Origin of the sequence: Paraburkholderia sp. NPDC080076 (genome assembly GCF_050281145.1) — a bacterium.
Lineage (GTDB): Bacteria > Pseudomonadota > Gammaproteobacteria > Burkholderiales > Burkholderiaceae > Paraburkholderia.
In genome coordinates, this window is the sequence record NZ_JBNNWQ010000003.1 from 799732 (window position 1) to 852255 (window position 52524).

At 63.7% G+C, this 52524-nt stretch carries 65 protein-coding genes and 2 tRNA genes (2 of these 67 cut by a window edge); 27 read left to right on the forward strand and 40 right to left on the reverse strand.

Features of this window, described 5'->3' with window-relative positions:
* The 8 genes from ACQKRQ_RS15830 to ACQKRQ_RS15865 form a co-directional block, all read right to left on the reverse strand.
* Positions 1-27: the 5' portion of a replicative DNA helicase gene (locus ACQKRQ_RS15830; protein WP_064269887.1), read on the reverse strand. 1359 nt of this gene lie to the left of the window's left edge; only the first 27 of its 1386 coding nucleotides appear in the window; the start codon lies at positions 25-27; its stop codon lies beyond the left edge, outside the window.
* A gap of 189 nt (positions 28-216) precedes the next feature.
* Positions 217-669, reverse strand: a complete 453-nt coding sequence (rplI, locus tag ACQKRQ_RS15835; protein ID WP_132374835.1) for a 50S ribosomal protein L9 — start codon at positions 667-669, stop codon at positions 217-219.
* Between the two features lie 27 nt (positions 670-696).
* On the reverse strand, positions 697-972 hold the full coding sequence (gene rpsR, locus ACQKRQ_RS15840) for a 30S ribosomal protein S18 (RefSeq protein ID WP_007182109.1): 276 nt from the start codon (positions 970-972) through the stop codon (positions 697-699).
* 2 nt (positions 973-974) lie between these two features.
* The gene (priB, locus tag ACQKRQ_RS15845; protein ID WP_007182110.1) at positions 975-1274 is read right to left on the reverse strand and encodes a primosomal replication protein N; all 300 of its coding nucleotides are present in this window, start codon (positions 1272-1274) and stop codon (positions 975-977) included.
* Positions 1275-1324: 50 nt separating this feature from the next.
* On the reverse strand, positions 1325-1699 hold the full coding sequence (gene rpsF, locus ACQKRQ_RS15850) for a 30S ribosomal protein S6 (RefSeq protein WP_006048823.1): 375 nt from the start codon (positions 1697-1699) through the stop codon (positions 1325-1327).
* A 279-nt stretch (positions 1700-1978) separates the two neighbouring features.
* Positions 1979-2923 (reverse strand): anti-sigma factor family protein, encoded by a 945-nt coding sequence (locus tag ACQKRQ_RS15855; RefSeq protein WP_427478039.1) that lies wholly within the window; start codon positions 2921-2923, stop codon positions 1979-1981.
* Positions 2913-3647, reverse strand: coding sequence for an RNA polymerase sigma factor (locus ACQKRQ_RS15860; RefSeq protein WP_427478041.1), 735 nt, complete (start codon positions 3645-3647; stop codon positions 2913-2915). Before ACQKRQ_RS15860 ends, ACQKRQ_RS15855 begins: the two co-directional genes overlap by 11 nt.
* A gap of 144 nt (positions 3648-3791) precedes the next feature.
* On the reverse strand, positions 3792-4706 hold the full coding sequence (locus ACQKRQ_RS15865; RefSeq protein ID WP_408175602.1) for a LysR family transcriptional regulator: 915 nt from the start codon (positions 4704-4706) through the stop codon (positions 3792-3794).
* 157 nt (positions 4707-4863) lie between these two features.
* Between ACQKRQ_RS15865 and gcl the strand changes: the two genes are divergently transcribed.
* The 4 genes from gcl to ACQKRQ_RS15885 all read left to right on the forward strand — a co-directional run bounded on the left by gcl (position 4864) and on the right by ACQKRQ_RS15885 (position 9517).
* A complete protein-coding gene (gcl, locus tag ACQKRQ_RS15870) occupies positions 4864-6639 on the forward strand; it encodes a glyoxylate carboligase (protein ID WP_427478043.1) in 1776 nt (591 codons plus the stop codon).
* Between the two features lie 106 nt (positions 6640-6745).
* Positions 6746-7555, forward strand: coding sequence for a hydroxypyruvate isomerase (gene hyi, locus ACQKRQ_RS15875; protein ID WP_408288168.1), 810 nt, complete (start codon positions 6746-6748; stop codon positions 7553-7555).
* A gap of 96 nt (positions 7556-7651) precedes the next feature.
* Positions 7652-8560, forward strand: coding sequence for a 2-hydroxy-3-oxopropionate reductase (locus ACQKRQ_RS15880; protein WP_427478045.1), 909 nt, complete (start codon positions 7652-7654; stop codon positions 8558-8560).
* Between the two features lie 555 nt (positions 8561-9115).
* Positions 9116-9517, forward strand: coding sequence for a DUF3597 domain-containing protein (locus ACQKRQ_RS15885; protein ID WP_427478047.1), 402 nt, complete (start codon positions 9116-9118; stop codon positions 9515-9517).
* Positions 9518-9676: 159 nt separating this feature from the next.
* Here the strand turns inward: ACQKRQ_RS15885 and ACQKRQ_RS15890 are convergent, their stop codons facing one another.
* The 6 genes from ACQKRQ_RS15890 to ACQKRQ_RS15915 all read right to left on the reverse strand — a co-directional run bounded on the left by ACQKRQ_RS15890 (position 9677) and on the right by ACQKRQ_RS15915 (position 16128).
* Positions 9677-10720 (reverse strand): asparaginase, encoded by a 1044-nt coding sequence (locus ACQKRQ_RS15890; protein WP_427478049.1) that lies wholly within the window; start codon positions 10718-10720, stop codon positions 9677-9679.
* A 221-nt stretch (positions 10721-10941) separates the two neighbouring features.
* Entirely contained in the window at positions 10942-11868 is a 927-nt protein-coding gene (locus tag ACQKRQ_RS15895) for a CysB family HTH-type transcriptional regulator (RefSeq protein ID WP_106283582.1), read from the reverse strand.
* A gap of 83 nt (positions 11869-11951) precedes the next feature.
* Entirely contained in the window at positions 11952-13010 is a 1059-nt protein-coding gene (locus tag ACQKRQ_RS15900; protein WP_427478051.1) for a sulfate/molybdate ABC transporter ATP-binding protein, read from the reverse strand.
* On the reverse strand, positions 13010-14050 hold the full coding sequence (gene cysW / locus ACQKRQ_RS15905; protein WP_427478053.1) for a sulfate ABC transporter permease subunit CysW: 1041 nt from the start codon (positions 14048-14050) through the stop codon (positions 13010-13012). Before cysW ends, ACQKRQ_RS15900 begins: the two co-directional genes overlap by 1 nt.
* Complete coding sequence (gene cysT, locus ACQKRQ_RS15910; protein ID WP_132374845.1) at positions 14047-14949, reverse strand: sulfate ABC transporter permease subunit CysT; 903 nt, start codon at positions 14947-14949, stop codon at positions 14047-14049. Before cysT ends, cysW begins: the two co-directional genes overlap by 4 nt.
* A gap of 138 nt (positions 14950-15087) precedes the next feature.
* Entirely contained in the window at positions 15088-16128 is a 1041-nt protein-coding gene (locus ACQKRQ_RS15915; protein WP_132374846.1) for a sulfate ABC transporter substrate-binding protein, read from the reverse strand.
* A 313-nt stretch (positions 16129-16441) separates the two neighbouring features.
* On the opposite strand from ACQKRQ_RS15915, the gene lexA reads away from it, so the two are divergent.
* The 3 genes from lexA to ACQKRQ_RS15930 all read left to right on the forward strand — a co-directional run bounded on the left by lexA (position 16442) and on the right by ACQKRQ_RS15930 (position 18295).
* The gene (lexA, locus tag ACQKRQ_RS15920) at positions 16442-17092 is read left to right on the forward strand and encodes a transcriptional repressor LexA (protein ID WP_012432789.1); all 651 of its coding nucleotides are present in this window, start codon (positions 16442-16444) and stop codon (positions 17090-17092) included.
* A gap of 72 nt (positions 17093-17164) precedes the next feature.
* Complete coding sequence (locus ACQKRQ_RS15925) at positions 17165-17509, forward strand: hypothetical protein (protein WP_132374847.1); 345 nt, start codon at positions 17165-17167, stop codon at positions 17507-17509.
* A gap of 117 nt (positions 17510-17626) precedes the next feature.
* A complete protein-coding gene (locus ACQKRQ_RS15930; RefSeq protein WP_427478056.1) occupies positions 17627-18295 on the forward strand; it encodes a DUF2939 domain-containing protein in 669 nt (222 codons plus the stop codon).
* 49 nt (positions 18296-18344) lie between these two features.
* Here ACQKRQ_RS15930 and ACQKRQ_RS15935 read toward each other — a convergent pair whose 3' ends face one another.
* The gene (locus tag ACQKRQ_RS15935) at positions 18345-18809 is read right to left on the reverse strand and encodes a universal stress protein (RefSeq protein WP_091794608.1); all 465 of its coding nucleotides are present in this window, start codon (positions 18807-18809) and stop codon (positions 18345-18347) included.
* Between the two features lie 288 nt (positions 18810-19097).
* Here ACQKRQ_RS15935 and nodI point away from each other — a divergent pair, with 288 nt between their 5' ends.
* The gene (nodI, locus tag ACQKRQ_RS15940) at positions 19098-20012 is read left to right on the forward strand and encodes a nodulation factor ABC transporter ATP-binding protein NodI (protein ID WP_012432785.1); all 915 of its coding nucleotides are present in this window, start codon (positions 19098-19100) and stop codon (positions 20010-20012) included.
* 94 nt (positions 20013-20106) lie between these two features.
* Positions 20107-20934: an ABC transporter permease gene (locus tag ACQKRQ_RS15945; RefSeq protein WP_408175616.1), complete on the forward strand. Its 828-nt coding sequence runs from the start codon at positions 20107-20109 to the stop codon at positions 20932-20934.
* An 86-nt stretch (positions 20935-21020) separates the two neighbouring features.
* Here ACQKRQ_RS15945 and ACQKRQ_RS15950 read toward each other — a convergent pair whose 3' ends face one another.
* Both ACQKRQ_RS15950 and ACQKRQ_RS15955 read right to left on the reverse strand, forming a co-directional pair.
* A complete protein-coding gene (locus tag ACQKRQ_RS15950) occupies positions 21021-21443 on the reverse strand; it encodes a hypothetical protein (protein WP_106283591.1) in 423 nt (140 codons plus the stop codon).
* 342 nt (positions 21444-21785) lie between these two features.
* Positions 21786-22748: a LysR family transcriptional regulator gene (locus tag ACQKRQ_RS15955; RefSeq protein WP_427478354.1), complete on the reverse strand. Its 963-nt coding sequence runs from the start codon at positions 22746-22748 to the stop codon at positions 21786-21788.
* A gap of 225 nt (positions 22749-22973) precedes the next feature.
* Here ACQKRQ_RS15955 and ACQKRQ_RS15960 point away from each other — a divergent pair, with 225 nt between their 5' ends.
* Positions 22974-24377: a M20 family metallopeptidase gene (locus ACQKRQ_RS15960; protein WP_427478059.1), complete on the forward strand. Its 1404-nt coding sequence runs from the start codon at positions 22974-22976 to the stop codon at positions 24375-24377.
* Between the two features lie 64 nt (positions 24378-24441).
* Complete coding sequence (locus tag ACQKRQ_RS15965) at positions 24442-25725, forward strand: MFS transporter (protein WP_427478061.1); 1284 nt, start codon at positions 24442-24444, stop codon at positions 25723-25725.
* Between the two features lie 138 nt (positions 25726-25863).
* Here the strand turns inward: ACQKRQ_RS15965 and ACQKRQ_RS15970 are convergent, their stop codons facing one another.
* Positions 25864-26916, reverse strand: a complete 1053-nt coding sequence (locus ACQKRQ_RS15970; protein WP_427478063.1) for an NADP(H)-dependent aldo-keto reductase — start codon at positions 26914-26916, stop codon at positions 25864-25866.
* 156 nt (positions 26917-27072) lie between these two features.
* Here ACQKRQ_RS15970 and ACQKRQ_RS15975 point away from each other — a divergent pair, with 156 nt between their 5' ends.
* Both ACQKRQ_RS15975 and ACQKRQ_RS15980 read left to right on the forward strand, forming a co-directional pair.
* The gene (locus tag ACQKRQ_RS15975) at positions 27073-27285 is read left to right on the forward strand and encodes a DUF3820 family protein (protein ID WP_132376917.1); all 213 of its coding nucleotides are present in this window, start codon (positions 27073-27075) and stop codon (positions 27283-27285) included.
* A 207-nt stretch (positions 27286-27492) separates the two neighbouring features.
* On the forward strand, positions 27493-27738 hold the full coding sequence (locus tag ACQKRQ_RS15980) for a hypothetical protein (protein WP_132374854.1): 246 nt from the start codon (positions 27493-27495) through the stop codon (positions 27736-27738).
* A 66-nt stretch (positions 27739-27804) separates the two neighbouring features.
* On the opposite strand, the gene ACQKRQ_RS15985 is transcribed toward ACQKRQ_RS15980, so the two are convergent.
* From ACQKRQ_RS15985 to ACQKRQ_RS15995, 3 genes are all read right to left on the reverse strand, one after another.
* Entirely contained in the window at positions 27805-28455 is a 651-nt protein-coding gene (locus ACQKRQ_RS15985) for a trimeric intracellular cation channel family protein (RefSeq protein WP_408313257.1), read from the reverse strand.
* Between the two features lie 107 nt (positions 28456-28562).
* Positions 28563-29102 carry an adenylyl-sulfate kinase gene (cysC, locus tag ACQKRQ_RS15990; protein ID WP_427478066.1) on the reverse strand — a complete coding sequence of 180 codons (540 nt, stop codon included), beginning with the start codon at positions 29100-29102 and terminating at the stop codon, positions 28563-28565.
* Positions 29099-30691: a sulfotransferase gene (locus ACQKRQ_RS15995; RefSeq protein WP_427478068.1), complete on the reverse strand. Its 1593-nt coding sequence runs from the start codon at positions 30689-30691 to the stop codon at positions 29099-29101. The genes cysC and ACQKRQ_RS15995 overlap by 4 nt, the downstream gene beginning before the upstream one ends.
* A 349-nt stretch (positions 30692-31040) precedes the next feature.
* Here ACQKRQ_RS15995 and ACQKRQ_RS16000 point away from each other — a divergent pair, with 349 nt between their 5' ends.
* Positions 31041-31409, forward strand: coding sequence for a hypothetical protein (locus tag ACQKRQ_RS16000; protein ID WP_427478070.1), 369 nt, complete (start codon positions 31041-31043; stop codon positions 31407-31409).
* 77 nt (positions 31410-31486) lie between these two features.
* Here the strand turns inward: ACQKRQ_RS16000 and ACQKRQ_RS16005 are convergent.
* The 4 genes from ACQKRQ_RS16005 to ACQKRQ_RS16020 all read right to left on the reverse strand — a co-directional run bounded on the left by ACQKRQ_RS16005 (position 31487) and on the right by ACQKRQ_RS16020 (position 33329).
* Positions 31487-31562, reverse strand: a tRNA-His gene (locus ACQKRQ_RS16005).
* 88 nt (positions 31563-31650) lie between these two features.
* Positions 31651-32652 (reverse strand): tRNA dihydrouridine(20/20a) synthase DusA, encoded by a 1002-nt coding sequence (gene dusA / locus ACQKRQ_RS16010; RefSeq protein ID WP_427478072.1) that lies wholly within the window; start codon positions 32650-32652, stop codon positions 31651-31653.
* A gap of 117 nt (positions 32653-32769) precedes the next feature.
* A complete protein-coding gene (locus ACQKRQ_RS16015) occupies positions 32770-33015 on the reverse strand; it encodes a hypothetical protein (protein ID WP_132374860.1) in 246 nt (81 codons plus the stop codon).
* A gap of 89 nt (positions 33016-33104) precedes the next feature.
* Positions 33105-33329: a hypothetical protein gene (locus ACQKRQ_RS16020; RefSeq protein ID WP_427478074.1), complete on the reverse strand. Its 225-nt coding sequence runs from the start codon at positions 33327-33329 to the stop codon at positions 33105-33107.
* 313 nt (positions 33330-33642) lie between these two features.
* Here ACQKRQ_RS16020 and ACQKRQ_RS16025 point away from each other — a divergent pair, with 313 nt between their 5' ends.
* Positions 33643-33909 carry a hypothetical protein gene (locus ACQKRQ_RS16025; RefSeq protein ID WP_091794641.1) on the forward strand — a complete coding sequence of 89 codons (267 nt, stop codon included), beginning with the start codon at positions 33643-33645 and terminating at the stop codon, positions 33907-33909.
* Between the two features lie 149 nt (positions 33910-34058).
* Here the strand turns inward: ACQKRQ_RS16025 and ACQKRQ_RS16030 are convergent, their stop codons facing one another.
* The 3 genes from ACQKRQ_RS16030 to ACQKRQ_RS16040 form a co-directional block, all read right to left on the reverse strand.
* The gene (locus ACQKRQ_RS16030) at positions 34059-34427 is read right to left on the reverse strand and encodes a glyoxalase superfamily protein (protein WP_427478076.1); all 369 of its coding nucleotides are present in this window, start codon (positions 34425-34427) and stop codon (positions 34059-34061) included.
* Between the two features lie 92 nt (positions 34428-34519).
* Entirely contained in the window at positions 34520-34765 is a 246-nt protein-coding gene (locus tag ACQKRQ_RS16035; protein WP_132374863.1) for a DUF6566 family protein, read from the reverse strand.
* A gap of 112 nt (positions 34766-34877) precedes the next feature.
* Positions 34878-35075, reverse strand: coding sequence for a hypothetical protein (locus ACQKRQ_RS16040; protein WP_132374864.1), 198 nt, complete (start codon positions 35073-35075; stop codon positions 34878-34880).
* Positions 35076-35224: 149 nt separating this feature from the next.
* Here ACQKRQ_RS16040 and ACQKRQ_RS16045 point away from each other — a divergent pair, with 149 nt between their 5' ends.
* Entirely contained in the window at positions 35225-35539 is a 315-nt protein-coding gene (locus tag ACQKRQ_RS16045) for a hypothetical protein (protein ID WP_408288220.1), read from the forward strand.
* Between the two features lie 8 nt (positions 35540-35547).
* On the opposite strand, the gene ACQKRQ_RS16050 is transcribed toward ACQKRQ_RS16045, so the two are convergent.
* Genes ACQKRQ_RS16050 through ssuD form a run of 4 tightly spaced genes read right to left on the reverse strand, consistent with a single transcriptional unit; the run spans position 35548 to position 38873 of the window.
* Positions 35548-35763: a TOBE domain-containing protein gene (locus ACQKRQ_RS16050; RefSeq protein WP_012432764.1), complete on the reverse strand. Its 216-nt coding sequence runs from the start codon at positions 35761-35763 to the stop codon at positions 35548-35550.
* Between the two features lie 52 nt (positions 35764-35815).
* Positions 35816-36817 carry an ATP-binding cassette domain-containing protein gene (locus ACQKRQ_RS16055; RefSeq protein WP_427478079.1) on the reverse strand — a complete coding sequence of 334 codons (1002 nt, stop codon included), beginning with the start codon at positions 36815-36817 and terminating at the stop codon, positions 35816-35818.
* On the reverse strand, positions 36814-37656 hold the full coding sequence (gene ssuC, locus ACQKRQ_RS16060) for an aliphatic sulfonate ABC transporter permease SsuC (RefSeq protein WP_132374867.1): 843 nt from the start codon (positions 37654-37656) through the stop codon (positions 36814-36816). The genes ACQKRQ_RS16055 and ssuC overlap by 4 nt, the downstream gene beginning before the upstream one ends.
* Positions 37657-37712: 56 nt before the next feature.
* Complete coding sequence (gene ssuD / locus ACQKRQ_RS16065; RefSeq protein ID WP_408175637.1) at positions 37713-38873, reverse strand: FMNH2-dependent alkanesulfonate monooxygenase; 1161 nt, start codon at positions 38871-38873, stop codon at positions 37713-37715.
* A gap of 504 nt (positions 38874-39377) precedes the next feature.
* Between ssuD and ACQKRQ_RS16070 the strand changes: the two genes are divergently transcribed.
* Entirely contained in the window at positions 39378-39803 is a 426-nt protein-coding gene (locus tag ACQKRQ_RS16070; protein WP_132374869.1) for a hypothetical protein, read from the forward strand.
* 90 nt (positions 39804-39893) lie between these two features.
* Here ACQKRQ_RS16070 and ACQKRQ_RS16075 read toward each other — a convergent pair whose 3' ends face one another.
* Together ACQKRQ_RS16075 and ACQKRQ_RS16080 are read right to left on the reverse strand one after the other, a co-directional pair.
* Positions 39894-41027 (reverse strand): enoyl-CoA hydratase/isomerase family protein, encoded by a 1134-nt coding sequence (locus ACQKRQ_RS16075; RefSeq protein ID WP_427478082.1) that lies wholly within the window; start codon positions 41025-41027, stop codon positions 39894-39896.
* Between the two features lie 46 nt (positions 41028-41073).
* Positions 41074-41952: a TetR/AcrR family transcriptional regulator gene (locus ACQKRQ_RS16080; protein WP_427478084.1), complete on the reverse strand. Its 879-nt coding sequence runs from the start codon at positions 41950-41952 to the stop codon at positions 41074-41076.
* A 135-nt stretch (positions 41953-42087) separates the two neighbouring features.
* Between ACQKRQ_RS16080 and ACQKRQ_RS16085 the strand changes: the two genes are divergently transcribed.
* Positions 42088-43086, forward strand: coding sequence for an NAD-dependent epimerase/dehydratase family protein (locus ACQKRQ_RS16085; protein WP_427478086.1), 999 nt, complete (start codon positions 42088-42090; stop codon positions 43084-43086).
* Between the two features lie 48 nt (positions 43087-43134).
* On the opposite strand, the gene ACQKRQ_RS16090 is transcribed toward ACQKRQ_RS16085, so the two are convergent.
* Together ACQKRQ_RS16090 and ACQKRQ_RS16095 are read right to left on the reverse strand one after the other, a co-directional pair.
* Positions 43135-43419 carry a DUF1488 domain-containing protein gene (locus ACQKRQ_RS16090; RefSeq protein WP_041758889.1) on the reverse strand — a complete coding sequence of 95 codons (285 nt, stop codon included), beginning with the start codon at positions 43417-43419 and terminating at the stop codon, positions 43135-43137.
* A 176-nt stretch (positions 43420-43595) separates the two neighbouring features.
* Positions 43596-43880, reverse strand: coding sequence for a hypothetical protein (locus ACQKRQ_RS16095; protein WP_427478087.1), 285 nt, complete (start codon positions 43878-43880; stop codon positions 43596-43598).
* 289 nt (positions 43881-44169) lie between these two features.
* Here ACQKRQ_RS16095 and ACQKRQ_RS16100 point away from each other — a divergent pair, with 289 nt between their 5' ends.
* Both ACQKRQ_RS16100 and ACQKRQ_RS16105 read left to right on the forward strand, forming a co-directional pair.
* Complete coding sequence (locus tag ACQKRQ_RS16100) at positions 44170-44361, forward strand: hypothetical protein (protein WP_342960273.1); 192 nt, start codon at positions 44170-44172, stop codon at positions 44359-44361.
* A gap of 75 nt (positions 44362-44436) precedes the next feature.
* Positions 44437-44829: a hypothetical protein gene (locus ACQKRQ_RS16105; protein ID WP_408175644.1), complete on the forward strand. Its 393-nt coding sequence runs from the start codon at positions 44437-44439 to the stop codon at positions 44827-44829.
* Between the two features lie 32 nt (positions 44830-44861).
* Here the strand turns inward: ACQKRQ_RS16105 and ACQKRQ_RS16110 are convergent, their stop codons facing one another.
* Both ACQKRQ_RS16110 and ACQKRQ_RS16115 read right to left on the reverse strand, forming a co-directional pair.
* Positions 44862-45194 carry a DMT family transporter gene (locus tag ACQKRQ_RS16110; RefSeq protein WP_408175798.1) on the reverse strand — a complete coding sequence of 111 codons (333 nt, stop codon included), beginning with the start codon at positions 45192-45194 and terminating at the stop codon, positions 44862-44864.
* Positions 45195-45204: 10 nt separating this feature from the next.
* Positions 45205-45702 carry a heme-degrading domain-containing protein gene (locus tag ACQKRQ_RS16115; protein ID WP_427478089.1) on the reverse strand — a complete coding sequence of 166 codons (498 nt, stop codon included), beginning with the start codon at positions 45700-45702 and terminating at the stop codon, positions 45205-45207.
* Between the two features lie 238 nt (positions 45703-45940).
* Between ACQKRQ_RS16115 and ACQKRQ_RS16120 the strand changes: the two genes are divergently transcribed.
* The 7 genes from ACQKRQ_RS16120 (at position 45941) to ACQKRQ_RS16150 (ending at position 51475) form a co-directional block, all read left to right on the forward strand.
* Positions 45941-46017 (forward strand) — tRNA-Met (locus tag ACQKRQ_RS16120).
* 375 nt (positions 46018-46392) lie between these two features.
* Positions 46393-46938, forward strand: a complete 546-nt coding sequence (locus ACQKRQ_RS16125; RefSeq protein WP_132374874.1) for an NUDIX hydrolase — start codon at positions 46393-46395, stop codon at positions 46936-46938.
* Positions 46939-46947: 9 nt separating this feature from the next.
* Entirely contained in the window at positions 46948-47685 is a 738-nt protein-coding gene (gene aat / locus ACQKRQ_RS16130) for a leucyl/phenylalanyl-tRNA--protein transferase (protein ID WP_132374875.1), read from the forward strand.
* A gap of 116 nt (positions 47686-47801) precedes the next feature.
* Positions 47802-48623, forward strand: a complete 822-nt coding sequence (locus tag ACQKRQ_RS16135; protein ID WP_427478091.1) for an arginyltransferase — start codon at positions 47802-47804, stop codon at positions 48621-48623.
* A gap of 96 nt (positions 48624-48719) precedes the next feature.
* On the forward strand, positions 48720-49781 hold the full coding sequence (locus ACQKRQ_RS16140; protein WP_408175648.1) for a quinone-dependent dihydroorotate dehydrogenase: 1062 nt from the start codon (positions 48720-48722) through the stop codon (positions 49779-49781).
* 132 nt (positions 49782-49913) lie between these two features.
* A complete protein-coding gene (locus ACQKRQ_RS16145) occupies positions 49914-50708 on the forward strand; it encodes a cystine ABC transporter substrate-binding protein (RefSeq protein WP_134456289.1) in 795 nt (264 codons plus the stop codon).
* Between the two features lie 107 nt (positions 50709-50815).
* Positions 50816-51475, forward strand: coding sequence for an amino acid ABC transporter permease (locus ACQKRQ_RS16150; RefSeq protein ID WP_132374879.1), 660 nt, complete (start codon positions 50816-50818; stop codon positions 51473-51475).
* Between the two features lie 18 nt (positions 51476-51493).
* On the opposite strand, the gene lepB is transcribed toward ACQKRQ_RS16150, so the two are convergent.
* The gene (lepB, locus tag ACQKRQ_RS16155; protein WP_427478094.1) at positions 51494-52192 is read right to left on the reverse strand and encodes a signal peptidase I; all 699 of its coding nucleotides are present in this window, start codon (positions 52190-52192) and stop codon (positions 51494-51496) included.
* Positions 52193-52387: 195 nt separating this feature from the next.
* Positions 52388-52524, reverse strand: partial view of a Gfo/Idh/MocA family protein gene (locus tag ACQKRQ_RS16160; protein ID WP_427478095.1) — the 3' end only. It continues 862 nt past the right edge of the window; the window shows 137 of its 999 coding nt (coding positions 863-999); its start codon lies off the right edge, out of view; the stop codon is at positions 52388-52390.

The following is a 52524-nucleotide window of genomic DNA, read 5'->3' on the forward strand; positions in this document are numbered from 1 at the left end:
TTGGGGATCTTTGGACGGTGCGTTCATGGAGAGGGATTATCGGGCAAATCGGGGGCGCGCGGGCGGCTGCGGCGAGCGGGAAAAACAAAAAAACGGGCACAAAAAAAACAGGGGCCGGTTCCCCGGCCCCTGCCTTTTGCCAGCAACCTCCTGGCAGATGCTATTTGATGCTTAGACGCGGTCGGCTTAGACGCGGTCGGCTTAGACGCGGTCGGCTTAGACGTGCTCGCCGATCACAGCCACCGTCACATCGACCAGAACGTCGGTGTGCAGCGAGATTTGAACTGCGTGTTCGCCAACCATCTTCAGCGGGCCTTCCGGCAGACGCACTTGCGCCTTTTCCACTGCGAAGCCTTGCTTGACCAGAGCTTCAGCGATGTCCGCGTTCGTCACCGAACCGAACAGACGGCCGTCGACACCAGCCTTCTGATTGATCTGAACCGTCGAGCCGCCCAGCTTTTCGCCTTGAGCTTGAGCCGCAGCCAGCTTTTCAGCGGCGACTTTTTCGAGTTCTGCACGGCGCACTTCGAATTCAGCCAGGGCTTCCTTCGTTGCACGGCGAGCTTGCTTGTTCGGGATCAGGAAGTTACGTGCGTAACCGTCCTTGACCTTCACGATATCGCCCAGGTTGCCCAGATTGACGACTTTTTCCAGAAGAATAATTTGCATTCGGAGACTCCTTATCGCGTCGTCGGGTTAGGCCTTGTGCTGGTCGGTGTACGGCACCAGCGCGAGGAAACGCGCGCGCTTGATTGCCGTGTCCAGCTGGCGTTGATAGTGCGACTTCGTACCCGTGAGACGCGCCGGCGTGATCTTGCCGTTTTCGCCGATGAAGTCCTTCAGCGTTTCGAGGTCCTTGTAGTCGATGTGATCGACGCCAGCGGCCGTGAAACGGCAGAACTTCTTGCGCTTGAAGAGCGGATTTTGTTGCTGACGACGCTTGTCGAATTTCTTACCAGTCGGGCGGGGCATGTTCAGTCCTTTCCAATGTCCTGCAATGCTGTGATGTGAAATACCAGAGTTCTTGCGTTGCGGTGCTTTTTCGCCAGAAAGCCGGTGAAGAGCGTTTCTACGCCCATCTGACAGCTTTCCAGCTTACCGCTCGCCTCGCCTGCGGCTACTGCCTGCATGGTCAGTTCGACTTGCCGGGCGATGCCGGCTTCGACGACTTCCGTGCGGTGGTGCAACGTGCAGCCTGCAATCGGAACGCCGGCGGGGGTGTACCGCACCGGTTCGCGTTCGACGACGCTGGCCGTGAGTTGCAGCCGGTTCATGTAGCCTTTGGTGAGAACGACGCTGAATCTGGTAGCTTAAATAGTGTGTCTTAAGCCTGCGCTTCGGACGGTTGCGTAGCAGCCGACTTCTTGGCTTCTTCGCGCTGCACTTCCTTCATCATCGGCGACGGGCCGGTTTCGGCCTTCTTCATCTTGACGATCAGGTGACGCAGAACGGCGTCATTGAACTTGAATGCGTGTTCCAGCTCGTCGAGCGTGGTCTGGTCGCATTCGATGTTCATGCAGACGTAGTGAGCCTTCGCGAGTTTCTCGATCATGTAGGCCAGTTGGCGACGGCCCCAGTCTTCGATACGGTGGATCTGGCCACCGTGCGAGGTGATCGTGCTCTTGTAACGCTCGATCATGGCGGGCACTTGCTCGCTCTGATCGGGATGCACGATAAAGACGATTTCATAATGACGCATACACACTCCTTGTGGATTAAAGCCACCCGGGCGTCGGAACCGGTGTGGCAAGTGAGAAGCCAAAGAGTGTAACCCGAATGGGGCCGGGTTGCAAGATATCCCGTTATTGCGGCGCGTGAATCGGGTGTGTTTTCAAGGGTTTAGGCGGTGGCGCCGCGAAGCCGGATGCGGCATCGCGTGCCGGGCAGGCTGAAACGGGCGGTCAGCCTTTTCGCGTTAAGCAAGAGCAGCCGCCCGGGCCAGGCGGCCCGCCCAGGCCGCCAAGCCGCCGTTTGCAGTCTACGAGCCCGCTTCCGTGCGCTCGCTGCCGCTTTGCAGCCGCGCCTTCAACGCCACTTCCAGTCCCTTCAGCGCGTCGGGTGCGGCGTCCGAGATCGCCCACCAGGTCATGCCTTCCGCGTTCCAGTGCGCGATCGAGTAGCCTTCGCGACCGAGCGTCGCGGGCACCGCGCCGCCGGTGTCTCGGCCTGTCCCGCCGGAACCGGTCTGCGGAAAGACGTACACGTCGATCACGTGCTTCTGGTAGCGGTACACCAGCACGGCCACCCGCTGATGCGCGAGGTAGTCCAGACGGCCGCCTTCCAGCGCGAAGCCGTTCGCCGCCAGATCCTCGACCGGCGGCGAATAGTCGAGCCGGCCATTGAACCACGGCTTGACCGTATGCCGGTCCGTCGAAATCACGTCGATGTCGCGCCCCGACACCTGCGCGCGCACGTGGCTTTCCACCAGTTCGTCGGCGAACGGCCCGAAGTCCGCCGGCCGGCGCAGGTTCAACGCCACGCCCGCCGCGATCGCGCACAACGCGACGACCAGCGCCGCCAGCCAGCCGCGCGCAAACACGCCGCCTGAGCCAACCGAGCCGCCCGCGCCCGTCGGCCAGCCGAAGCCGCCTTGCGGCGCGCGCCAGCCGTCCAGCCAGCGATCGAGCCAGCCCCGCCGCGCACGCGCGCGCGGCGGCGTCTTGACGCTGGCAATCGGCACCTCCGCCGCCGCAACCGGTTCCTCGACGGGCGGCAACCCGGCGACGATCCGCTCACGCAGCGACTGCGGCGCACGATGATAAGGCGCCGCGCGCACCGCGCCACTCAAGGCCCGCAGGTTCTCGCTTTCGCGCCGGCAGGCGGCGCAGCTCTCGATATGCTGCTGGACGCGCCGGGCATCCGGCGCGGGTAATTCGTGATCGGCGTTCGCGTCGAGGAGCGGCCGCGCTTCGTTACAGTCCATCTGGCGTCTCCTGAGCGTTGCCGGCGGCGCTGCCGCCTGGCGTGTTGAGTGGCCGACCGTTGGCGGACGCCCGCAATGGGGTCACGCTCGCCGTGGCCGATTTACCTGGGCCGGGCCCCGCGCACGTGGACGACCTGTGCGACGCCGCTGCGCCCCCCTGGTTCTCCATGAGCAGCGCGGCTAGCTTGCGACGCCCCCGCGCGAGCCGGGACATCACCGTGCCGATCGGCACGTCGGCCACCGCCGCAATCTCCTTGTAGCCCATCTCCTCCAGCTCCCGCAGCATCAGCACTTCCCGATATTCGACCGGCAACTGCGCGAGCGCCTCGTGCACGAGCTTCGAGTCCTCGTCGCGGATCAGGAGCGCTTGCGGGTCGGCGCCGCCCACGCTCCAGCCGTCGAAGGTGGTGTCGTCCATGGTGTCGTCGAACTCGACCGTTTCGTGCGACGACGCCCGCCGTCGCCATTCCGTGTACCAGGTGCGGCGCACGATCGCGAGCAGCCACGGCCGCGCCGAATCGCCGCGAAAGGTGTCGAAGAAGCGAAACGCGCGCATGAAGGCTTCCTGCACGACATCGTCGGCATCGCTGGCGTTACCGCACAACCAGCGCGCAAGGTTATACGCGGCATCGAGGTGCGGCAGCGCCATCTGCTGAAAGCGCCGGCTCCTCGCTGCTTCGGACTCGCCGTGCGCGCGGACAGGTTCTGAATCGGTCTGGACCACCTCGGCCCTCCAGGGCATTGCGGGCTATGCGATGGAGCTCGTCGTGACACTCTCTACAGCGCATAACCGGGCATTTGCGAAGTTTATTCCCGCCGCCGGACGAAATCCGCCAAAAATCCGACCGGGCCGCCGCGCGCCCGCCTGTCAGTAAGCCGGGCGGTTCCAGTAATCCTCGCTGGCGTACACCTCTTTCAGATAATCGATGAAGTACCGCACCTTGGCCGGCACATACCGCTGCTGCGGATAGACCGCGAGAATGTCGTAGTCGGGCAGCGCGAATTCGTCGAGTACGGTTTCCAGCTCGCCGCGCGCCAGTTGCTGCTGGATCTCCCACGTGGAGCGCCAGCCGAGCCCGAGCCCTTCCGACACCCAGCGGTGCAGCAGTTCGCCGTCGTTGCAGTCGAGCGTGCCGCCCACCCGCACCGTCGCCAGCTTGCCGTTGCGGCGGAAGTACCAGCCGCGGTTCTGTCCGCCTTGCAGATTGAACGCGAGACAGTTGTGCTGCGGCAGGTCTTCGAGTGTTTTCGGCCTGCCGTGCTGGCGAAAATACTCCGGCGTGCCGCACACCACGCGCCGGTTCGACGCCAGCTTGACCGCCACGAAATTCGGATCGACCGCGCCGCCGATGCGGATCGACAGGTCGTAACCCTCACGCACCAGATCCACCACCCGGTCGGTCAGATTGAACGACACCTGCAATTCCGGCTTGTCGGCAAGAAACGTCGGCGCGAGCGGCGCGACGTGCTTGCGCCCGAATGCGGCCGGCGCCGACACGATCAGATGGCCGTTCACGGCGCGCCGCCCGGCGCTCAGTTCGTTTTCCGCCTGATCCCATTCGGTCAGCAGGCCCCGGCAGCGCTCCAGGAACGCGGCGCCGTCTTCGCTGACCACCAGCCGGCGCGTCGAGCGGTACATCAGTTTGACGCCGAGGCGCTTTTCCAGCGCGTCGATGCGGCGGCCGAGAATCACCGGCGACACGCCCTCCTCCAGCGCGGCCGCCGCCAGGCTGCCCGCGTCCGCGACGCGCACGAAGGTTTCGATCTGTTTGAAGCGGTCCATTTTTGTCTCCAACTGGCCGGGCGCCAGGCTGCGGGCCATTCCATACTTTTTGTTTCGAAATAAGCGACCCGGACTGATCTTATCAAACCTTTACGTCAAGCCTAAAGTGCACTCAACACGTTTAATTCGCCCATTCCCAGACATTCAGGAGACATTCATGGCCAAGATGAGAGCCGTCGACGCAGCCGTGCTGGTGCTCGAAAAAGAAGGCATCGACACCGCATTCGGCGTTCCGGGCGCAGCGATCAACCCGTTCTACTCGGCCATGCGCAAGGCAGGCAACATCAGCCACGTGCTGGCCCGCCACGTCGAAGGCGCGTCGCATATGGCCGAAGGCTATACGCGCGCCCAACCGGGCAACATCGGCGTGTGTATCGGCACGTCGGGCCCCGCCGGCACCGACATGATCACCGGTTTGTACTCGGCTCAGGCCGACTCCATTCCTATTCTCGCCATCACGGGCCAGGCGCCGCGCGCGCGTCTGTACAAGGAAGACTTCCAGGCCGTCGATATCGAATCGATCGCCAAGCCCGTCACCAAGTGGGCCGTCACGGTGCGTGAACCGGCGCTGGTGCCGCGCGTGTTCCAGCAGGCTTTCCACCTGATGCGCTCGGGCCGTCCGGGTCCGGTGCTGGTCGATCTGCCGATCGACGTGCAGCTCGCCGAAATCGAATTCGACATCGACACGTACGAACCGCTGCCGGTCTACAAGCCGAAAGCGACGCGCAAACAGATCGAAGCCGCGCTCACGTTGCTGAACAACTCGGACAAGCCGTTGATCGTCTCGGGTGGCGGCGTGCTGAACGCAGCCGCTGAAGACCTGCTCGTCACGTTCGCTGAAACCGTCGGCGTGCCGGTGATCCCGACGCTGATGTCGTGGGGTGCGATTCCCGACGACCATCCGTTGATGGCCGGCATGGTCGGCCTGCAAACCTCGCACCGCTACGGCAATGCGACGATGCTCGCCTCCGACTTCGTGCTCGGCATCGGCAACCGCTGGGCGAACCGTCACACGGGCAGCGTCGAGGTGTATACGAAGGGCCGCAAGTTCGTGCACGTCGATATCGAACCGACGCAGATCGGCCGCGTGTTCGGCCCGGATCTGGGCATCGTGTCGGACGCCAAGGCCGCGCTCGAACTGTTCGTCGAAGTGGCGCAGGAATGGAAGGCCGCGGGCAAGCTGAAGGACCGCGGCGCATGGGTCGCCGACTGCCAGCAACGCAAGAAGACGATGCTGCGCAAGACGCACTTCGACAACGTGCCGATGAAGCCGCAGCGCGTCTACGAAGAGATGAACCAGGTGTTCGGCCGCGACACGTGCTACGTGAGCACGATCGGTCTTTCGCAGATCGCCGGCGCGCAGTTCCTGCATGTCTACAAGGCGCGCAACTGGATCAACTGCGGCCAGGCGGGCCCGCTCGGCTGGACGATTCCGGCAGCGCTCGGCGTGCGTGCGGCCGACCCGCAACGTTCGATCGTGGCGCTCTCGGGCGACTACGACTTCCAGTTCATGATCGAAGAACTGGCAGCCGGCGCGCAATTCAAGCTGCCATATGTGCATGTGGTGGTGAACAACTCGTACCTCGGCCTGATCCGCCAGGCCCAGCGCGCGTTCGACATGGACTTCTGCGTGCAGCTCGGCTTCGAGAACATCAACGCGCCGGAAATGAACGGCTACGGCGTGGATCACGTCGCGGTGGCGGAAGGCCTGGGTTGCAAGGCGATCCGCGTGTTCCAGCCGGAAGAACTGAAGCCCGCGCTGCTGAAGGCGCAGTCGATGCTCTCCGAGTTCAACGTGCCGGTGATCGTCGAAGTGATCCTCGAGCGTGTGACCAACATTTCGATGGGCACCGAGATCGACGCGATCAACGAGTTCGAAGAACTGGCCGCGAAGCGCGAAGACGCACCGACCGCGATCAGCATGCTCGACTGAGCGGCCTGACGTGTTGAACAAATAAGCATCACTTGAGCGCGGTTCAGCAACACCGAACCGCCTCACGAAAGTTATTCCACTGACCGACCAGAGAGACAGACGCACCATGCCGAAATTTGCAGCGAATCTCACCATGCTGTTCAACGAAGTCCCGTTCCTCGACCGCTTTGCGGCTGCGGCGGACGCGGGCTTTCATGCCGTCGAGTTCCTGTTTCCGTATCCGTATCAGATCGCTGAATTGAGCGAACGTCTTCAGCAGAATCGCCTGAAGCTGGTGCTGCACAACCTGCCCGCGGGCAACTGGGAAGCCGGCGAACGCGGCATTGCGTGCCTGCCGGATCGCGTGAGCGAGTTCCAGGAAGGCGTCGGACGCGCGATCGAATACGCGACCGCACTGAAGGTGCCGCAACTGAACTGCCTCGTCGGCATTCCGACGGCCGGCGTCGATGCGGACAAGGCACGCTCGACGATCGTCGACAACCTGCGCTTCGCCGCGGGCGAACTGAAGAAGGCCGGCATCAAGCTGCTGGTCGAGCCGTGCAATTCCTACGACATTCCGGGCTTCGCACTGAACCGCTCGGGCGAAGGTCTCGACGTGATTCGCGCAGTCGGTTCGGACAATCTGTTCCTGCAATACGACATCTATCACATGCAACGGATGGAAGGCGAACTCGCGGCGACCATCAAGAAGAACCTGCCGCAGATCGCACACATCCAGCTCGCCGACAACCCGGGCCGCAACGAACCGGGCACCGGCGAAATCAACTACCCGTTCCTGTTCGATCTGCTCGACTCGCTCGGCTACGACGGCTACGTCGGTTGCGAATACAAACCGCGCACGACCACGGCCGCCGGCCTCGGCTGGGTGCAGAGCGTGGCCGGGCAAACCCGCGGCGCGGCTCACGCCGCCGCCTGAGCGCCGCATCGCTGCATTGATCGGTCGGATCAGGCGCTTCTCGCCCCGAAGGACGTCCCCTTGCGGGACACCAAACAACACTGGAGATTTAGACACATGGCAAAGATCGGTTTCATCGGCCTCGGCATCATGGGCGCGCACATGGCGCGCAACCTCATCAAGGGCGGCCACTCGCTGTTCGTGAATGGCGCATACCCGGTGCCGGAAGATCTGAGCAAAACGACGAGCGTCGTCGCGAATTCGACCGCTGTCGCGCAGGCCGCCGACATCGTCATCATCATGGTGCCGGACACGCCCGACGTCGCCAATGTGCTGTTCGCCGACGACGGCGTCGCCGCCGGCCTCTCGAAGGGCAAGCTCGTGATCGACATGAGCTCGATCTCGCCGCTCGACACGCAAGCGTTCGCGAAGAAGATCAACGCGCTCGGCGTCGACTATCTCGACGCGCCGGTCTCCGGCGGCGAAGTCGGCGCGCGTGAAGCGACGCTGACGATCATGGTGGGCGGTCCGGAAAAAGCCTTCGCCGCGGCCAGGCCGCTGTTCGAACTGATGGGCAAGAACATCTCGCTGATCGGCGACAACGGCGCGGGTCAGACTTGCAAGGTCGCGAACCAGATCATCGTCGCGCTGAACATCGAAGCAGTGGCCGAAGCGCTGCTGTTCGCCTCGCGCTCGGGCGCCGATCCGGAACGTGTGCGCAAAGCGCTGATGGGCGGCTTCGCCTCGTCGCGGATTCTCGAAGTGCACGGCGAGCGCATGACCAAGCGCACCTTCGATCCGGGCTTCCGTATCGAACTGCACCAGAAGGATCTGAACCTCGCACTCGACGGCGCACGCAAGCTGGGTATCGCCCTGCCGCATACGGCAAGCGCGCAGCAACTGTTCAGCGTATGCGCGGCGAATGGCGGCAAGGCATGGGATCACTCGGCGATGGTGCGCGCGCTCGAAATCATGGCGAATTACGAAGTCGCGCAAGCGCCGGGCAGCGAAGCCAAGGCAGCTTGAGGAAGTGATACGGACTGCCGTGATCGTTGCATGCTCAACATCATGGCAGTCGCAGGTGGGGCGCCCGGTTCGTCGTGCGGCAAGCACGGCGGAACGGGCAAATCGTGCCGCTCTGGGCTGAGAGCGGCAAGTGGGGTCCGCAGCGGCACCCGGCGGCGCCGGGGAAGCCTTGGTCGGTCAGACGTCGTCGTCGGGTGTCCGGCTGTCGGATTTCATGTTTAACGATGCTTATGCTTTTTCGGCCAAACTCTCGCAGCGGGTGCGTCATGACGCCACCTGCCGGCACCTCTCTTTGCAGGTCTCCTCGCACGTGTGCCCGCAAGTCCGCTTGCATTTGCTTGCAACTCCGTCCCCTTTGCACGACCTTTTTTGACACATCGGCTCGCGCTTTTCTCCTACACTCGTTGAGTCTGGTTGCGGGCGTATCGGCATTCAAGTGCGGCTTGCCGATCAAGGCAACGCATGTCCTCTGCATCATTCGCCCGATTCCCAACCAGTGTTCAACCCGTGAGCGGAATGTGCTCGCGCCAGTAACCCCTCTGCAAAGGATTCAGAATGAGCATCTTTGGTGACATCGTAAACAAGCTCTTCGGCAAAGCGAAGCCCGACCAGCCTGCGCCCGCGGTTGAGCCGACACCGGATCCGGCAGCCGCGCAAGCCGCTGCGCCGGCGGCTGCACCGGCGCCCGCGCCGCTGGCCGACGTCGACGTCGCTGTCGTGATGGACCAGTTCGTGAGCGAGAGCGGGCAAACGCTGAACTGGCGCACCTCGATCGTCGACACGCTGAAGGCGCTCGGCGTCGACAGCAGCCTTGAACATCGCAAGGAGCTCGCCAAGGAATTGAAGTACAGCGGCGACACGAACGATTCGGCGAGCATGAACATCTGGCTGCACAAGCAGGTGATGGTGGCCTTGGCAGCTAACGGCGGCAAGTTACCGCCGGATCTGGCGAACTGACTGCTTGCCGACGCCGCCTCGTTGCGGCGCTAGCGATAAACCTCAAGCTGAAACGACAACGCGGCGCTCGGGTCGATGACCTGGGCGCCGCGTTGTCATTTAAGCTTCATGCGCGAGACACGGTTGTGACTTTGAACCGGGCCGTCCGTGCTCAATCGATCAGTACGTATCGAAAGTCTTCTGCAACGCAACCGGTCCTGTGCCGCCTGCGGCCAATGCCAGCATCAGCAACACGCGTGCCTTGTACGGATTCAGCGAACCTGCGCTGACGAAACCGAGTGCGTCGTCGGCGGCTGCGCCGTTGCGCATCACATGTCCCGAACCCACACGCGAAGCACGCACCACCGCGACGCCTTGCGAAGCGGCATCGGCCAATGCCTGCTGCACCGAAGCGTGAATCGAGCCGTTGCCCGTGCCCGCCACGACGATGCCACGCACACCAGCGGCAACGAACGCGTCCACGGCAATGCGCGAAACGCCCGCGTAACTCACGACGATCTCCACATGCGGCCACTTCGCGCCGATCACGAATTCGGTCGCGAGCGTATGCGGACGCACCACGCCGCGCTGGAATTCGACGCGACCGTCCTGCACCCAGCCGAGCGCGCCGATTTCGGGCGAATGAAAAGCATCGACCGCGTAGGTGCTCGTCTTGACCACGTCGCGCGCGCTATGGATCCTGTTGTTGAAGGCCACCAGCACGCCCTGCCCGCGCGAGGCCGCGTGCGCCGCAACCGTCACGGCGTTCAGCAGATTCAGCGGGCCGTCGGCGGACAGCGCCGACGCCGGGCGCATGGCCGCCGTCAGCACGACGGGCTTGTCCGACTTGATGGTCAGATGCAGCAGGTAAGCGGTTTCTTCGAGCGTGTCGGTGCCGTGCGTGACCACCACGCCGTCGATGTCGTCGTCGGCGAGCAGCGTGTTGATGCGTTGCGCGAGCGTGGTCCACAGCGGCATCGCCATGTCCTTGCTGTCGACGCTCGCAATCTGCTCGCGCTCGATTCGCGCCACCGTGGACAAGGCCGGCACCACGGCCAGCAGTTGCTCGACACCGATCACACCGGCCTGATAACCGGATGTGTTGGTAGCGCTCGCGGCCGCGCCGGCAATCGTGCCGCCGGTCGCCAGGACGACGATGCGCGGCAGCAGCGGCGTGGCGCCTTCGTCTGAAGGTATAGCGGAGGAAGAAGTCGGAGTATTCATGGCGGCGATTGTAAGCGATGCGCCGCACGCCGCCATGCGTGAAAAAACGGATGTCCGTTCGTTTCGGAGCTGGATGAGACCAGCGCTCTGTGCGCCACGAGTTTGCGTGCCGTTTGCATCAAGGCCAGCCACCGCCCGCATGAAGTTCGCACTGACGCCGCGGACGATCCGCGCGACGCCATTGGCCTGTCGCGCCGGACCTCGACAGCCCGGCGCATTCCTTAAACCGCTTCGCGCAACTGCGCGGCGATATCCGCTTCGTTCAACTGCGGCGCGAACATCTCGATCAGCCGATAAGCGTACGCGCGCAGGAACGCGCCCTTGCGCAAACCGACCCGCGTCGTGCTCGCCTCGAACAGATGCTGCGTGTCGAGCGCGACCAGTTCCGTATCGCGCTTCGGATCGTAAGCCATCGCCGCGACCACGCCGATGCCCATGCCGAGTTCGACATACGTCTTGATCACGTCGGCGTCGATTGCGGTCAGCACGACGTCGGGCAATGCACCCGCTTTCGCGAATGCCTGGTCGATATGCGAGCGGCCCGTGAAGTCCTGGTCGTACGTGACGATCGGGAATTCGGCGATCTCGTCGAGCGTCAGATTCGGGCGGCCTACCAGCGGATGATCTTTCGGCACGACCACGACGTGATGCCACGAATAGCACGGGAACGTGACGATATCCGGGAAGCGGTCGAGCGCTTCGGTCGAGATGCCGATGTCCGCTTCGCCGTTGATGATCATCTGCGCGATCTGTTGCGGACTGCCCTGACGCAGCGCCAGATGCACCTTCGGGAACACCTCGGTGAATTGGCGGATCACCTTCGGCAACGCATAGCGCGCCTGCGTGTGGGTGGTGGCGACGACGAGGTGCCCGCTATCCTGGTCAGCATACTGGCGCGCGACGCGGCGCAGATTCTCGGCGTCGAGCAGCATCCGCTCGATCAGTTGATGCACCGCCTTGCCCGGCTCGGTGAGGCCCGTCAAACGCTTGCCGCGTCGAATGAAAATGTCGACGCCGAGTTCGTCCTCGAGATCCTTGATCTGTTTCGATACGCCCGACTGCGACGTGTACAGCACGTTCGCCACCTCGGTCAGATTCATGTTCTGACGCACGGCTTCGCGCACAAAGCGCAATTGCTGAAAATTCATCTTGATGTCTCCGGTTCAGCCAGAGTTGAGTTATTTGAGTTTGATTGAAACACCGAGTCGTGTTGCTTTGCGCCTGCCGGCACTCATTGCGCCGGGAAAACGCGCAAGGCGCGCGGCACTGCGGTCACGCCGTCGCCGATGGAGAGTTGCAGATCGCGCCATGCTTCGCGATCGAGTTCGGCTTCGAGCAGGTTGCCCTCGCGGCCCGCGAGTTCGACCCGCACCGAGCCGCCCAGCGTCACCACGCGCCGCACGTCGACGACGATGCCTTCGCGATGGCCGGACGCCTGCGGATACAACTGCAGATCGTGCGGACGCACGTAGGCGAACGCGGGGCCGCTGAAATCGGCCTTGATCGAGACCGGCAACGCCGCGCCGTCGACCACGAAACCGCTCGCGTCGACATTGCCGTGCAAACGGTTGGCCGCGCCGAGAAACTCGTAGACGAACGAGGTTTGCGGATGGTCGTACACGTCCTGCGGACTGCCCACCTGCTCCACGTGCCCGCGATTGAGCACGACGATACGATCGGCCACTTCGAGCGCTTCTTCCTGATCGTGCGTAACGAAGATCGTCGAGATGTGCAGATCGTCGTGCAGGCGCCGCAGCCAGCTGCGCAGTTCCTTGCGCACTTTCGCATCGAGCGCGCCGAACGGTTCATCGAGCAGCAGCACTTTCGGCTCGACCGCCAACGCGCGCGCAAGCGCGATACGTTGCCGCTGGCCGCCCGACAATTCCGACGGATAGCGTTGCGCAAGCCAGTCGAGTTGCACAAGCTTGAGCAGCTCATGCACCTTTTCGCGAATCACCGCTTCCGAGGGACGCTCCTTGCGCGGCTTCACGCGCAAGCCGAACGCCACGTTCTCGAACACCGTCATATGGCGGAACAGCGCGTAATGCTGGAACACGAAGCCCACTTCCCGCTCGCGTGCGCCGACCGTCGCCACGTCCTGGCCTTGCAGCACGACCTCGCCGCCGTCGGCGTATTCGAGTCCCGCGATCACGCGCAGCAAGGTCGTCTTGCCACAACCCGACGGCCCGAGCAGCGCAACCAGTTCACCCGGCGGAAAGTCGAGCGAGACGTTATCGAGCGCGACGAAATCGCCGAAGCGCTTCTGCAGGTTACGAACGGTGATACCCATTACAGCTCTCCTTGCTTGAGCGGGTGTTGCTGCGATGCATGCGTTGTTTGCGTTGCGCGTGTTGCGTGTGTTGCGTGTGTGGCATTGGCCGGCGGCGTGACGGGGCCGGCGTACGCGGGCACATCGCGCGCGGCCGACAGTTCCGCCGACATATGGCGCTCGGCGAGCAGCTTCAGGCCGAGCGTCACGAGTGCGAGCAGAGCCAGCACCGACGCCACGGCAAACGCCGCCGAGAAGTTGTATTCGTTGTAGAGGATTTCGACGTGCAGCGGCATCGTGTCGGTCTGGCCGCGAATATGGCCCGACACCACCGACACCGCGCCGAACTCGCCCATTGCCCGCGCGTTGCACAGAATCACGCCGTACAGCAGGCCCCATTTGACGTTGGGCAGCGTGACGCGGCGGAAGATCTGCCAGCCCGACGCGCCAAGCACGTGCGCGGCTTCTTCCTCGTCGTTGCCTTGTGCCTGCATCAGCGGAATCAGTTCACGCGCCACGAACGGGAACGTGACGAAGATCGTCGCCATCACGATGCCCGGCACCGCGAAAATGATCTGGATGTTGTGGTCCTGCAGCCACGGGCCGAACCAGCCCTGCGCGCCGAACATCAAGACATAGATCAAGCCCGAGATCACCGGCGACACCGAGAACGGCAGATCGATCAGCGTGGTCAGCAGCGCCTTGCCGCGGAACTCGAACTTGGCGATACACCATGAAGCCGCGAGGCCGAACACGAGGTTCAGCGGCACCGCGATCGCGGCGGTGATCACGGTGAGCTTGATCGCCGAGAGCGCGTCCGGATCGGCGAGCGATTCCAGATAGAAACCGAGCCCCTTGTTCAACGCCTGATAGAACACGGCGACGAGCGGCACCACCAGAAACAGCGAGAGAAACAGCAGCGCGACGCCGGTCAGAATCCAGCGCACAACGGGCGGCTCGGTGACCGGATCGGGCCGGCGCGCGACGTTCAGCGGCGCGCGCGGTGCCACGGCTACGGCGTTGTTCACGCCATTCACTTCGTTCGCGGCGCGGCGGCTCATTGCGCACCTCCGCCGACACCGATCGCCGCGACACTTGCAGCGGCAGGCGCCGGGCCTGCACCGCCGCGACTCGTGCGGCGCTGCAAATACCACTGCAAAGTGTTGATGAAGAGCAGCATCAGGAACGACACGACCAGCATCACGACCGCCAGCGCCGTCGCGCCCGCATAGTCGTATTGCTCCAACTTGGTGATGATGAGCAGCGACGTGATTTCCGACTTCATCGGCACATTGCCGGCGATGAAAATCACCGAACCGTACTCGCCGAGCGCACGCGCGAAAGCCAACGCGAAGCCCGTCAACAAGGCCGGAAACACAGCCGGCAACACCACGCGGCGAAACGTCAGCCAGCGCGAGGCGCCGAGGCACGCGGCCGCTTCCTCCTGTTCGCGTTCGAACTCTTCGAGCACCGGCTGCACCGTGCGCACGACGAACGGCAAGCCGATGAATGTCAGCGCGACCAGCACGCCCGCGGGCGTAAAAGCGATCTTCAGGCCGAGCGGTTCGAGGAACTGCCCGATCCAGCCGTTGCCCGCGTACACGGCCGCGAGCGATATGCCGGCGACCGAGGTGGGCAGCGCGAACGGCAGATCGACCACGGCGTCGACGATACGCTTGAACGGGAACGTGTAGCGCACCAGCACCCACGCCACCAGAAAACCGAACACCGCGTTGATCAGCGCGCCGCCGAGCGCGGAGAAGAACGTCAGGCGATACGACGCGAGCACGCGCGGCGAGCTCACCGCGCGCACGAACTGATTCCAGTCGAGCGTCGCGGTCTTGAGAAAGGTCGCCGCAAGCGGAATCAGCACCACGAGGCTCAGATAAGCCACCGTGATGCCGAGTGTCAGGCCAAAACCGGGCAACGCGCTCGGTTTTCGGAAGGTCAACGTCGTCATGCTCGTTACTCGTTCAGGTTGATGCTCGTGTTGCTGGCCGCCGGGCCCTGGCGGCCAAAAGCGCGCCCATGGGCGCGCTCGGGAGTGACGCGTTGCCGCGCCGCTTCGTTGCCTATGCCGGTGCCGGCATCGGCAGTCTTATTGCGGTTGATAGATCGAATCGAACACGCCGCCGTCGGCAAAGTGCGTCTTCTGCGCGTTGGCCCAGCCGCCGAACGAATCGTCCACCGTGTACAGCTTCAGCTTCGGAAACTTGGCGGTCAGCTCAGCCGGCACCTTGTTCGAACGCGGACGGTAGAAGTTCTTCGCTGCGATCTCCTGCCCTTGCTCGCTATACAGGAAGTTCAGATACGCTTCGGCGACCTTGCGCGTGCCGTGCTTGTCGACGACCTTGTCCACCACGGCGACCGGCGGCTCCGCCAGAATGCTGACCGACGGCACCACGATCTCGAACTTCTCCGGACCAAATTCCTTCAGCGACAGAAACGCTTCGTTTTCCCACGCGATCAGCACGTCGCCGATACCGCGTTGCACGAAGCTGGTGGTCGCGCCACGCGCGCCCGAATCCAGCACGCCGGCGTTCTTATAGAGCTTGCCGACGAATTCCTTGGCCTTCTGATCATTGCCGCCCGGTTGATGCTCGGCATACGCCCAGGCCGCGAGGTAGTTCCAGCGCGCGCCGCCCGAAGTCTTCGGATTCGGCGTGACGATCGACACGCCCGGCTTGGTCAGATCGTCCCAATCCTTGATGTGCTTCGGGTTGCCCTTGCGCACCAGAAACACGATCGTCGACGTGTACGGCGACGCGTTATCCGGCAAGCGCTTCTGCCAGCCCTTGTCCAGCAAACCCTTGCTGGCCAGTGCGTCGATATCGTATGCAAGCGCCAGCGTCACCACGTCGGCCTGCAGGCCGTCGAGCACCGAGCGCGCCTGGGCGCCCGAGCCGCCGTGCGACTGCTTGAAGGTGATCGTCTCGCCCGTCTTCGCCTTCCATTCCTTGCCGAACGCCTGGTTGACGTCCTGATACAGCTCGCGCGTCGGGTCGTAGGACACGTTCAGCAGCGTCGTGTCGGCGGCGTGCGCCTGCGCCATCACGCCGAGCGCGCCCGCCGCGCCCAATGCGAGCGCCGCGATCAGTTTTTTCGTCCTGCCTGCCAGCCCCGTACCTTGGTGATCCATGTCAACTTTCTCCGCGTTGTGTCCGCTGAAACAGCGTGTGGTGTCTTTTTACGTCGCGGTCACGTGCACATGAGCGCCAACTGGAGGCCAGTCTATCGAAGGGCTTTCATCATTAAAAATAATGTTTCTTCATTCTTTAATACGCAAAAGTGGTAATGACAGCTGGATAAGGCGTTGCGGCACGAAAACGGGTGTTTGAGCGTCGCTTGACGGCGCTGGAACGACACCCTTCACCCCGAACTTAAAGTAAAGCTTGAATTGCGCCGAATACTGTATAAAAATACAGTCACCTGTTCATACATACAGTGGCGCCATGACCAAACTCACCGCACGACAGCAGCAGGTTTTCGATCTGATCCGCAGGGCTATCGAACGCACCGGCTTTCCGCCCACCCGCGCGGAGATCGCCGCCGAGCTAGGTTTCAGCTCGGCCAACTCGGCAGAAGAACATCTGCGCGCGCTGGCTCGCAAGGGCGTGATCGAACTCGCGGCCGGCGCATCGCGCGGCATTCGCCTGCTGGCCGGCCCGGAAGACTCGCCGCACCAGTTCACGCTGCCGCACGCCAGCATCATGCAACTGTCGCTGCCGCTCATCGGGCGGGTTGCCGCGGGCAGCCCGATCCTCGCGCAGGAACATATCTCGCAGCACTATGCGTGCGACCCGGCGCTGTTCTCGAGCAAGCCCGACTACCTGTTGAAGGTGCGCGGGCTGTCCATGCGCGACGCGGGCATCTTCGACGGCGACCTGCTCGCGGTGCAAAAGCGCAGCGAAGCCAAAGACGGCCAGATCATCATTGCCCGGCTTGGTGACGACGTCACGGTCAAGCGCCTGAAGCGCAGGCCGAACGGGCTCGAGCTGATCGCCGAGAATCCCGATTACGAAAACATCTTCGTTGAAACCGGCAGTGCGGAGTTCGCGCTGGAGGGTATCGCCGTGGGGCTGATCCGCCCCGGCGAGTTTTAACCCTCTCGCCCGTTCGACAAAATAAGAAGCCGCGCCAACGCCGCATCAACGTTGCATCGCCTGGAGAGTCTCATGGAACGTCTTGCCCGCCTGCTGCCCTTTCGCCAGTTCGGTCGTCTGCGCCATCTTCGCAAGCTGGTGCCCTGCTCATTGATCGAGGCGGCCACGCTCGGCACGCCGTCGCTGTTCGACTCGCCCGAGGCCGCGCCGAGCCTGCCGTCGTCGATGCCGGCATTTGCCCGCGTGTCGTTGAATTCGGGCTTGAATACGGCGGAACCGGCGCGTCGCGCACCGGTGCGGGTTTATCACGGGCCGTCGCGTCTGATCATGGTCGGCACGATGGACGCGGTTTGCCGCATGATCGACCGCTGCATCGCCGATGAAGCCAACGTGCATGGGGCGGTGTTCGAGTCTTGAAGGGTCTTGATGGGTCTTGAGGGGTCTTGAACGGGACAGCGAGAGATGTATTGCGTGGGATCGTTTTCGCGTGGCTGCGGTCCACGTTAGATCACACCTGATGGAGAGTCCCACTCGATGGCAGTTTCAAAACGTACCAAACGCGGCAGCAAGCGCGGCATGCATGGCGGCGCCACCCGGCCGCTGATCGTCACGCTGATCGTGATCGTGGTGATCGCCGCGCTGGGGTTTGCTTACGCGACACCGTACATCGCGCTGAATAATCTCAAACGCGCGGCCGATGCGCGCGACGCGCAAACCGTCAATCAGTATGTCGACTTCCCCGCGTTGCGTGAGAGCCTGAAGGAGCAAGTCGCCGGCTTGCTGACACGGCGGCTTGGCGCGCACAGCAACGGCAATCCATTGGCCGCCATTGGCGCGATGATCGGCGTTGCGTTGATCGGTCCGCTCGTGGATGCGTATGCCACACCGGACGGCGTGGCGGCCTTGCTGAACGGCATGCCGCCGCGCGGCGATCCGGGCGAGCGGCCACCCGCGCCCCCGGCCGCGAATAATCCGCCGGACGCCGCTGCGACCGCACCTGCGCCTGCAGCTCCCGCAAACGGCAACGCGGCCAATGTCAACTCCGCGCCACCGCAACCGCCGCAAACCACGGCGGGCTATCGCGGCCTCAACGAGTTCGTCGTCGCGTACCAGCATGGCGCCGGCGACGCGCGTTACTCGGCGATCTTCCGGCGCGAGGGCGTATTCACGTGGAAGCTGGCCGCGGTCAACCTGAACGAGTGATCACCTGATGCCGTCAGGCCGAGGCGGCCGGTCACGTGACTAGCCCGCCTCAAGCCGCCGCTTGCTGCTGCTCCTGCGCTGAAGAACACGCCACCAGAATGCTGCACGAGACACGGTCGAGCAGCGGCGTATTGCCCGCGCCCATCCACCATCGCGACAAACCCGTGCGGCAGCGGTGGCCGACCACGACCAGGTCGACATGCAATTCATTGGCGAGGTTGGCAATCTCGTCGATCGGATGGCCGAACGCGAAATGCCCCTGGGCGCTCACGCCTCGCTCCGTGAGCCAGTCCACGCCTTCCTGCAGGATGTCGCGCGCGGTCTTTTCAAAACTGCCGCAGGCCACGTCGGTCAACAGGCCCGCGCTTTGCGCAATGCTCGAACGCATGTCGACGACCGACAACAAGTGCGTTTCCGCTTTCAGATCCAACGCCAGGTCGGCGCCGCAACGTAGTGCTTTGCGGCCTTCACGCGAGCCGTCGTAGCACAGCAGGATTTTCTGGTAGCTCGCCATGATTTTTCTCCCTTCGCGCGGGACGCGCGATCTGAATTAATCATGGTGCGCCGCAATTCAGGTTGCAAGGGATGGAAAACGCTAACTGTGCGCTAACTGCCCCTTAACGACGCCCTAAACAGGTGCGTGAGCCGCCCGCGGGTCCTCCGCGCGCCGATGCCGCAGCGCAAGAAACCCGCTTCGGACTGTCGGGGGTGAACCAACAGCGTCCCGCCGATGCCCTAGAATAGGCGGCCTCCCCCGGCCATTCGCGTCATTCACGTCTTTTCCCGGAGACTCGTTCGATCCATGCCCGAAGCCGCCATCGAATTTCATCAGGTCAAAAAAAGCTACGGCGAAAAAACGGTCGTCGATGGACTGTCGTTTCATGTCAACGCCGGCGAATGCTTCGGCCTGCTCGGCCCGAACGGCGCGGGCAAAACCACCACGTTGCGCATGTTGCTCGGCATCGCGGCGCCGGATGCGGGCACGATCCGTCTGTGCGGCGAGCCGATCCCCGGCCGCGCGCGCGTGGCGCGGGCGCGCGTCGGCGTGGTGCCGCAGTTCGACAATCTCGATCCCGACTTCACGGTGCGCGAGAACCTGCTGGTGTTCGGCCGCTACTTCGGCCTGAGCGCCGCGCAATGCCGCGCGATGGTGCCGTCGCTGCTCGAATTCGCGCGGCTCGAGAGCAAGGCGGACGCGCGCGTGAGCGAATTGTCAGGCGGCATGAAGCGGCGCCTCACGTTGGCGCGCGCGCTCGTCAACGATCCCGATGTGCTGATCATGGACGAGCCGACCACCGGCCTCGATCCTCAGGCGCGGCATCTGATCTGGGAGCGGCTGCGCTCCTTGCTCGCGCGCGGCAAGACCATTCTGCTGACCACGCACTTCATGGAAGAAGCCGAACGGCTCTGCCACCGCCTGTGCGTGATCGAGGAAGGGCGCAAGATCGCGGAAGGCGCGCCTAGCGCGTTGATCGCATCCGAGATCGGTTGCGATGTGATCGAGATCTTCGGGCCCGATCCGGTGGCGTTGCGCGATGAACTGGCGCCGCTCGTCGAGCGCACGGAGATCAGCGGCGAGACGCTGTTCTGCTATGTCAACGACGCGCAGCCGGTGCATGCCCGGCTCAAGCAGCGCGCGGATCTGCGCTATCTGCATCGACCGGCGAATCTGGAGGATGTGTTCCTGCGGCTCACCGGGCGCGAGATGCAGGATTAGAGGCGCATCGAGACCGGCCTCGCACGCAACGCGCTACCGATACAAAGACACCCCAAAAGGAAGTTCCGTAGAGGAACACCGCACGAGACACGCAATGGACGCACGCACTTACGAAACCCCGGGTGATACGCCGTCGAAACAGGAAGCCTTCGCCGCCTTTCCCGCGAACGCAAGCAACTGGATCGCCGTGTGGCGCCGCAACTATCTGGTGTGGAAGAAGCTCGCGATCGCCTCGATGTTCGGCAACCTGGCCGATCCGATGATCTATCTGTTCGGCCTCGGCTTCGGGCTGGGGCTGATGGTGGGGCATGTCGACGGCGTGTCGTATATCGCGTTTCTCGCGGCGGGCACGGTGGCCTCTAGCGTGATGATGTCGGCGAGTTTCGAGTCAATGTATTCGGGCTTCTCGCGCATGCACGTGCAGCGCACCTGGGAAGCGATCATGCATACGCCGCTGACACTCGGCGACATCGTGCTCGGCGAGGTGATCTGGGCGGCCAGCAAGGCGGTGCTCTCGGGCGCGGCGATCATGCTGGTGGCCGGCGCATTGGGCTACGCGAATTTTCCGTCGATGCTGCTGGCGTTGCCGGTCATTGTGCTGACCGGGCTCGCGTTTGCGAGCGTCGCGATGGTCGTGACGGCGCTTGCGCCTTCGTACGACTTCTTCATGTTTTACCAGACGCTGGTGTTGACGCCGATGCTGTTGCTATCCGGCGTGTTCTTTCCGGTGTCGCAACTGCCCGCAGTGGCGCGAGGCGCCACCCAGCTGTTGCCGTTGGCGCATGCCGTCGACTTGATGCGGCCGGCCATGCTGGGCCGGCCCGTCGACAATGCGCTGTGGCATGTGGCCGTGCTGGCCGCGTATGCGGTGGGCGGGTTTATCGTGTCGGCGATTCTGTTTCGGCGCCGGATGATGAAGTAGGTTTTCCGGCTTTCGACAACCACGGACCACAGGCGCCGATACCCGCAATCAACCCGGTATCACCGCCTGTCGCGAACCGGGCTTGCTTAGTCCTCGTCGTCCGTCCACGGAATGTCCACGTCAGAGATAAACGCCACCGTGGCGAATGGGCCGCCGTCCTGACGCCCGATCTTGCCGTCGGCGCGCTGCCACTCGACCCGGAACACCGTGCCCGGATCGTCGGCGATCAGACGGACCGTACGCACTTCGTCCGGATCGGCTTCTTCGACGGGACCGTCGAGCGAGATCTGCAGTTCCTGCGGCCACAGCCCATCGGCCGGATCGTAGATCTTGTCGCCGTCGGGAATCAGTGTGAAGGCTTCCACGCCGATCGTCGCCGACGCGTCCACGATCATCTTGCCCAACGCGCGCAGCAACGCCGTGGCCCGCGCCGAATTCGCCTGACGGATTGCGAGATCCCCGCGCGTCAGCGCCTGCTCAAGTTTTGGGTTTGTTTTTTGTTGCGCCATTCGATGTCCTGAGTCCTATCGCTCTGTTGTGGATGGCACGCGAATTCGAGCGCGCGCCGCTGTCCATTTTTCGGGCTGAATCCTACCACCGGTGTCCCCAAGGTGACTTCCTTCGGTGCGTGCACTGCAGCATTGCCTGCCGTGCAGTCCGCGTCTTCAACCCGCCCCGTCCACCACAGTTTAGGTCGTGATTCGCGTTCCGGCTGGGACATTTGCCTTTCATTTAGTAGCGAATGGATCGCTATCGCACGCATGCGGCCAGCCTGCTTCGTGGTGCGCGGGCGCTCGCAAACCCTGTTTCGCCGCGTTGATGCCACGCGGATTTTCCAAGCCCTGGAGCCGTCAGCGCGTGCTCCTGCTGCGCTTTCGCATGGCCTTAGAGGAAGCCGCGTCGGCTGGCTTCGCGCCCGCGATTTCCGCGATCAGATGATCCCGGAATGCCCTCACCGACTGCGGCAGTTCACGCCCCGCCATGGTCTGCACCTGAATGCTGCGCTGGCGCATCTGCGGATGCGTCATCGGCATCACGACGAAGCCGTCGCCGGCATAACGATCGCGCACGGACAGCAGGCCCGTGAACATGATCGCGCCGGACTTCTGCGCGTAGCGGTACATGGCGCCGCTGTTATTGCAGGTGAGCTCGGGCTCGAGCAGGACGCCTTCGAGCGCACAGGTAATGTCGATCAACTGACGAATCGTCGTGCCGGGTTCAGGCAGCACGAGCGGGTAGCGCTGCAAGTCGGCGAGCGACACCTTCGCGCGCGCGGCCAAGGGATGATCGGCGCGCAACAGCGCCAGCACCGGTGCGCGTTCCGTGTGCTCGACCTTGACGCCCTTCTCCGGCGCGAGGCTGAAGGTCAACGCGAGGTCGGCGTCGCCGTCGCGCACCTGACGGGTCGCCTCGCCCGGCGACATGACCGAGAGCGTGAAGTCGATGCCCGGATACTGAACCCGGAAGCTTGCCATCGCGGTGGGCAGGAAGTCAGCGGCGAAACCTTCGGAACTCGCCACCTTGATCATGCTGCCATGCAAGGTCTCGAGGCCGCCGATCTCCTTCATCACATGCTCGGCTTCGAGCAGGCTGCGCTGCGCGTAGGCGAGCAGGCGCTCGCCGGCTTCCGAGAGCGCCATGCCGCGCGGACGCCGCTCGAACAGCGCCACGCCGAGGTCGCTTTCGAGCCGCGCCACTTGCCGGCTAATCGCGGAGACGGCGACATGCAAGCGCGCGGACGCGTCGCTGAGCGAGCCAGTGCGAGCGACCTCGACGAAATAGCGCAGCGCGATGCCATGCAGCGAAAGTGCCATGCCTTGTGCCTCGTTCAACGGATGCGCCGCCGAGCCAATGTCCGCGAGCGCTTTACTCAATGCAGCGAGCTTTGCCTTTTCGGCAACGCAAGCTTCGAAAGACGATCATTGTGACAAAAAAAACGGCCTTCTAGAATCGGTTCGAAGCTGCAGGCCACGTTCAATCGAAATCAGACAAGACCACGCGCCGCCCGCCCCCACATTCCGCCCGCATTGGAGACACCCATGAGCCGCATTCAGGCCATCGAGCACGCCACCCATCATTTCGAATCCGGCGCCTTTCTCGAGACCCTCAACCGTCGCGTCGGTTTTCGCACCGAAAGTCAGGAGGACGATCGCGCCGCCACACTGCTGTCGTATCTGACCGACGAGATCACGCCCGACGCGGCGGCCCTCGGTTTCCGCACGCGCATCGTCACGAATCCGGTGGATGGCTTCGGGCCCTTCCTGATCGCGAGCCGCCACGAGGGCGATCATCTGCCGACCGTGCTGATCTACGGCCACGGCGACGTGGTGCGCGGCTACGACAGCCAGTGGCGCGCGCCGCTCACGCCGTGGGCCGTGACCGTCGAAGGCGAGCGCTGGTTCGGCCGCGGCACCGCCGACAACAAAGGCCAGCACAGCATCAACCTCGCCGCGCTGGCGAGCGTGCTCGCCGCGCGCGACGGCAAGCTCGGTTTCAACGCGAAGCTGCTGATCGAGATGGGCGAGGAAACCGGCTCGCCCGGACTCGACGCGATCTGCCACGCGCACCGTGAAGAACTGGCCGCCGACGTGTTGATCGCCTCAGACGGTCCGCGTCTTGCCGCGCGCCGCCCCACCGTGTTCCTCGGCTCGCGCGGCTCGGTGAACTTCAAGCTGTCGTTGAATCTGCGCGAGGGCGCGCATCATTCGGGCAATTGGGGCGGTCTGCTGCGCAATCCGGCCACGGTGCTCGCGAACGCGTTGGCGAGCCTCGTCGACGCGCGTGGCGTGATCGCTGTCGACGGTTTGCGCCCGCCGCCGATTCCCGAAGCGGTGCGCCGTGCGCTCGCCGATATCACGGTAGGCGGCGGCCCGGGCGATCCGGCCATCGACGAGAACTGGGGCGAGCCCGGCCTCACCGCGCCCGAGCGCGTGTTCGGCTGGAACAGCTTCGAAATACTCGCGTTCAAGGCCGGCAATCCGGAGAACCCGGTCAATGCGATCCCGTCGTCGGCGTTCGCGCATTGCCAGTTGCGCTTCGTGGTCGGCACCGATTGGGACAACCTCGAACGGCATCTGCGCGCGCATCTGGATGCGCACGGCTTCTCGCAGGTGCGGATCGACGTCGAGCGCGGCGCACCCGCCACGCGTCTGAACCCGGACGATCCGTGGGTCACCTGGGCGATCGCCTCGCTTGAACAGACCACCGGCAAGAAGACCGCCGTGCTGCCGAATCTGGGCGGCACGCTGCCCAACGAAGTGTTCGCCGACACGCTCGGCCTGCCGACCATCTGGGTGCCGCACTCCTACCCCGCCTGTTCGCAGCACGCGCCGAATGAGCACCTGCTCGGCCCGGTCGTGCGCGAAGGTCTGCAGATCATGGCGGGCCTCTTCTGGGATCTCGGCGAGAACTCGCCACACGCCGTACCTCACGCCGCAACCTGAGCGACGCCCGGACCAACCGGGCGCAAGCCGCCGTTATCCGCACCTGTCACGAGGCACGTCCACGATGAGCACGTCCACTTTGCAAGCCAGCGCCGCGCGGCCGTCCGCCGCGAAGGCCCATCGCATCATTCTCGCGGCGTCGATCGGCAACGCGCTCGAATGGTTCGACCTCGTCGTCTATGGTTTCTTCGCGGTGACCATCGCGAAGCTGTTCTTTCCGGCGCGCACCGAAGCGATCTCGCTGATGCTCACGCTCGGCACCTTCGGCATCTCGTACATGATCCGGCCGCTCGGCGGACTCGTGCTCGGTTCGCTCGCGGATCGCGCCGGACGCAAGGCGTCGCTGCTGCTGTCGATCGCGCTGATGATGATCGGCACCCTGACGATCGCCGTGATGCCGCCGTATGCGGCGATCGGCCTGTGGGCGCCCGCGGGCATCATGCTCTCGCGGCTCGTGCAAGGTTTTTCGGCGGGTGGAGAGTTCGGTGCGTCCACCGCGTTTCTGGTCGAGCATGCGCCCGAGCGCCGCGGCTTCATGGGTAGCTGGCAGTTCGCGAGCCAGGGCATGGCGACGCTGCTCGCCTCCGGTTTCGGCGCGCTGCTGACGAGCCAGCTCACGAGCGCGCAACTCGAATCATGGGGATGGCGCGTGCCGTTTCTGTTCGGCCTCGCGATCGGTCCGGTCGGCTTCTACATCCGCCGTTACGTGGATGAAGGCGCGGAGTTCAATGCGGAGCCCAAAGCCCGCACGCCGCTGCGCGACCTGTTCGGCACGCAGAAGGTTCGCATGACGCTGGCGGTCGGCTCGCTGATCATTTCGACGGCGGCCAATTACATGATCCTGTATATGCCGACCTACGCGATCAAGCAGCTGCACCTGCCCGCCTCGACCGGCTTCGCGGCGACACTCGCCACCGGCGTGGTGCTCACGGTGCTGACGCCGTTCGCGGGTCATCTGTCCGATAGCCTCGGACGCATCCGCATCATGGCGACGGCCGCCGTACTGATGCTGGTGACGGTGTATCCGGCCTTTATGTATATGAACGCGCATCCCTCGTTCGCGACGATGCTGCTCGCGTTGATCTGGATCGGCGTATTGAAGGCGACGTATTTCGGCGCGCTGCCCGCGTTGATGTCGGAGATTTTTCCGACGCAGACGCGTGCGACCGGGCTCGCGGTGAGCTACAACATCGGCGTGACGGTGTTCGGCGGCTTTGCGCCGTTCGTGATCACGTGGCTGATCGATGCAAGCGGCAACAAGCTCGCGCCTGGTTTCTATCTGATGTTCTGTGCGGTGGCGAGTTTGCTCGCGCTTTATGCTGTACGCGGGAAGCTGAAAATCCGCTGAGAGCGTACGTCGAGGTCAAGGCGGCGGCGTTGTAAAAGCGAAGCACACCACCGCCTTGCGAACGCCCCGGCCGCGAAGCCGGGGCACAGTCACGCATGATTCGAGCCGGACCCAAACCATGCGCTCAACGCTCGCGCATCAAGGCGCCGGATTCGGCTGCAATTCATGCAGCGCGTCGATTTCCGCCAGCACTTCCGGCGAGAGTTTCACCTCGGCGCTGGCGATGTTTTCCTTCAACTGCTCGAGCGAGGTCGCGCCGATCAGATTGCTGGTCACGAACGGCCGGCTATTGACGAACGCGAGCGCGAATTGCGCGGGCGACAAACCGTGACGCTTCGCCAGCTCGACGTAACGCGTGATCGCCTGCACCGCTTGCGGCTTGCTGTAGCGCTGAAAGCGCTCGAACAGCGAGATGCGGGCGCCGGCCGGACGCGCGCCGCCTTCATACTTGCCCGTCAGCCAGCCGAAGGCCAGCGGCGAATAAGCCAGCAAGCCGATGTGATCGCGATGCGCATACTCGGACAGACCCACTTCGTACGTGCGATTGACGAGGCTGTACGGATTCTGAATGCTGACGATGCGCGGCAAGCCGAGCTTTTCGGCCGCGCGCAGAAACTGCGCGACGCCCCACGGCGTTTCATTCGACACGCCAACGTGGCGCACCTTCCCCGCCTTGACGAATTCGGCGAGCACCGACAGCGTTTCTTCGATCGGCACCGTATAGGCGTCGTCGACCCACGGATACGCGGGGCGGCCGAACGTCATCGTGCTGCGATCCGGCCAGTGCAGCTGATACAGATCGACGTAGTCCGTTTGCAGGCGCTTCAGGCTGTCGTCGAGCGCTTCGGTCAGATTCTTGCGATCGAACTGGTTGCCTTTGCCACGAATATGGGTCGGGTTGTGCGGCTGGCGCGCCGGGCCGGCGATCTTGGTGGCCAGCACGATTTTCTCGCGGGCGCTGCGATGCTGCGCGAGCCACGTGCCGATGAAGCGCTCCGTCGAACCCTGCGTCTCGGCACGCGGCGGCACGGGGTACATTTCAGCGGTGTCGATCAGATTGACGCCGTGATCGAGTGCGTAATCGATCTGCGCGTGCGCTTCCTGCTCCGTGTTCTGCTCGCCCCACGTCATGGTGCCGAGACCGATCAGGCTAACCTGCACATCGGAGTCGCCGAGTCTGCGGTATTCCATTGAACTTGTCCTGTTGATAGGTTGAACGAAAAGCGCATGACGTTACCATGCCCGCGCGATACCTGCAGGGCAGGCTAAAATGCGGTTCCAGCGGGCGCCGCCCGCTTTGCCGCGCAAAACGTGTCGCGGCGGTTTCCCAGCGCCGACCCTTCTGCAATGAATCCCGAACATCTCGAACTGCTGGTCACGCGCGTCATGCCTTACGGGAAATATAAAGGCCGCATCATTGCGGATCTGCCCGGTCATTATCTAAACTGGTTTGCTAGCCAAGGCTTTCCGCCGGGCGAAATCGGCCGGCTGCTGGCGTTAATGCACGAGATCGATCACAACGGTTTGAAGTCGCTGCTCGAGCCGTTGCGCAAGCGCTGATCGCCTCCCGGTGAAAGCCGCGTGAAGCGCCGTGAAGCATGGTTGAAAGTTGCCCTGCAGGCATCGTGCAAGCAATGTAGGCCTGTACAAATTTATACAGTCTTTTGCTTGTACCTTGCCGGCTGAATGGACTTTAATCCACGTAGGTCTTCGCGCAAACTTCCATGATTCGCGCTATCGTCCGCCTGTCATCTTGCCTGTCTGTCCATGTCTGAATTCAGCTTGTCCGCGCTGCTCGAATTTATCGGCCACGACCTCTCGCCGGTGCGGGCGGTCATCGCGTTCTTCCTGATCGGCTACCTCGTCGTCGGACTGCCTGTGCATTTCCGCCAGGGCGCCGCATCGCGCGACATCTGGGGCACCGCCGCCGGCGTCACGATGGCTGCCATCTATGCGGCGTTCATCATCGGCGTGTACCCGGCTTTGCATCATTCGGCCGGGTTGTTGCGGTAACGCGAAGCCGATTCGAAGCGCGCCTTGCATATGCGTGTGCGTGTGCCTACGGTCGCTGCGCATCGCTCAAACGGGCGACACCTTCGGCAGCTGCCAGCCGTAAGTCACGGCGAGCACGCGCAAGATGAAGCACGCCGAGCCGCCCGCCAACGCCGCGGCGCCCGGTGGCAAGCCGGCGCGACGCGCCACCACCACGATGAACGCCCCCGCGAACGCAGCCGTCGCATAGATGTCGGCATGCAGGACGAGCGGCACGCGCGCCAGCAGCACGTCGCGAATCACGCCGCCGCCCACGCCCGTGACCGTGCCCATCAACATCGCGATGAACGGACGGATGCCGAACAGTAGCGCTTTTTCCACGCCCGCCACGGCGAAGAGCGCGAGGCCCGCCGCATCGAGCACGGTGACGAGCGCGACGGGAAACTGCTGCGCCGTCGAGTGGAAAATGAAGGTGAGCAAACCGGTGACGAAGGTCAGCGCCGGATAGCGCCAGTCGCGGATCGCGTTCGGCGGCGAATCGCCGATCAGCAGATCGCGAATCACGCCGCCGCCGAGCGCCGCGACAAACGAAATCACCATCACGCCCAACAGGTCGAGACCGCCGCGTATCGCGCTGAGCGCACCCTCGAGCGCAAAGACCACCGTGCCCGCCAGATCGGCCGCCAGCACCAGCGTTTCGACGTTCAGCCTGAGTTTTCGTATCGGCAATGTCGGCATCGACGCTTCACCCCTTCTGTCCCCGAGAAATCGAAACGGTATAGCGAAACGTCGTGGGCCGGGTGAGAAATCTGCGCATGGCTCGCCGGGTTTCAGGACGAAGCGCGCTAACCGCTCAGACGCCCCGTCGCGACCAGATGCGCGAGCAGGCGATCCACTGATTCGTCGACTGGCATCCGGTCGCTCTCGATCTCCACATCGGATGCGAGCGGCACTTCGAAAGGCCCGGAAATGCCGGTGAAATGCGGAATCTCGCCGCGCCGCGCGCGAGCGTAAAGCCCTTTGGCATCGCGGGCTTCGCAGACCTTCAACGGGGCATTCACGAACACTTCGACGAAACCGTCGCCGACAATTTCACGCGCCGAACGCCGATGCCGATGCTCCGGCGAAATCACCGCGGCAATCACAACGTAGCCCTGCTGCATGAAGAGCGCCGCGACATGCGCGACCCGCCGCAAGTTCTCGGTGCGGTCCTCGGGCGTGAAGCCGAGGTCGGCGTTCAGTCCGCGCCGCAGCACATCGCCGTCGAGCACGATCGCGGCGTGCCCCGCTTTCCTCAGCCGCTGATGCAAGGCGTTGGCGAGCGTCGATTTGCCGGCGCCGGAAAGCCCCGTCATCCAGATCACGGCGCCGCGGGACGCGCTCATGAGCGACGCTCCGTGCCGCTGACCGCGACCTCGTCAGCCTCGTGGTGACACGCCGGAGCGAGTTCCGGGCCCAAGCCCTCGAGCAATGGTTGCAGCAACGCGCGTTGCGGCTGCCAGCGTTGCAGCGACGTCTTGTACAGCGGACGGCGCACCTGCGCGGAGCTGGCCGTGTTCACCTGGCGAGTGGTCCGATAAAACGACAGACAGCGTTCGTCCCAGTCGAGCCCGCAATGCGCGAGCACGCGGCGCACATTGGCTTCGAAATCGCCGACCAGTTCTTCATACTTGACCTCGATCATCACACCTTCAGGAAGCACGCGTTGCCAGTGAGCCATCAAGGCGTCGTACGCGCGGTAGTAGCGGCCCAGTTCGCCGAGATCATAGCTGAACGGCACGTCGTGAAAGATCCGCGAAAAAATCGACAGGCAGGTTGGTAACGGCGCGCGGCGGCTGTGAATGAAGCGGGCGTTCGGCAACGCGAGATGGATCAAGCCGAGGTTGATGAAGTTGAACGGATATTTGTCGGTGAAGTGCGTGTAGTTCGCAGCCGGATTGCACTCGTCGTTTTGAGCGAAGTCCCGGAGTTCCGGCAACGCATTGCGCATGCGACGCAGATAGTCCGCGCCGAGCGTGCGCAACGGCGCGGCGCCGACGTCCCACAATGCTTCGATATCGATCTGCAACGGATCGCCGAGATCGCGGCGGATGCAATTCACCAGCGCCTCGCCGAATTCCGTGCGCTCGCCCGCGCCGAACACTTGAGGATGGCTCGCAAGAATCTGTTCGATCAAGGTCGAACCCGAGCGCGGCATGCCGACGATAAAAATCGGCGCCTGCGATGCGTCGCCGAGACCGCGCTTCGCCGCCAGCACGTCGGAGGTCATCAGCTCCGGCAGATGCGCGAACAGGCCGAGCGTTTCCGCTTCGTTGTACCGCACGCCGGCGCGGTGCAGCGCATTGCCCTTCAGGAAGTGATCGAACGATGCGTCGTTGCGGCCCACGTCGGACAGCGCCTGGCCGTACGCGAAGTGCAGCTCCGCCTGATTGGCCGGCGTGAGCGACGCGGCCTTGTCGACGAGGCGCGCCATCGCGAGGAACACGGGATCGTCGGCGGCGAGGCGCTTGGACTGCACGAAGTTGCGGTAATACAGCGGCACTTGCGGCGCGGCTTCGATCGCGCGGCGATACGCTTCGTGCGCTTCGTCGAAACGGCCGAGCGCCTGCAGACAGTTGCCCATGTTGTTGTGCGAGCCGTCGGCTTGAGGATTTACGCGCGTCGCCTCGCGATAGGCTTCCACCGCCGGTTCGAGCCGATGCATCTGCTCGAGCGCCCAGCCGAGGCCGTGATGCGAATCCGTATCGCGCGGATCGAGCGCGATTGCTTCGTGGTAGCGGACGACGGCTTCGGGAAAACGGTTCAGCGCGGCGAGCGTGGCCGCGAGGCGCTGCTGAACGAGTGCGTCCGAAGGATTGAGCGCGCGGGCGGTTTCGTAACGTTGGAGCGCCGCGTCGAGTTCACCGCGCGCGGCGCAGGCGTCGCCTTCGGCGCGCCATTCCGATGCGGTAGCCGGCTGTGGATCTTGCTTCATTGACGGCTGGATTTTTGCAGGCTTCGCATCGAGCGGTCCTGACAGTGAGCGAGTGCGATCTTTTCATCCAGCCCGGCAAGCGGCACGGTCGGGAGTCGAAGGTAATTGTCTGAAGGCAACTTAACAGGCGCGCCCTACAGTTGCGTTTCGAATATTTAACTAACTGTTACAGCACGACGCATGGGTAAGGCGTGGAAAGCTTGTCGCCCCGCCTTATCGCCATGGCTTTCGATCGCCATGCAAGTCTGAGCGCCGCGCCATGTCATGCGCAAACCGTAATTTGTGGACACAAATGCAGCTGAACTCCTGCGCGTGCGTTTTTTCTGAATCACATACGAAGGAGAAAATCGTGAGCAAGCTCATTGCATCAATGGCGCTGTTGGCAGTGACGGCCAGTCTGACCGGATGCGCGGTCGCACCGGGATACGACTACGGCTACGCGCAACCTTATTACCCTGACTACGGCTATGCGTACGGGCCGCCGTATGCGCCGGTTTATGGCAGCGTCGGTATCTATGGCGGCTGGGGTGGGTCCTGCTGTTATCACGGCGGGTACTGGCATGGCGGCCATGGATGGCACGGCGGAAACGGATGGCACGGCGGCGGCGGTGGCTGGCATGGCGGTGGATACGGCGGATCTCACGGCGGCAGCAGCGCTAGCGGCGGGGGAAGTTCGTGGAGCAGCGGCGGTGGCAGCCACGGTGGACATGGGCATTGAGACCGCGAACCCAAAACAAAAACGGCGTTGTGATTTCTCACAACGCCGTTCGTAAAACTTTTACTGCTTGAATTCTTTGGGGTGGCTGATGGGGCTCGAACCCACGACAACAGGAATCACAATCCTGGACTCTACCAACTGAGCTACAGCCACCACTGACATCTGCTTGACTCGCCGTAAAACTTGGCTCGTCGATGAAGAAACGAGATTATACGAACAAGAATCCCGTTTGCCTAGTCCTTTATTCAAAAATTTCGATGGGCTCGCGCAGATGCTGTCTTGCCTCGTCGAAGATGGTCAGATCGCGCGCGGCGAGCCGCTTGCTATCGGACAACACGCGACGCCATCCACGTGCACCCGCTTCGCCGCGATAGAGACCAAGCGCATGGCGCGTGATGGAGCCGAGATAAGTGCCGCGCGCCATTTCAGCGGCGCAATACTCGATCAACTTCGCTTCGACCTGTTCGCGAGTCAGCGGCGTTTCCGTCGAACCATAGAAGCGCGCATCGACATCGGCCAGCAGATACGGGTTGTGATAAGCCTCACGCCCGAGCATCACACCGTCGACGTGTTGAAGATGCGTCTCCACTTCATCGAGCGTCTTGATGCCACCGTTGATGATGATCTCCAGATGCGGGAAGTCGCGCTTCAGCTGATACGCAAACTCATATTTGAGCGGCGGAATCTCGCGATTCTCCTTCGGACTCAAGCCCTTGAGAATCGCGTTGCGCGCATGCACGACGAACACATTGCAGCCGGCTTCCGCAATCGTGCCGACGAAATCGCGCACGAAACCATACTCTTCCACGGCATCCACGCCAATGCGGTGCTTCACGGTGACCGGCACCGACACCGCATCGCGCATGGCCTTCACGCAGTCGGCGACGAGTTGCGGCTCGTTCATCAGGCACGCACCGAATGCGCCGCGTTGCACGCGCTCGGATGGGCAACCGCAGTTCAGATTGATTTCGTCGTAGCCCCATTGCTCGCCGAGCTTCGCCGAGCGCGCGAGGTCGTCAGGTTCGCTGCCGCCCAGTTGCAAAGCGACCGGCGCTTCTTCAGGCGTGAACGCGAGATGGCGCGGCACGTCTCCATGCAGCAACGCGCCGGTCGTCACCATTTCCGTGTAAAGCCACGTATGGCGAGAGATCACGCGATGCAGGGAACGGCAATGACGATCGGTCCAGTCCATCATCGGTGCGACCGATACGCGGCGCGGACTGGGAGTGTGAGGTGAAGACATGGGGCGGCCAGACGGCTTGATTCAAAACACCGATTTTACCGCAAGGCGTGAAATCGCCGGCCCGGGCGGGCTACTGGTCACCTGCGCTTCGATTGATTGACACCAAAACGCTGAGCTTCAGCGAGTCGCGCCCGAGACGTTCGTTCCGCCCTCATCCGTTTTAGCCTGCAGCAAGCCGGTGTTGCGCATGGCCGATACCACGTCCTCGATGCGCGCGTCCTCGATCAGGCGTCGGCCGGCGCGCAGGCGTCGTGCGTTCGTCAAATCGATCGCGCGCTGCAAATCGGAAGTTTCAGCGGCGATATATACGGCCATCCCATAGCCATATTTATCGGCGAGCTTGTAGTCGAAGAAGTATTTCATGCTCCCGTTTTCGGCAGGCGCGCCGAAAACTTTACAGCGGGCTCACGAGAGCATGCGAAACGGTCGCCCCTCGCGGAACAGATCAGCCATCAGTGCTGCCCCGCGTTCAACAGCATCCATATCTGCTTCCGAGGCTCGCCGGCAAGGACGCGCGCGAACGCCGCTCGACAGCGCACGCACGTGTAGTGCTCCTCCGCTCGCTCGTCCTTCACTGCCCCGCGACTGTTCAGCGTCAGGTTTTCATGCGGGCGATGGGCGGCCGGCAAGCCAAAAAGCTCGAAGCAGTCGGCGCACGGTTGAATCCACAGGTCCATCGAAGTGCTCCCCAAGGCAACTAATCAGACTGAACGCCGATTCGCACCCCGCTGCCAATCGCGATTAACCCGCACCGCCACCCGGGTCTTTGACGCCCCAAAACGCTTGGCCGGCGGGGTCGGAACACCGCTGACGCTTGTCCCGCTTACCTTCAGCCGATTATTTCAGAATCAAGAACAGTAATTTCAGATTATCGGCACAAATTTTCAATAGTAGGGGTATACACTGCCTCCCATCGACGTTGCAGACACACCTCACCGGCCCCTGCGACGCCTTCCTGAATTGAAGTCGAAACGTTATCGGAGTCACACCATGAAGACCAAGCTCATCGCCGCCCTGCTGGTTGCTGTTTCTGCCTCGATCGCTGCTCCCGCCTTTGCTAGCGGCTACGGCCCGGCACCGTTCTATCGTCCGTCGGTCGGCGCACCGGCTTCGCAACAAGGCCAGAACGCACAAACCGTCGCAGCTGAACGCGCCAACGCTGAATCGAATGCCTACGGCGGCGTGAACAACGTGTCGTCGCAATCGGGCGCCAAAGAGCCGGTTTCGGGCCCGCAATCGGTTTTCTTCGGCCACTAAGCAGTTGCCGTTGAACCGGCTGCCTCACGAGGGCAACCGGTAAACTGGGCGCCGCGCATGCAGTATCGATGCCGGCGCCCAGTTGCGTTTACGCGGCATTCAAGCCACACCATTGCACGCCGCTCACTGCTCAGCGACTAATCACCCGCCTAGTCGCCCTTCGGCGATTCGCAAAACCGGATCCGGTTGCCAAACGGATCGACCGTCTCCAGCACCTTTCCCCACGGCAACGTTTCAACGCCCGGCTTTCCATATTTGTAGTCTTTGCGCTGAAGTTCGGCATGAAACGCGTCGATGTCCTGCATCGGCACGAAAATCGTCGAACCCGGCGTGGCGTCGCCATGATGCTCGCTCAAGTGCAGGATCAGATCGGAGCGCCGCACCTGCGCATAGAGCGGGAAATTCTCTTCGAACCGGTGTTCCCATTCGACAGTGAAGCCGAGAAAGTCCACGTAAAACTCCCGGGCTTTTTCCTCGGAAAAGATACGGATGATCGGGATGGCACGCGCGAAATGCACAGCGGTCTCCAGCTAGTCATGGCGGGACAGCCAGCTTAATCGAACGCGTTCGCAATTTCACCCAGGCGCGCAAGGAGCAGGCGGCCAGGTGGCTAGGCGGCCAGGCCGCCCGCGTCGATCGCTGCGCGCGCCGCCTGGAAGCCCGCCTCGGCCGCGGCATGTTCCGTGCACCATAAGGTGTCGATGTGCACGAGCCGCCAGTCGAGCACAACCACGTCGCCCCGCAACACCCGAAAATGCGCTTTCACGCCTGTCAGCACCTGCTCGACGGCGACCTCGATGTCGTAGTCCTGATAGCGCTCCTGGTAGTCCCCCATGTCGAGGCCCTTCGGCTCCATGTGCGCCTCCGTGGTGTCGCCGTGAATGTGACGGCCAGACTTGTCCGGCGAGCACGCTCGACGGCTCGCGGAACGATTCGGCCCGAGCGTCAGGCCGACCTTGCGCTGACGCTCAATCGCAATCGCCAGAAAGATATTGCCGGCCGTTGCAGGTGATTTCGACGTCGCCGCCGCTCGCTTCGGCAACCAGGCCGCCCGCCAGCAATTCGGCTGTGATGGACTGCGCCAGTTTCGGCGCCTCCTGTCCGACGCCGACGTCGTTCAGACGCCGCAAGGCTTCAACCGCTTCGGGACTCAATGACTTCGACATGGCCGTCTCCGTCTACATGCTCAATTCATCCTAGCAAGTTTCGGGGACGTATGCAGGCGCGCGTCGAGGCACGCGGGTTGCGTGCGGGAGTCATCCCACCAGCGTGACAGCGGCGAAACCGCCAGGCGGCATCGCCAAGGAGGACGGACATGGAGCGAAGCAGATGGGCGGCGCTGACAGCGGGCGTCGCGCTGGCGGTAGCCGGCACGAGTGGCACGGTGGCATTCGCACAGACGGCGAAACCGGGAACCGCGCAACAAGCAGGGCAAACCGGACAAACGACGAAAAACCCGGCCCAGGCAGCGCCGCAAAACGACAGCTCGTCGATGGTCAAGCCGCCCGAGTCCGCCTCGGGCTCAGGCGGCTCGAGCAATCCCGACAACATGCCGATCAAGCGTCCGACCAAGCCGACCAACGACAGGATGACGCACGAGCCGCCCGCCAGCGGCGCGAACGCGAAATAGCGAGCACCTCACAGGCGCGCGATCGACACCTCCGTCGACTTCACCAGCGCGATCACTTCCGAGCCGACAGTCAGCTCGAGTTCGTCGATGGAGCGCGTGGTGATCACCGAGGTGACGATACCGAATGGCGTATCCACATCGACTTCGGACACCACCGGTCCGCGGATGATTTCCTTGACCTTGCCTTTGAACTGATTGCGTACGTTGATTGCGGAAATGCCCATATCGAGTGACTCCAGAAAAGCGATTTAGAAACAGTCAGTCAGTCAAGCAATGTCAAACGGCCCAGCGAACTTCCGTCGGCCGCCTGAGACGGCCTTCGTCACGTGCGTCGTATGCGCGGTGGGACAGCGCGTCGTCATTCGGCGCCGTCTTCAGTACGCGTTGCAGCACATGTTCTTCGAGCGCGGCGAAACCGGCGGACGCGCGCGCCCGCGGACGCGCCAGCGGCACCGGCTGATCGAGCGCGATGCGCCCTTCTTCGATCAGCAGGATCCGGTCGCCGAGCGCCACGGCTTCATGCACGTCGTGCGTGACGAGCAGCGCGGTAAATTGATGCTCGCGCCACAAACGCTCGATCAGCGCGTGCATTTCAATGCGCGTCAGCGCATCGAGCGCGCCGAGCGGCTCATCGAGCAACAGCAATTGCGGCCGATGCACCAGCGCCCGCGCCAGCGCCACCCGCTGACGCTGACCGCCGGAAAGCTGCGCGGGCCAGTCGTTGGCGCGCTCCAGCAAGCCGACTTCGGCGAGCACGGCGCGGGCGTCCTCACGGGCGCTGCGGCCGAGGCCGAGCATCACGTTTTGCAGGACGCTCTTCCAGGGCAGCAGACGCGCGTCCTGAAACATGATGCGGGTGTCGAGCGGACCGCCTTCCTCGGTGCGGTTTTCGAGCACACCCGAAGTGGTCTTTTCCAGACCGGCGACGAGCCGCAGCAAGGTCGATTTCCCGCAGCCGCTGCGGCCGACGATCGCCACGAAACTGCCGCGTTCAATCGACAGATTGAAATCGGACAGCACCTGGCGCTCGCCATAACGTTTGCCGACGCCGCGCAATTTCACCGAATAATCCCCGGCGCGGCGGGCGTCGTTGCGCGCGAGCGCGCCGGCCGACAGTGCCGTATCGACACGCGCCTGATGATGGTGCGCTGCATCGGCATATTCGCGGTCCGCAGCTTCATGCGCGTCATGATCGACGGTGCGCGCTTGCGCCAACTCGGCTTCGAGATCGCTTCCGGCAATCCCGCCGAACGACGCGGACAAGGTCGTTGCGCTCATGATTTCGCTCCTCGTTGATAGGCCGGATGCCAGCGCAGCGAGACGCGCTCGAGACTCTTGGCCAGCACGTCGGCGAGTTTGCCGAGCGCTGCGTAGAGCAGAATGCCGACCACCACCACATCGGTTTGCAGGAATTCGCGTGCGTTCATCGTCATGTAGCCGATGCCCGATTGCGCAGAAATGGTTTCGGCGACGATCAGCGTGACCCACATCAGCCCGAACGCGAAGCGCACGCCGACCAGAATCGAGGGCAACGCGCCCGGCAGAATCACGTGCCGGTATAGCGCGAAACCCTTCACGCCATAACTGCGCGCCATTTCGATCAGGTTGGCGTCGACCGAACGAATGCCGTGAAAGGTGTTCACGTAGATCGGGAAAAACACGCCCAGCGCGACGAGAAACACCTTTGCCTGCTCCTCGATGCCGAACCACAGAATCACGAGCGGAATCATCGCCAGCGCCGGGATGTTGCGGATCATCTGCACGGTCGAGTCGAGCGCGATCTCGGCGGGCTTGAACAGACCCGTCGCGAGTCCAAGCACGAGGCCGATACCGCCGCCGATCGCGAAACCCGACACCGCGCGCCACGTGCTGACCTTCACGTCCGCCCACATTTCGCCGGACTGGATCAGCGACCACGCGGCCTTCACGACCGCGAGCGGTTCAGGGAGCACGCGCGTCGACAGCACGCCGCTCCTCGCGGCGAATTCCCAGGCCAGCAGAATCGCGAGCGGCGCGAGCCACGGCGCGAGATGCGCGCCGATCCGGCGCAACGTGTTCAAAGCCACGCCGGCCTCGGCGCCTTCGTGCTGCCCGGCGCTCACAGTGGATTGAGCCATGCTTGCGTTCCTCATTGCTTATCGGTGGTGATGCCTGCTGCTCACAACACGCGAGTTCAGCTCGAACTCGCCGCCTTCGGCAGATAGTTGTTGCCGACGATCTCGCCGAACGGCCCCGACAGCGGTCCATTCGACACCTTGTTCTGACGGTTCGGCAGCAGCGGAAACACCAGCTCGGCGAAGCGATACGACTCTTCCAGATGCGGATAGCCCGACAGAATGAAGGTGTCGATGCCGAGTTCGGCGTACTCCTTCATGCGCGCCGCCACCTGCTCCGGGCTGCCGACCAGCGCCGTGCCCGCGCCGCCACGCACGAGGCCGACGCCTGCCCACAGATTCGGATAGACCTCAAGCTCCGCGCGGCCGCCGCGCTTGCCGCCGTGCAGCGCGGCCATGCGGCGCTGACCCTCGGAGTCCATCTTCGAAAACGAGGCCTGGGCGCGCGTGATGGTTTCGTCGTCGAGCTTGCTGATCAGCTTGTCGGCGGCGGCCCACGCTTCTTCTTCCGTCTCGCGCACGATCACGTGCAGACGAATCCCGAACTTGATCTGGCGGCCATGCGCCGCGGCGCGCGCGCGAATGTCGGCGATTTTCTTCGCCACCGCTGCGGGCGGCTCGCCCCACGTCAGATAGGTATCGATATGCTCGCCCGCCATGTCGTGCGCGGCCGGCGACGAACCACCGAACCACAGCGGCGGATGCGGGTTCTGCACGGGCGGATACAACGCCTTGCCGCCCTTCGAACTCAGATGCTTGCCTTCGAAATCGATCGCGTCGTTGGTGTGCGAGGCGGCCAGCAGCTTGCGCCAGATGTGCAGGAATTCGTCGGTGATTTCATAGCGCGTGTCGTGGTCGACGAACACGCCGTCGCCTTCCAGTTCGGCCGCGTCGCCGCCCGTCACGACATTGATCAGCAGACGCCCGTTCGACAGGCGGTCGAACGTCGCCGCCATGCGCGCGGCCAATCCCGGCGACGAAATGCCAGGGCGGATCGCCACCAGAAACTTCAGGCGTTTGGTCGCGGCGATCAGACTCGACGCGACGACCCATGCGTCCTCGCACGAGCGGCCCGTCGGCAGCAGCACGCCCTCGTAGCCGAGCGTATCGGCGGCGACGGCGATCTGCTGGAAATAGTCGTAATCGGCTGCGCGTGCGCCTTGGGACGTACCGAGATAGCGGCTGTCGCCGTGAGTCGGAATGAACCAGAACACATTCATTTGCTGCTCCTGCATTGGTCGAAACTGGATTGAATGAAGACGCTGCGTCGAGCGTTCGCGCACACGCCGGCCGCGCGCATCCATCCGGCACACAGCCGGACGGTGCATCGCAAAGAGGCGGAAAAATTCGGTAGCGGCGCTGGTTAGCGGCGACAGCGGACCCACCAGCGCGCGGGCGCCATGTGGCGGGTGAAGATCGGCATCAGGCAGGACATCGCGACGGCTTCCCTCGACCAAACGTGCGCGTCATGCGCTCGATTAAACGGCGACGGCGGCAAACACCGTCTGCATGGAGAAACAGTCTATGGATCGGGCTGCGGCTTTTGAACGATTTTTTTTAGCTTAGGTTTTCCACTTTCGTGATTAGCCCGACGCTAAAGCATACGGATGTTGCGCGTTGTGCACGCTGGAAAGGCAGGGTCACTATATATAATGGCGCACGTTTCCAATAATCCCGGTACAGGCCATGCGAACCACGCCGCCTGTACCCTGGCGGTGCAATGCATGCAAAAACTCATCCTGCCGTTCGTCGCCGGTTTTCTGGCTTCCCTGTTCTTTCACGAATCGACGCTGGCGCTGCTGCATGCAGCCGGGATGATCGACCCGACCGGTTTTTCGACCGCGCCGTTTTTACCGCTCGGGTTGCCTGAGTTCATCGCCAATGCGATCTGGAGCGCGTTCTGGGCCGTGCTGATGGCGTGGCTCTTGCGCGTTGCGCCGCATCGGCGTGCGCCGTGGGTGCCGGCTTTCGTGTTCGGCGGCATTGCGTTGACGGCGGCGAGTGTGTTCGTGATCGATCCGCTGCGCGGCATCTGGCCGAGCGGCAACATGCTGCCGCGCCTCTCCGTGGGATTCGCGGCGAATGCGATGTGGGGCTGGGGCGCGCTGGTGTTCATGCGCGCGTTCATGGCGAGTGAAGACGAGGAATGAGCGGCTTGGCCGCTTGGCCGCAGGGTCAGTCGCAACGCTATGCCGCCGGCAAGGGCCGCATAGCATGCTGAACTTGAAATCGCTCGCGCCTTAACCGCGCAAATCCCGCAGCGGGTGTTCGTTCGCCGGCCACGGGCTCTCGAACATCTTCTCCACCTCGGCGGGGTTCACGTCTTCGATGCGCGCAAAGCGCCAGCGCGGCGCGTTGTCCTTGTCGATGATGCGCGCGCGAATGCCTTCGATCGTGTCACCGTGCAGAAAGCTCGAGCGCGTCAGATCGAGATCACTACGCAACACGTCGGCCATCGAACCCTCGGCGCGCGTCACCACTTCCAGCGACACCGCCATCGACAGCGGCGAACGTTCGCGCAACACGGCAATCATCTGTTCGGCCCAATCGGCGGCGCCGCCGCCGTTGCGCTCTCGTTCAAGCGACGCGAGAATCCGCGCGACATCCGGCAACGCGAAGTGACGATCGATCAACGCACGCGCGTTCGCCAGCGACGACGCCTCCGGTCGCGGCACGACCTGATGCGCAAGCGTCTCGCGTTCGACGCACGCCACCACGTCCGCGCCGCGCTCGAACCGCTCGCCGCGCAAGGTGTCGACCAGCGCGGGCAAGGCCGCGTCATCGATGTAGGTGTCGGCGAGACCCGCGTAGAGCGCGTCGGCCGCGCCGATCGTTTCGCCGGTCACGGCCAGATAGCGGCCGATCGCGCCCGGCGTGCGGGCCAGAAACCACCCCGCGCCGACATCGGGAAAGAGGCCGATGCGGGTTTCGGGCATCGCCATCTTGATTGAACCGGTAACGACGCGCAGACCGCCGGTGCGATGCGCGCCCTGCGAAATGCCCATGCCGCCGCCCATCACGACGCCGTTCATCAACGCGATATACGGCTTCGGATAGGTAAAGATCGCGTGGTTGAGCCGGTATTCCTCGATGAAAAACGTGTCGCGCGCGTCATGCTCGCCGCGCTGCGCCGACTCGTAGAGAAAGCGGATGTCGCCGCCCGCGCAGAACGCGCGCGGGTGCTGGCTGCGCACCACGACGGCGAGCACGTCCGGATCTTCGCGCCACTGGTCGAGCGCCGCGTGCATCGCGCGAATCATGCCGGTCGACAGCGCGTTGAGCGCCTTCGGCCTTTCCAGTTCGATGAAACCGATGCGGTTGGCTACGTAAGTCGCGACTTCGTCGCTGATGGCGGGCGAGGCGGAAATGGACATGGAGAGCTAAGCGCAACGGCGCAAAGTGAGGTGGAATTGAACGTTATCACGCACTCGTGGCTTTGCGCCTGGGAGCGGGCACGCTGACACTGCTCGCCGCCTTCGCCGATTTTTTGGCCGAAGGCTGAGCGGCGGGCTCGTTGTCTGGTTCCGGCACCGACTCCCCCGACGATTCGGTGCGCACATCAGGGGATTTTTTCTTGCGCGGGCCGGCGGTGGTCTTGGTGCTCCGCGGTTGCGTTGCGTGCGATGCGCCCAGCCAGGCGCCGAGCGCGACCTCCACCACCGTATCGAGTGGCGCGCTCGGAAACACGGGACACGTGAGGTTCAGGGCAACGATGCCGTGCAGGTTCGCCCAGAACGCCTCGGCCCACACCGCCACATCCATCGACGCCGACAGACGCCCCGCTGCTTTGAGTTCTTCGAGCGCGGAAATCATGATGTGCAAGGCGGCCTCGCCGGGATCGTCCTCGGGCGCGGCCGCTTCGCCGCTTGCCTCGTCAGACGCCGTGATCCCAGTGTCCTCGCCTGCCACCGCCTTACCCTTCGCCGCGCCGCCCAACGCCGCGCCGGTGTAGCTCGGATCTTCCATGAAGATGAGCCGGTACGTTTCCGGATGCGCGACGCCGAATGCCACATAAGCCCGCCCGAGCGCCTTGAGCCGCTCGGCAGGATCGGCGATGCCCGCGAGCGGCACGAACGTCTCCAGCAGTTGCGCGTACCCCTCCGCGCACAACGCTTGCGCGATCTCATCGCGGCTTGCGAAGTGCAGATACAGCGTGGCCGGTGAATATTCGATGGCGTCGGCGATTTTGCGCATGGACAGCGCGGCAAAGCCTTCGCGCATCACGATGCGCCGCGCGGCATCGAGGATGCGTTCGCGCAGTGCCTGTTTCTGGCGGTTCTTTCGTTCGGCGATTCCCATGACGAACATTTTCGGGTTGACAAACTGAAAAGTCAAATTAAACTGAACACTGTTCACTGAACGGTGTTCATTAAATTTTCTAACATCAGTCGCAATTCATGCGGACGCGATGCGGCGCCGCTTCAAGGAGTCGTCATGCAAGTCACAGGCAAGGTGGGTTTATTCGGCGCCGCGGGCGCGGCCGGTCAGATCATCGCGGCGGCGCTCGGCGCGGCGGGCCGCGACTATCGGGTAATCGGCCGCTCGCGCCAGCCGCTCGAGGCCGCGTTCGGCCACGATCCCCACGCGGAGATCGTCACGTGGAATCCGGACGACCCGGCTTCGATCCGCGCGGCGTCGCAAGGCCTGCAGACGGTGATCTATCTGGTCGGCGTGCCCTACGATCAGTTCGCCGCGCATCCGCCGCTCATGGAGAGAACGCTTGCCGGCGTAACGGCAGCGGGCGTCGAGCGCCTCATTTTGATCGGCACGGTGTATCCGTACGGCCGCGCCCGCGCCAATCCGATCCGCGAAAACCATCCGCGTGAGCCGCATACGTTCAAGGGCCAAATGCGGCTCGCGCAGGAAAATCTGGTGCTGGCCGCGCATGGCAAGGACGGCCTCTCGACCCTCGTGCTGCGCCTGCCCGACTTCTACGGTCCGGGTATCGAACGCAGCCTGCTGAACGGCGTGTTCGAAGCCGCGGCTAACGGCAAACGCGCGCAGGTGATCGGCCCCGTGGATGTGCCACATGAATTCATCTATCTGCCGGATATCGGACCGGTGGTCGAACAGCTCACCCGCACGCCCGAGGCGTATGGACGGTGGTGGCACCTCGCCGGCGCGGGCACCATCACGCAGCGCGAAGTGGCGCGGCAAGCCTACGCGCTGGCGGGCCGCCAACCGAAGCTGATGGTGGCGGGCAAAACCCTGCTGCGCATCCTCGGCCTGTTCAATCCGTTGATGCGGGAACTGGTGGAGATGAATTACCTGATGACCGAACCGGTCGTGCTCGACGACTCGGCGTTGACCGAACTGATCGGCCCGATCGCCAGGACGTCTTATGAAGAAGGCATCCGCCATGCGTTCGATGCCGCGCGTGAGTCGGCATCGGCAAATGCAGGAGCGAACAGAAGCGCCGCGAGCGCGGCTTGAATGAGAAGACGAGCGCTGTCCGGGTACGGCGGTGGTGTGGCAGCGCCACTACCCCGCTACGTTGCCCGGCGGAAAGTGGCCACTCTTGAGCAGCACGGGCGTGCCGTTGCTGATCTGCAAGTGCTCGCGCGCGACCGCTTCGATGCGCGGACGTCCGGCGTCGAACGCCCGCATCCAGCCTTCCAGGTCCTCGGAGTAGGCGCCGAAGTGATCTTCGAGCGCCTCCACCGAGATCGCGCACGGCACCGGCTCGCCGTCCACCAGTGCGGGAAAGACAACGGTCAGATTCGAGTCGCGGTAAGCGGGCGCGTCCGCGGGAAACCGAATTTCCATGGTCGCCTCATCAGAAAGATCCGGCAGGGAACCGGCGCCGGCGAGAACTGGCCGGCCCCGGACAACGTCGATATGGTACTCGCGCGGCCGGACCGCGGTCCAGCCTGCCGGAGCGCTTTCATCAGCGGTTTTGTCGATGCTCGCGGTCACGCTTTGCTCCGCCTTACTCACTGCCATCAAGCGCCTCCCAACAAGCGGTCGACGTAATCGCGCGCCGCCTGCTCGACGAAGACGAGCGCCTCCTCTTCGCTGCCGAAGCGCTGCCCGTCGCCGAGTTCAAGCAAGGTTTCCATTCGGTGAGGATCGTCCGGGCCGTGTTCAGCCAGGCTCACCGAGCCGACGTAGATCCCGCTCGCACTGCCGGCGGCCGTGGCCGGCGTGTCGGCCCCGGCCGCCGGCACGAGGCGCGCGGCGGCGCTGATGTAATAACCACGGTAAGGGCCGCTGACCCGTTCAGCCATATTCGTTCTCCTCGTTGCAATTCATGGGCGGACGCCGCGTGGACCTGCGTTCGATACGTCTGCCTGTGCGTTGACCTTCATGTCGCCGGTTGCGTCCGCGCGGCCGGTGCAGCACGCGCGTCGGCGCGCGGCCAACCAGTATGTAAGGCGCCTCGCGAGCCGATTAGTTCTGTCCGACTCACGCGACGACGGACCCGATCGCACTTGTTCGGCTCGCGCCGGTCGAACGGGATCATCGGCACGGTCCGTGCTGCCGCGACGACGCCTTTTCGAGTTCAGCGAGCGCAATATGGGAAAATATTTTCTGCAAAACCACGAATTGCCCGAACCGGATGCGGCGAACACATGGTTTGCTTACGCCGAAAGCCACGGCATCGACATTCCAAAAGCCATCAGCATCTGGGAAGACGCGGCCACCAAGGAGGGCGAGGAAAGCCGCCGGGTGGTCAGCGCGGCGGGCATTACGATCGAAACGCCCTGAACGTCTTGCGAGACTCGACAGGCGCTCCTGGTCCACGTGGCAAGCCCGAATATCAATCTGAAAGGAAACAACACGATGCATTTCATGACGCAACTGCGCCGCGCCGGCCGCCTCGACCGCTTCCGAACCAATGCAGTGTTTGCGCTGGTTCGCCGGACGTCGCTGTCGGCCGCCCTTCCCGCCGCCGTGCTGCTCGGCGCGGCGGGCCTCGCCGGCTGCGCATCGTCGAACACCACGTCGCTGATCAATCTGCCGAACGGCCAGACCGGCTTCGCCGTGAATTGCAGCGGCGCCGACGCCGCTTCCAGCTGGGCCTCCTGCTACGTGCAGGCCGGCAAGGCATGCGGCGCGACGGGCTACGACATCGTGTCGAAAGACAATGACGAAGGCGGCACGGCCGGCGGCAGCGTCACGAACGTCGTCTCGGCCAACGTGAAAAACCGCTCGATGATCGTGCGCTGCAAATGAGCGCCCGCGGCGCCTTGGGTTCGCGCGGCGGCTCAGTGCGCCTGCATCTTCGAAAACATGTTCAGCACGGCAACCCCGGCAATGATCAGCCCGAGCCCGATGACGGCCGGCACGTCGGGCACCTGCCGGTACAGCAGCACCGCGACGAGCGTGATCAGCACGATGCCGGCGCCGGACCACACCGCGTAGACGATGCCGACCGGAATGCTCTTGAGCGTGAGCGACAGGCAATAGAACGCCACGCCGTAGCCGAGCACGACCACCGCTGAAGGCAGGAACCGCGAGAAGCCCTCCGACGCGCGCATCGCGGACGTCGCGATCACTTCGGCAACGATCGCGATGCCGAGCAAGGCATAAGGAGGCAGCCGCATCGCCTCAGGCCTTTGCAAGCGCGAGCTTGCTGTAGTCGTGGCCCAGATGCGCGCACAGCGCTTCCACCACCAGCTCATGATCGCCGCGCTGCGGCAGACCCGACACCGTGATCGACCCGATCACGCCCGCGCCCGCCACCGTCAGCGGAAACGCGCCGCCATGCGACGCGTACCCCGTAGCAGGCAAGCCGTGCTTGTCGGCGAGCGTGCCGCCGGCCTGCTGCATCTTCAGGCCGATCGCGTACGAGCTGCGGCGGAAATGCGCAACCGTGTTGCTCTTGCGGCGCACCCAATCGACGTTGTCCGGCGTCGCGCCGTCGAGCAGACTGAAGAAGAGCGGCTGACCGAAGGTGCGCAGGTCGATTGCAACGGGGATACCGCGCGCCTTGGCGACCTCGTGCAGATAGGCGCCGACTTGCCACGCGCGGTCGGCATCGAATTGTGGGAACACCAGCGCGTGTTCCTGAGCGGCAATCACCTGCAGATCGTGAGCGATATCCATGGAGTTCAGAGCAAGGTAAGGGGTGGAGCGTGCGCCGCCGTGCGTGCATGGCGGCGTCGCGAAAGGAATCTGAATTCTAGCGCAGCGCCTTACGCAGGCCTTCCGGCATGCGACGTGAGCAATGCGTGCGGCGACCTTCAGAGCCCGCGCGCAGATTCATGGCCCGCGGATTGAAGCCGGTTCTTAAATAGCTATTGCACACCTATCGGCTTTGTTCTATAATCTTTTCTTCGACGGACGCGGGGTGGAGCAGTCTGGCAGCTCGTCGGGCTCATAACCCGAAGGTCGTAGGTTCAAATCCTACCCCCGCAACCAAGTGCACCAAGCTGGTTGACTACGTCGAAAACAACATTGAAGGCTTGCCCAACCGGCAGGCCTTTTTTGTTTTCTTTCCAAATATTTCATAGCGCGTGGCGCATTCCCGGCTTTTCTCGTTTCCCCAGTCTGATTCCGGCAGCGGTTCTGACGGCAAATCACCCCGCCCACGAAGCCATCCACGCCCTCGGATCAAGCCTCGCGCGCAAGATACTCCGGATTCCGAACAAAATGATTGCGCCATTTGCGAGCAGTTTGGACGCCCCCTCGGCACCGACCTCACTGGCCGCGGAATCCCGCGCGACGCTATTTTGCGGCCTGAGAAAAACCGCGTGCCAGTGATAAACTCCTATCACCCTTTCTCGTCCCCTTCCTATGAAATTCTGTTCTGTCTGCGGCCAGGGCGTCAGCCTGAGCATTCCGCCTGGCGACAACCGCGAGCGCTTCGTGTGCGGCAGTTGCGGCACGGTGCACTATCAGAATCCGCGCAACGTGGTCGGCACCGTCCCGGTCTGGGACGAGAAAGTGCTGCTGTGCCGTCGCGCAATCGAACCGCGCTACGGCTACTGGACGCTGCCCGCGGGCTTCATGGAAATGGGTGAGACGACCGCCGAGGCGGCATCGCGCGAAACGCTGGAAGAAGCCGGCGCGCGCGTCGAAGTGCAAAACCTCTTCTCGCTGCTGAACGTGCCGCACGTGCATCAGGTGCATCTGTTCTATATGGCGCGCCTGCTCGACCTCGACATTGCCGCCGGCGAAGAAAGCCTCGAAGTGAAGCTCTTCGAAGAACACGAAATCCCCTGGGACGAGATTGCCTTTCCCACCGTCGGCCAGACCCTGCGTTTCTTTTTCGCCGACCGTGCCGCCGGCAGCTTCGGCCTGCACACGGGCGACATCTTCCGCTCGCTGCGCGAAGGTTGAGCGGCGCGCATGGTTCCCTGGCTCGGACCTGACGATCCGTTCCCGCCCGTCGAGCGCGCCCTCGGCGCGACCAGCGGCGCGCCGGGCCTGCTCGCGGCCAGCGGCGACCTGCTGCCGTCGCGGCTGATCGACGCCTACCGGCGCGGCATCTTCCCGTGGTATTCGGACGGCCAGCCGGTGTTGTGGTGGAGCCCCGACCCGCGCATGGTCCTGCGCCCCGCCGACTTCAAAGTGGCGCCGTCGCTACGCAAAACGCTCAGGCGCGTGCTGCGCGAAGACGCGTGGGAAATCCGCGTCGACCATGATTTCGCCGCAGTGATGCGCGCCTGCGCGCAGGCGCCGCGACGTGGACAGCGCGGCACATGGATCACCGCGGATGTCGTCGAAGCGTACTCGTCGCTGCATCGTGTGGGCGACGCGCACAGCATCGAAACCTGGTTCGAAGGCAAGCGCGTGGGCGGTTTGTACGGCGTGTCGTTCGGCAAAATGTTCTTCGGCGAATCCATGTTCGCGGACGTCACGGATGCGTCGAAAATGGCGCTGGCTGCGCTTGTCGGACACTTACGCCGTCACGAAATAGAAATGATAGACTGCCAGCAGAACACGTCGCATCTGGCGTCGCTAGGCGGTCGCGAGATAGCGCGCAAGGCGTTCATCGCGCATGTTCGCGCGTCGGTCGAGGCGCCGCCGATTCCCTGGCGCTTCGACAAGACCGCGTTGCTCGAGGTCGTTGCGCCAGCGGCGTAGGAAGAATCAGGCCGAATCCGGATCCGCCGCCTACCGAGCCGCGGGTCACGAGCCGCGGGTCGTCCACCGCAAGGCGCCGGGTTTGCATTACCAGAGATGCTTCGAGAGCTGCCAACGTGACTCATCCCAACGAGCTGCCTCTTTCCCCGCTTTCGGCGCTGCAATTTTATGCAACAGCGCCCTATCCCTGCAGTTATCTGGACGGGCGCATCGCGCGCTCGCAAGTCGCCACCCCGAGTCACCTGATCAACTCCGACGTCTACACCGACCTCGTCAAGGCCGGCTTCCGGCGCTCGGGCGTGTTCACGTACCGGCCGTATTGCGACGGCTGCCGCGCCTGTGTGCCGGTGCGCGTGCCGGTCGACCAGTTCGAGCCGAACCGCACGCAGCGCCGCGTCTGGAAGAAACACGGCGAACTGATCGCGACCGTCGCGCCGCTCCACTACGACGAAGAGCACTACGCGCTCTACATGCGCTATCAATCGGCGCGGCATGCGGGCGGCGGCATGGATCGCGACAGCCGCGACCAATATGAACAGTTCCTGTTGCAGAGCCGGATCAACTCGCGGCTGGTCGAATTCCGCGAGCCGCTGCGGGACCGGCCCAATGCGCCGGGCATTCTGCGCATGATCAGCATGATCGACATCCTCGGCGACGGGCTCTCCTCGGTGTACACGTTTTTCGAGCCGGGGCTGCCGAACACGAGCTTCGGCACCTACAACATCTATTGGCAGATCGAGCAGGCACGCAGCCTCAAGCTGCCCTACGTGTATCTCGGCTACTGGATTCGCGAGAGTCCGAAGATGGCGTACAAGGCGAATTTCCGGCCGCTCGAGGGTTTGCTCGACGGCGCCTGGCGCGTGCTCGATCCCACGGGCGTGGACCTGCCGCCGCTCGACCCGGCGATGCAGGGCAAGCGCGCGCCGTTCAAGCCGTAGCAAAGCCATACATAGCAAGGCAGTAGCAGCAGCGGCCCGCTCGGGCCGCGACTCGATCCCGCCAGTCGGTCTCATTGAAGCCTCAAAGCCGGTAAAATGGCGGGTTCCCATTTTCCGGCCGCCCGGCTTCGTCCCGTGTTCAGTTCCCTCTACCCGCTTGTACGCGCCCAACTCTTTCGCATGGACGCGGAAGACGCTCACCACCTCACCTTGCGCATGCTCGGCGCCGCCGGCCGCACCGGCCTCGCCGGCGCGCTCGCGCCGCGCGTGCCGGATGCGCCGCGCACCGTGATGGGGCTGACGTTCCGCAATCCGGTGGGACTCGCCGCGGGCCTCGACAAGGACGGCGCCTGCATCGACGGCCTCGCCGCGCTCGGCTTCGGCTTCATCGAAGTGGGCACGGTCACGCCGCGCGCGCAACCGGGCAATCCGCGGCCGCGCATGTTCCGCCTGCCGCAGGCGAACGCCGTGATCAACCGGATGGGCTTCAACAACGCGGGCGTCGACCAGTTCGTGAAGAACGTGCAGGCCGCGCGCTATCGCGGCATTCTCGGCCTGAATATCGGCAAGAACGCCGACACGCCGATCGAACGCGCCGCCGAAGACTATCTGTACTGCCTCGAGCGCGTGTATCCGTTCGCCAGCTACGTGACGGTCAATATCTCGTCGCCGAATACGAAGAATCTGCGCCAGTTGCAAGGCGCCGGCGAACTCGACGCGCTGCTCGCGGCGCTCAAAGAGAAGCAGCAGCGCCTGGCCGACATGCACGGCAAGCTCGTGCCGCTCGCGCTGAAGATCGCGCCGGACCTCGACGACGAACAGATCAAGTCGATCGCCGACACGCTGTTGCGCCATCAGTTCGAAGGCGTGATTGCCACCAACACCACGCTCTCGCGCACGGCCGTCGCCGGCATGCAATACGGCGACGAAGCCGGCGGCCTGTCGGGCAAGCCGGTGTTCGACGCGTCGAATGAAGTGATCCGCAAGCTGCGCGCGGAAGTCGGCGAAGCGGTGCCGATCATCGGCGTCGGCGGCATTTTTTCCGGCGACGACGCGCGCGCCAAGATCGCGGCCGGCGCGTCGCTGGTGCAGCTCTATACCGGCTTCATCTACCGCGGACCGGCGCTGATCGCCGAATGCGCGCAAGCGCTTCGCTAAGCGCGGCCTCAGTGAGCGCGGCGCGCTGAGCCGCGCCGGTATATAGACATAAACAAACGGTATTTTGGTTTCGATAGTCTGCTTTGTTATGCTTTCGTCTGTTAAAACGCCAGACGAACAAAAAGGAACTCGATGAAATTTGGCTTGCTGAAAAAGATTCTCGTCGCCGGTCTGATCGGCGCTTCGTTCACCGCCGTCGCCGCCCACGCCGACGACCTGCTCGATCAGGTCAAACAGCGCGGCACGCTGCGCATCGGCCTCGAAGGCACCTTCCCGCCGTTCAATTCGAAAGCGCCGTCGGGCGAACTGGTCGGCTACGACGTCGACATCGCCAAGGCCGTGGCCGCCAAGCTCGGCGTGAAGCCGGAATTCGTCACGACCGAATGGAGCGGCATCATCGCCGGTTTGCAGGCGAACAAGTTCGACGTGATCGTCAACCAGGTCGGCATCACCGACGCGCGCAAGCAGGCGCTCGACTTCTCGCCGGCCTACACGTACTCGGCCGCGCAACTGATCCAGCGTAAGGACGACACGCGCCAGTTCAAGTCGCTCGACGACCTGAAGGGCAAGAAGCTCGGCGTCGGTCTGGGCACGAATTACATGGACATGGCCAAGTCGGTGCCGGGCATCGACGTGAAGACGTATCCCGGCGCGCCCGAGTATCTGCGCGATCTGGCCGCCGGCCGCCTGGATGCGGCGCTCAACGACCGCCTGATGCTCGCGTACCTGATGAAGAACTCGCAGTTGCCGCTGCGCACCGGCGCCAACGTCGGCGCGGGCACGCCGTCTGGCATTCCGTTCAGGAAGGGCAATCCGAAGTTCGCCAAGGCGATCGACGACGCGATGACCCAGCTCGAAGCGGACGGCACGTTCTCGAAGATCTCGGACAAGTGGTTCGGCATCGACGTCAGCAAGCCGATCAAGTAAAGACGCGCTGACTGAAACGAAGGGCGGCATCGTCAGCGATGCCGCCCTTCGCGCTTTTGCAGCAAAGTTTATGATGTGCGCTTTTGCGCGCCAACCGACCACCGCTCATGTCCACCACTTCCCTGCTCGTCCAATCGCTTCCTGTGCTCGCGCAGGGCGCCGTCCTGACGGTCAAGTTCGCGGTTCTGTCGATGATCTTCGGCCTGATTGCCGGCGCCGTGCTCGCGTTGATGGGCGTCAGCCACAACCGCGTGCTGAACTGGATCGCGCGCATTTACGTGAGCGTGATGCGCGGCACGCCGCTGCTGGTGCAGATTTTCGTGATCTATTACGGCTTGCCGAGTTTCGGCATTTCACTCGATCCGACGCCGGCCGGCGTGATCGCCTTGTCGGCGAATGTGGCGGCCTACCTGTCGGAGAGCATGCGCGGTGCGATCCTGGGCATCCACAAGGGCCAGTGGCTCGCCGCCTATAGTCTCGGACTGTCGCGCCGCCAGACGCTGCGCTACGTGATCGCGCCGCAAGCCTTGCGCATTGCCGTGCCGAGTCTGTCGAACAGCCTGATCAGCCTGATCAAGGACACCTCGCTGGTGTCGGTGATCACCGTGACCGAACTGCTGCGCAGCGCGCAGGAAATCATCGCCTCGACCTATCAGCCGCTGCCGCTGTATCTCGCCGCGGCCGCGATCTACTGGGTGCTGTGCCAGGTGCTCGAAAGCGTGCAACGCTGGTACGAACGGCGCCTTGCGCTGCCGTCGCGCCACTGAGCCCGTGGTGCATCTGCCTTAACGGCTGGCGACCGGCGACGCCGCATCCAGCGGCGCGCCGAAGCGCTCGAAGCGCGGCGTGTAATAGTGATTGGGGTCAAGCGAAAACGCGACGTGACGCGTGCGGCCCATCAATTCCTTGCGCGGAAAGAAGCCGAAGTAACGCGAATCGGCGCTGTCGTCGCGATTGTCGCCGAGCATCAGATACTCGCCGGGCGGCACGATCACCGGCCCGAACGAGTCGCGCGGGCTCGGCGCTTGCGGCGCGAGCCGCACGGTATGCGCGACGCCGTCGAAGCGCTCGGTCAGATAATCGCCGGGCGACGCGGCGTCGCCGGGCAGCGGTTTGAGCTTCAGCGGCTGGTAATCGGCGCGCACGCCGTTTACGTACAGCACGTTCTCGCGCATCGCCACGCTGTCGCCGGGCAGGCCGATCAGACGCTTGACCATCAATTCATGCGCCGCCGACGAATCGATCGTCACGATGTCGCCGCGCTGCGGATCGTGCAGATGCGCGATCGCGATGTGCGTGAGCGGCACGCGCAGATCGTAGGCCATCTTGTCCACGAAGATGCGGTCGCCCTCGCGGATGGTCGGCAGCATCGAGCCGCTCGGCACGACGTTCCAGTCGGCCACGGCGCTGCGAAACAGCACCATCAAGAAGAGAAACGCGACGAGGCTCTTGTTGTCGCGCCACAGTTTTCCGAGCATGCGCATGGCAGGCGGCTCCATTGGAAGGAATTCGAAAGCAGCGGGCACGTGGAGTGTTTTTCTTTCCGCATGCCCGCGCAAATCCTACCACCGCTGCTGGGTGCAACGCGGCAACAGCGGCGGCGGATCGCGATAGCGGGATCGCAAGATGGCATGGCGGCGGCACGGGCTCGCGCGCCTCGACGCACGCTCAATGCGCCCTCATTCGCCCGCGAACTTCAACCCGAGCGCCGCGCGCGCCGCGTCGGCCATCGCGATCATCTGCAGCGACTTGCTGTGCGGCATCACCGGGCTTTCCAGTTGCCCCGTCCGGATCAGATCGCAGAAGTGCGCGGTCT

Excerpts from the sequence above, each read along its gene's own strand:
- ACQKRQ_RS16090 (WP_041758889.1), bottom strand. The coding sequence starts at position 43,419 with ATGGAAATTCGGTTTCCCGCGGACGCGCCCGCTTACCGCGACTCGAAT.
- ACQKRQ_RS16035 (WP_132374863.1), bottom strand. The coding sequence starts at position 34,765 with ATGGAGCCGAAGGGCCTCGACATGGGGGACTACCAGGAGCGCTATCAG.
- lepB (WP_427478094.1), bottom strand. The coding sequence starts at position 52,192 with ATGCGCATGCTCGGAAAACTGTGGCGCGACAACAAGAGCCTCGTCGCG.
- ACQKRQ_RS15915 (WP_132374846.1), bottom strand. The coding sequence starts at position 16,128 with ATGGATCACCAAGGTACGGGGCTGGCAGGCAGGACGAAAAAACTGATC.
- ACQKRQ_RS16050 (WP_012432764.1), bottom strand. The coding sequence starts at position 35,763 with ATGGGCATTTCCGCAATCAACGTACGCAATCAGTTCAAAGGCAAGGTC.
- ACQKRQ_RS16115 (WP_427478089.1), bottom strand. The coding sequence starts at position 45,702 with ATGGATATCGCTCACGATCTGCAGGTGATTGCCGCTCAGGAACACGCG.
- ACQKRQ_RS15925 (WP_132374847.1), top strand. The coding sequence starts at position 17,165 with ATGGAACGTCTTGCCCGCCTGCTGCCCTTTCGCCAGTTCGGTCGTCTG.
- aat (WP_132374875.1), top strand. The coding sequence starts at position 46,948 with ATGGTTCCCTGGCTCGGACCTGACGATCCGTTCCCGCCCGTCGAGCGC.
- ACQKRQ_RS15945 (WP_408175616.1), top strand. The coding sequence starts at position 20,107 with ATGGACGCACGCACTTACGAAACCCCGGGTGATACGCCGTCGAAACAG.
- lexA (WP_012432789.1), top strand. The coding sequence starts at position 16,442 with ATGACCAAACTCACCGCACGACAGCAGCAGGTTTTCGATCTGATCCGC.
- cysT (WP_132374845.1), bottom strand. The coding sequence starts at position 14,949 with ATGACGACGTTGACCTTCCGAAAACCGAGCGCGTTGCCCGGTTTTGGC.
- ACQKRQ_RS15985 (WP_408313257.1), bottom strand. The coding sequence starts at position 28,455 with ATGCCGACATTGCCGATACGAAAACTCAGGCTGAACGTCGAAACGCTG.
- ACQKRQ_RS16140 (WP_408175648.1), top strand. The coding sequence starts at position 48,720 with ATGGCGGGTTCCCATTTTCCGGCCGCCCGGCTTCGTCCCGTGTTCAGT.
- ACQKRQ_RS15995 (WP_427478068.1), bottom strand. The coding sequence starts at position 30,691 with ATGAAGCAAGATCCACAGCCGGCTACCGCATCGGAATGGCGCGCCGAA.
- ssuC (WP_132374867.1), bottom strand. The coding sequence starts at position 37,656 with ATGGCTCAATCCACTGTGAGCGCCGGGCAGCACGAAGGCGCCGAGGCC.
- ACQKRQ_RS15980 (WP_132374854.1), top strand. The coding sequence starts at position 27,493 with ATGTCTGAATTCAGCTTGTCCGCGCTGCTCGAATTTATCGGCCACGAC.
- ACQKRQ_RS15935 (WP_091794608.1), bottom strand. The coding sequence starts at position 18,809 with ATGGCGAGCTACCAGAAAATCCTGCTGTGCTACGACGGCTCGCGTGAA.
- ACQKRQ_RS16080 (WP_427478084.1), bottom strand. The coding sequence starts at position 41,952 with ATGGGAATCGCCGAACGAAAGAACCGCCAGAAACAGGCACTGCGCGAA.
- ACQKRQ_RS15855 (WP_427478039.1), bottom strand. The coding sequence starts at position 2,923 with ATGGACTGTAACGAAGCGCGGCCGCTCCTCGACGCGAACGCCGATCAC.
- ACQKRQ_RS15895 (WP_106283582.1), bottom strand. The coding sequence starts at position 11,868 with ATGAATTTTCAGCAATTGCGCTTTGTGCGCGAAGCCGTGCGTCAGAAC.
- ssuD (WP_408175637.1), bottom strand. The coding sequence starts at position 38,873 with ATGAATGTGTTCTGGTTCATTCCGACTCACGGCGACAGCCGCTATCTC.
- ACQKRQ_RS16075 (WP_427478082.1), bottom strand. The coding sequence starts at position 41,027 with ATGTCCATTTCCGCCTCGCCCGCCATCAGCGACGAAGTCGCGACTTAC.
- ACQKRQ_RS15955 (WP_427478354.1), bottom strand. The coding sequence starts at position 22,748 with ATGGCACTTTCGCTGCATGGCATCGCGCTGCGCTATTTCGTCGAGGTC.
- ACQKRQ_RS15975 (WP_132376917.1), top strand. The coding sequence starts at position 27,073 with ATGAATCCCGAACATCTCGAACTGCTGGTCACGCGCGTCATGCCTTAC.
- ACQKRQ_RS16105 (WP_408175644.1), top strand. The coding sequence starts at position 44,437 with ATGCATTTCATGACGCAACTGCGCCGCGCCGGCCGCCTCGACCGCTTC.
- rplI (WP_132374835.1), bottom strand. The coding sequence starts at position 669 with ATGCAAATTATTCTTCTGGAAAAAGTCGTCAATCTGGGCAACCTGGGC.
- ACQKRQ_RS15865 (WP_408175602.1), bottom strand. The coding sequence starts at position 4,706 with ATGGACCGCTTCAAACAGATCGAAACCTTCGTGCGCGTCGCGGACGCG.
- cysC (WP_427478066.1), bottom strand. The coding sequence starts at position 29,102 with ATGAGCGCGTCCCGCGGCGCCGTGATCTGGATGACGGGGCTTTCCGGC.
- rpsF (WP_006048823.1), bottom strand. The coding sequence starts at position 1,699 with ATGCGTCATTATGAAATCGTCTTTATCGTGCATCCCGATCAGAGCGAG.
- hyi (WP_408288168.1), top strand. The coding sequence starts at position 6,746 with ATGCCGAAATTTGCAGCGAATCTCACCATGCTGTTCAACGAAGTCCCG.
- ACQKRQ_RS15890 (WP_427478049.1), bottom strand. The coding sequence starts at position 10,720 with ATGAATACTCCGACTTCTTCCTCCGCTATACCTTCAGACGAAGGCGCC.
- ACQKRQ_RS16015 (WP_132374860.1), bottom strand. The coding sequence starts at position 33,015 with ATGAAATACTTCTTCGACTACAAGCTCGCCGATAAATATGGCTATGGG.
- ACQKRQ_RS16045 (WP_408288220.1), top strand. The coding sequence starts at position 35,225 with ATGGAGCGAAGCAGATGGGCGGCGCTGACAGCGGGCGTCGCGCTGGCG.
- ACQKRQ_RS16085 (WP_427478086.1), top strand. The coding sequence starts at position 42,088 with ATGCAAGTCACAGGCAAGGTGGGTTTATTCGGCGCCGCGGGCGCGGCC.
- ACQKRQ_RS15885 (WP_427478047.1), top strand. The coding sequence starts at position 9,116 with ATGAGCATCTTTGGTGACATCGTAAACAAGCTCTTCGGCAAAGCGAAG.
- ACQKRQ_RS16040 (WP_132374864.1), bottom strand. The coding sequence starts at position 35,075 with ATGTCGAAGTCATTGAGTCCCGAAGCGGTTGAAGCCTTGCGGCGTCTG.
- ACQKRQ_RS15950 (WP_106283591.1), bottom strand. The coding sequence starts at position 21,443 with ATGGCGCAACAAAAAACAAACCCAAAACTTGAGCAGGCGCTGACGCGC.
- ACQKRQ_RS15930 (WP_427478056.1), top strand. The coding sequence starts at position 17,627 with ATGGCAGTTTCAAAACGTACCAAACGCGGCAGCAAGCGCGGCATGCAT.
- ACQKRQ_RS16025 (WP_091794641.1), top strand. The coding sequence starts at position 33,643 with ATGAAGACCAAGCTCATCGCCGCCCTGCTGGTTGCTGTTTCTGCCTCG.
- ACQKRQ_RS16125 (WP_132374874.1), top strand. The coding sequence starts at position 46,393 with ATGAAATTCTGTTCTGTCTGCGGCCAGGGCGTCAGCCTGAGCATTCCG.
- ACQKRQ_RS16100 (WP_342960273.1), top strand. The coding sequence starts at position 44,170 with ATGGGAAAATATTTTCTGCAAAACCACGAATTGCCCGAACCGGATGCG.
- gcl (WP_427478043.1), top strand. The coding sequence starts at position 4,864 with ATGGCCAAGATGAGAGCCGTCGACGCAGCCGTGCTGGTGCTCGAAAAA.
- ACQKRQ_RS15900 (WP_427478051.1), bottom strand. The coding sequence starts at position 13,010 with ATGGGTATCACCGTTCGTAACCTGCAGAAGCGCTTCGGCGATTTCGTC.
- ACQKRQ_RS16150 (WP_132374879.1), top strand. The coding sequence starts at position 50,816 with ATGTCCACCACTTCCCTGCTCGTCCAATCGCTTCCTGTGCTCGCGCAG.
- ACQKRQ_RS15970 (WP_427478063.1), bottom strand. The coding sequence starts at position 26,916 with ATGGAATACCGCAGACTCGGCGACTCCGATGTGCAGGTTAGCCTGATC.
- ACQKRQ_RS16095 (WP_427478087.1), bottom strand. The coding sequence starts at position 43,880 with ATGGCTGAACGGGTCAGCGGCCCTTACCGTGGTTATTACATCAGCGCC.
- ACQKRQ_RS16145 (WP_134456289.1), top strand. The coding sequence starts at position 49,914 with ATGAAATTTGGCTTGCTGAAAAAGATTCTCGTCGCCGGTCTGATCGGC.
- rpsR (WP_007182109.1), bottom strand. The coding sequence starts at position 972 with ATGCCCCGCCCGACTGGTAAGAAATTCGACAAGCGTCGTCAGCAACAA.
- ACQKRQ_RS15965 (WP_427478061.1), top strand. The coding sequence starts at position 24,442 with ATGAGCACGTCCACTTTGCAAGCCAGCGCCGCGCGGCCGTCCGCCGCG.
- ACQKRQ_RS15880 (WP_427478045.1), top strand. The coding sequence starts at position 7,652 with ATGGCAAAGATCGGTTTCATCGGCCTCGGCATCATGGGCGCGCACATG.
- dusA (WP_427478072.1), bottom strand. The coding sequence starts at position 32,652 with ATGTCTTCACCTCACACTCCCAGTCCGCGCCGCGTATCGGTCGCACCG.
- cysW (WP_427478053.1), bottom strand. The coding sequence starts at position 14,050 with ATGAGCCGCCGCGCCGCGAACGAAGTGAATGGCGTGAACAACGCCGTA.
- nodI (WP_012432785.1), top strand. The coding sequence starts at position 19,098 with ATGCCCGAAGCCGCCATCGAATTTCATCAGGTCAAAAAAAGCTACGGC.
- ACQKRQ_RS16055 (WP_427478079.1), bottom strand. The coding sequence starts at position 36,817 with ATGAGCGCAACGACCTTGTCCGCGTCGTTCGGCGGGATTGCCGGAAGC.
- ACQKRQ_RS15960 (WP_427478059.1), top strand. The coding sequence starts at position 22,974 with ATGAGCCGCATTCAGGCCATCGAGCACGCCACCCATCATTTCGAATCC.
- priB (WP_007182110.1), bottom strand. The coding sequence starts at position 1,274 with ATGAACCGGCTGCAACTCACGGCCAGCGTCGTCGAACGCGAACCGGTG.
- ACQKRQ_RS16020 (WP_427478074.1), bottom strand. The coding sequence starts at position 33,329 with ATGGACCTGTGGATTCAACCGTGCGCCGACTGCTTCGAGCTTTTTGGC.
- ACQKRQ_RS16070 (WP_132374869.1), top strand. The coding sequence starts at position 39,378 with ATGCAAAAACTCATCCTGCCGTTCGTCGCCGGTTTTCTGGCTTCCCTG.